Source organism: Empedobacter sp. GD03865, from assembly GCF_029840775.1.
GTDB classification, from domain to species: Bacteria; Bacteroidota; Bacteroidia; order Flavobacteriales; family Weeksellaceae; genus Empedobacter; species Empedobacter falsenii_B.
In genome coordinates this window covers 1-57671 of sequence record NZ_JAOCDF010000018.1, presented here as the reverse complement: position 1 = coordinate 57671, position 57671 = coordinate 1, and the positions used below count along the sequence as shown (strand labels likewise).

Here is a 57671-nt window from a genome sequence, read left to right as displayed (position 1 = left end):
ACCGAAGGAATGATTATCGGAGCTTCGACTGAAGTACACAATGGAGCTGGAATGATTGTGACAGCTGGTGGTATCGATACACACATTCATTACATTTCTCCACAACAAATTAATACTTCTTTATTCAGTGGTATTACAACAATGATTGGTGGAGGTACAGGACCTAATGATGGTTCTAATGCAACAACGGTTACGCCAGGAAAATTCAATATTCAAAAAATGATGGAAGCGACTGAGTCTTTTCCAATGAACTTTGGATTCTTCGGAAAAGGAAACTGTGCAACTGTTGAGCCAATCGAAGAACAAATAGAAGCTGGAGCTTTAGGAGTAAAAATTCACGAAGACTGGGGTGCAACACCATCTACAATTGATGCAGCATTGAAAGTTGCAGATAAATATGATGTACAAGTTGCGATCCACACCGATACGTTAAACGAAGGAGGTTTTTTAGAAGATACAATGGAAGCGATCAATGGTCGTGTTATTCATACATTCCATACAGAAGGAGCTGGTGGAGGCCACGCGCCAGATATCATCAAATCTGCGATGTATCCAAATGTATTACCAGCATCTACAAATCCAACTCGTCCTTATTCAGTTAACACAATTGATGAGCACTTGGATATGTTAATGGTTTGTCACCATTTGAGTAAAAATATTCCTGAAGATGTAGCATTTGCTGATTCTCGTATTCGTCCAGAAACAATTGCTGCCGAAGATATTTTACATGATATGGGTGTTTTCAGTATCATGAGTTCAGATTCTCAAGCAATGGGACGTCCAGGAGAGGTGATTTCAAGAACTTGGCAAACGGCAAGTAAAATGAAAGATCAACGTGGAGAAATTGCAGAAGATAAAGGTCATGACAATGATAACTTCCGTGCAAAACGTTACATCGCAAAATATACAATCAATCCTGCAATAGCACACGGAATCTCAGATTATATCGGATCTGTCGAGGTTGGTAAAATTGCCGATTTAGTAATCTGGAAACCTGCCATGTTTGGTGTTAAACCAGAAATGATCTTGAAAGGAGGATTTATCGCAGGTAGTAAAATGGGAGATCCAAACGGATCTATTCCAACTCCACAACCAGTTATTTATAGAAATATGTTTGGTTCTTTCGGTAAAGCAGTTCAGAAAACGAATATCACATTCGTTTCTCAGGCTTCTATTGATAACGGAACAATTGACAGTTATAATTTGAACAGAGTTTTCTTACCTGTTAAAAACTGTAGAAATATTGGTAAAAAAGATTTGATTCACAACGATAAAACACCAAATATTGAAGTGAATGCAGAAAATTATAAAGTATATGTTGACGGAGAATATATTACATGCGAACCATCGGAAGTTGTTCCTTTAGCTCAATTGTATTATTTATTCTAATCATTAAAAATAGGCTCAGACAACGTGCTGAGCCTTTTCAAATTTTTTAATGAAATAATAAAATCAGGTTTTTAAGTATAAATGATAAATTTTAATCAAATAGTTTTTTCAATTGCAGTAATTGGAATGTCATTGATTTCAGGGAAAATGAACGGGCAAATCTTAGGAGGAATGAGATTGAAAGACAATGATGAAGGTCCAAAAGGACAATTTTCACTATATGGTTCATTGGATTATTCTAAAGTTACGTCGCCATCTGGTCGTAGTAGTAACGTCTCAAGTGCTCCGATTGGTATAGGATATTTCTTTAATAATAATGATGCGATTGGGGTTAACTACGCATATACAGAAGATAATATCAATCATCAAGTTGTAAGCAAACAAAATGAAACAGGGATTTGGTATAGTCCGTCCTTGGCGCTTGGAAAATATTTTACGCTAATTGCGCATTTTGATGTGCATTATGTTTGGGGACAACAATTGTCTGAAACAACAGCATCTATGGAAAATTTTAATGGTTTTCGATTGAGAGGTTATCCTATGATTGGGATTGTTTTAGGCGGCGGCTGGGGATTGAAATTTAGATTTGCAGATTTTTCGCTGTTAGAAACAAAATCAAAAGAAGGTTGGACAAAAACATCTGTTGCTGGAGTTAATGGCTCTGCATTTGGAATGGGCGTATCTAAAAATATCGATTTTAGAAGAAAAAATTAAGCAAGATGATTATTAATGAGAGAATAGGAAGTGTTGCAGAACAATCAATTTTACAATCAATTGATTATTTGGATTTAGATTGGTACGAAACAACCAAGAGAATTCAACGCAAAAGAACAAGAGGTGGAAAGGATGTCGCGATCAAATTTTTGAAAGATAAACAACGTTTGCACGATGGAGATATTCTTTTTATAGATGACGAAACGGCAATTGTTGTGAATGTTTTAGAAACCAAAACGATTGTGCTTTCTCCTCAATCTATTCTCGAAATGAGCGCACTTTGCCACGAAATAGGAAACAAACATTTACCACTTTACAATGAAAATGATTTGTTGCTTATGCCTTTCGAATTGACCATTTTTCGCTGGTTAGAATCATCTGGCTACAATCCAAAAGTTCAAGATTTAAAACTCCTACATCTATTGAATGCCAATGTAGATCATCATCGCGAGACCAAAGTAGGAGGTTCAATGTCTACAAAAAATCTGAAAATAAAATTATCGTAAAAAGATAAAGAATGAAACAAGAATTTTTAGCAAGTTTATTACATATTTCTGATCCTACTTTACCGATTGGTGCTTATACGCATTCGAATGGATTAGAAACTTATATTCAGAATGGAATCGTTAATAACAAGCAAACGGCGCAAGAGTTTGTAGAAAATATGATGAAATATAATCTGAAATATAATGATGGTGCTTTTGTAAAATTAGCCTACGAAGCAACTCAAAATTCGGATTTGAATGAAATTTTGAAATTAGATGAAGAATGTTCTGCTCTAAAAGCGCCAAAAGAAATCAGACAAGCAAGTCAAAAATTAGGCTTGCGTTTAATCAAAATTTTCAAGCGTCGTGTAGAATCAGAATTTGTTGAGGAATACGAGCGAAACATCAAACAAAACATCGCTTATTCTAATTACGCGATTGTTTTCGGAATTTATACCAGTTTATTACAAATTCCACTTTACGAAGCATTGTTTGCTTTTTACTACACTTCGGCTTCTGGAATTGTAACAAACGCAGTGAAATTAGTGCCTTTGGGACAATTGGATGGACAAGATTTGATGTTCGATTTGTACGAAACAATTTCTCAAACAGCCAAAGAAACAATAGAATTAGATAGAGAATATGTAGGTTTATGCAACACATCGTTTGATATCAGATGTATGCAACACGAGCGCTTATATTCTCGCTTATACATGTCATAAATTTTATAAACAATATTCAAAATGGAAAATAGAAAATATATCAAAGTTGGAGTTTGTGGACCTGTAGGTTCTGGAAAAACAGCTTTATTAGAAAAATTAAGTCGAAAAATGTTTAGTGATTATAATTTAGGAGTGATCACAAACGATATTTTTTGTTCAGAAGATGCCAAATTTATGGCAAAAAATAGCCTTTTACCAGAAGATAGAATTATTGGCGTAGAGACTGGAGGTTGCCCTCATACAGCGATTCGTGAAGATGCAAGTATGAATTTGGAAGCAGTTGATGAATTAGCAGATCGTTTTCCTGATATTGAATTGATTTTAATTGAAAGTGGAGGAGATAATTTAGCTGCAACATATAGCCCAGATTTGGCTGATGTGACGATTTTTATTATAGATGTAGCCGAAGGTGAAAAAATTCCAAGAAAAGGTGGACCTGGTATCCAACGTTCAGATTTATTAATCATCAACAAAATAGATTTAGCGCCACACGTAGGAGCAAGTTTAGAAGTGATGGAAAGCGATACAAAACGCATGAGAAATGGAGCACCTTTCGTTTTCACAAATCTAAAAACAGAAGAAGGTTTGGACAGCGTGATTGGTTGGATTAAAAAATATGCACTTTTAGAAGAAATCGAAGAACCAAATCTTTTGAGATAAGATGGAATGTAGATTAGATATTGTTGCAGGGTACAAGGAAGGTAAATCGTTCGTCAAAAATTTATACGTCGGTAAACCTTTCCGTGTTGTATCTGTTGGGCAACGAAAATTAGATAATAAATTATATCAAATGACGATGACTTCTTCGCCTGGAATTTTGAATGGCGACGAATATATTCTGAATATTGATGTAGAAGATAATGCTGCGTTACAGTTACAATCGCAATCATACCAACGATTGTTTAACATGGATGATGAAGCAACGCAAAAGTTAACGATTAATATCCACAACAATGCGTCGTTTGCCTATGTGCCACATCCAGTTGTTCCGCATGAAAACTCTAATTTCAAAAGTAGCGCTGCTATTACAATTGGAGAGAATAGTCAAATTATTATTAGTGAGATTATTACCTGTGGACGTAAACATTCGGGAGAAGTTTTTAAGTTAAAACGTTTTCAGAATTTGACTGAAATCTATCATCAAAACAAATTAGTAGTCAAAGATAATGTCTTAATTCAACCCGATTTAATTCCGATTAGTAGTATTGGTATTTTAGAGAATTATACACATCAAGGAAGTTTTATTTTCTTTAGTACAAAATCAGAAACGGATAAAGTTGCGTTGGTAGAAACATTATTAGAAATTGCAAAAAAACATACGAATGTAGAAATTGGGATTTCTGTTTTGGACGGAAATGGTTTCGTCATAAGAGCTCTAAGTCAAGGAGGAGAAGCAATGTATAATTATTTCTTGGTTGCCCAAGATTTACTTTGGGAATTATAGAAACAAATAAAAAATCATGGACAAAATTTTAACGAAAGTTCCATTTATAGATCAAGTTCTAAAAGGTTTAGGACAAATCATGTTGCAAGAAAACAGTAGTACAGGTTTATTGTTTTTGATTGGTATTTTCTTAGGAAGTATAGAAGGAGGAATTGGCGCAATTGTTTCGACAGCAGTTGGGACAATTACAGCAATCTTACTAAAATATAACAAAGAAGAAATCAACGCAGGTTTATATGGATTTAGTGCTGCTTTAGTTGGTGTGGCATTAACAATTATGTTCGACTCTACTTTTCTTATCTGGATTTTGTTGGTGGTTGCTTCTGCTTTAGCAGCGATTATTCAACATTTTTTTATCAAAAGAAATATTCCAGTTTTTACTTTACCATTTATTCTATTAACATGGTGTTTAATCTTCGGAATTCACCATTTTACAACAATAGGACCTGCAACTGCAGGAAATACTATAACTTTATTAGAAACAAACGATTTGTTTACATCAACAAATGGTTTCGGAGAAGTAATCTTTCAAGGTGGTCCAATGTCTGGTATCATCTTTTTTATTGCCGTTTTTATAGGTTCGCCCGCAGCAGCTTTGTACGGTTTGGCAGCTTCTATTTTTAGTGCAGAAATTTCAAATTTATTTGGAGAACCAGTAGAGCAAATTCATATGGGATTATTTGGTTTTAATGCTGTTTTAACAGCAATTGTATTTGCTGGAACTAAACGAATAGATGGTTTTTGGGTTTTATTAGGTGTTTTTATCACCGTTTTGATAGATGTTCTATTTGTTAAAATCAATATTTTCGCATCATTTGGAGGAGTTCTTACATTTCCTTTTGTTGTAGGAACTTGGTGCACATTATTTATAAAAAAATATACTGATCGATTTTTTGGAGTATAATGTAATTTGGCATAAAATTCGAAGAATAAAAACAGTTTCATTTTAAAAAGCATTGCGATGGAAATGATATCAAACTCACAATACAAAGAACTATTTCTAGCTCATCTAAGTACCCAAGTTTTAGGAAATAATGAGGATATACAGTTATATCGATTAGAATATTATCTAAAAGATATTTTAATGCCCGTTATTCCATATAGAACAACATTTAATTTTATCATGTTTGTCACGAAAGGAAGCATGAAACAATATTTAGAGAACAAAGAATATGAAGTAAACGAAAATGAAATAATTTTTATAAAACAAGGAACCATTACTGCAACAGTAGAAATGTCCGATGATATAGAAGGTTTCTTTTTGGCGTATGAAAATCATATTTTATCTGAACTAGAATTGCCAAAATATAAATCGAGTATTTTCTTGATGTCGCCTTATTTATCACTCGATGCGGTTACTTTTCAAACCATTCATCAATTATTGTTTTTAATGGAACAAGAAATTTTCTTGAATAGCCTTGAAATTAATGAGATTATTATCGCGATGTTACATGTTGTTTTATTAAAGTTACTTAATATCGATTACAAAAAGATTCCGAGTACAACTACGCGTCCAATGGAGCTTTCTCTGCAGTTTAAAGATTTACTTTTTAAACATCATATAGAAGAAAAGAAAGTCACTTTTTATGCAGATAAATTATTTGTAACAGAAAATTATCTCAACAAATGTGTGAAAGATATTACGCAAAAGAAGCCGAAACAATGGATTAACGAAACGGATATTAATTATAGCAAAGCATTATTGCATTCAAGTAAAAGAATTTCTGAAATTGCCTTTGAGCTTAATTTTCAGACCGCTTCACATTTCACTCAATTGTTCAAAAAAGTCGCAGGTATCACACCAAAAGAATACCGTGAACAAATCTGGAATTCTCAATGTACTAAAAATCCAGTTTTTTAAACAAATTGAATAGATAATTTTAAATACATATCTTTTGTATTTAGAAAAATTTTCTAAAAATAATCTTATTTGTAACAAATGTTACAATCTATTTTGATACGGTCAATTACTTTTGTTTTTGTATTTCATAAAACAAATGATTGCCCGTATAGTTTATTTTGGATTGTTGCTATTTACTTTTTTTCCTTTTGTAGAGTCGTCTGTGGCGTTACTTTTAGGGATTGGTTATGGCTTAATTTTTCAGAATGAATTTGGGGAAATCTCAAAGCGATATTCAAAGAAATTATTGAATATTGCAATCATTGGTTTAGGGTTAGGTTTGAATCTTCACGAGGCAGTTTCGGTAAGTAAAGATGGATTTTTTCTCACTTTTATTTCTGTGTTAAGTGTTTTTACATTAGGATTTGTATTCTACCGATTATTAAAAATCAATAAGAATACATCGCTGCTGATTACTTCAGGAACTGCTATTTGTGGAGGAAGTGCCATTGCCACAATTTCTTCGGTTTTACAACTAAAAGCGAATCAAATTACCATTGCTATGGCAGTTGTGTTTGTGTTGAATGCGATTGCATTAATGATTTTTCCGTTTATTGGACATTATTTTCAGTTATCGCAATATCAATTTGGTTTGTGGTCGGCAATTGCAATTCACGATACAAGTTCTGTTGTCGGTGCAGCCAAACAATACGGTGAACAAGCTTTAGAAGTTGCAACTACTGTGAAATTGAGCCGAACATTATGGATTTTTCCGTTGGCTTTATTAATTGGTTATTTCAACAAAAAAGAGAACTCTTCTTACAAATTTCCTTATTTTATTATTGGTTTTATTGCAACAATGCTTATCGCTACTAATTTTCCTCAAGGCGAAAAAGTTTATCACATTTTACAAGGAATTTCGAAACAATAAATGGTTGTTGCTTTATTTATGATTGGCTCGTTGATTAACATACAATCCATCAAACAAGCAGGTTTTAAAACCTTATCATACGGAATTTTACTTTGGATTTTTATCTCCATTTTATCTTTGGTTTTGGTTTTAAATTATTTTTAAAATCTTTATTCTTTCTATTTTAAGTCTGTAACATTGGTTACTGTCGATTTTTTTTTAGCAACTTAACTTTGCTTAACAAATTAGAAAAGGTTAAACCATAAAAATATCATATGTTTTTTCAACACATTTTTGAAAAGTCATTGGCACATTCAAGTTACCTTGTAGGTTGTCAAGCAAAAGGAGAAGCAATTGTAATCGATCCAAAAAGAGATATTGATATATACTTAAAAATAGCAGAAGAAAATAAGCTGAAAATTACGCATATTGCAGAAACACATATTCATGCTGATTATCTTTCTGGTAGCCAAGAGTTAGCTTATGTAACAGGAGCAAAGATGTATTTGTCTGATGAAGGAGGTGAAGATTGGCAATACGATTTTGAACATATCGGATTAAAAAATGGCGATAAAATAGAAGTTGGAAATCTAATTTTTGAGGTGATGCATACACCAGGTCACACGCCAGAAAGTATTAGTTTCTTATTAACAGATACGCCTGCGACGAAAGAACCGGTTATGATTTTTACTGGAGATTTTGTTTTTGTAGGAGATATTGGTCGTCCAGATTTATTAGAAGAAGCTGCTGGATTAATTGGTACTAAAGAAGTAGGAGCGAAGCAGATGTTTGAATCGTTGAAAAAATTTCAAGCATTGCCAGATTATCTACAAGTTTGGCCAGCACATGGAGCAGGTTCTGCTTGCGGAAAAGCTTTGGGTGCTGTAGCAAGTACGACGGTTGGTTATGAGAAAATCAGAAATTGGGCGTTGCAATTTGATTCGAATGAAAAAGGATTTGTTGATTATTTATTGGCAGATCAACCCGAAGCACCAGCTTATTTTGCAATGATGAAAAAGCTGAATAAAACAAAACGTCCTTTGTTGATCGAAGTTCCGAAATGGGCTAAATTAACATACATCGAATTTGAAAAAGCGAAAGATTTTGGAATGAAAGTGATTGATGCGCGTATCAAAACAGATTTTTCTCAAATCCATTTACCAGGAACATTAAATATTCAAAACAATAAAACATTCAATACTTGGATGGGTTGGATGGTAAATTATCAAGAACCAATTGTGTTGATTGTAGAAGAGGATGAAGTAGAAGAAATGACACGAAAATTGATGCGAATTGGTTTGGATAATGTTTATGGTTATATTACTTCAACAGATATGTTGAGTAATTTTAGTTCTTTAGAATCTTCTATTTTTATCGACGCAGATACAATGGAAAATTACATTGGAAATGAAGAGATTCAGATTTTAGATGTTAGAGGGGAAACAGAATTTAAAGAAGGTCATATCGAAGGAGCGAAGCATATTTTTTTCGGTTATTTACCAAAAAGATACAATGAATTAGATCCAACTAAAAAAATTGTCTTGCATTGTCAAGCTGGAGATCGAGCAACGATTGCACAAAGTTTTTTGGAATCGAAAGGTTTTGAAGTTGAAAATTATAGTGGAGGAATTGCTGATTGGAAATTGAATCAAAAATCATTAGTGAAATAATATGTTTTTTTAAAATATTTTAAAAATGTTGACATCAAATTCGAATGTAGAAGTAGAGCTCGTACTACTCAAGCAGTAACAATTTTAAATAAAAATGACAGTAGTTGCTTAATAATTCTTCTTAGAATCAAGTACAACTACTGTCAAATTATTTTCTTACTATTACTTTTTCTTTACGTATTTTTTTGGATTTTTTTTGAATTCAACTTTACAGCTTTTACTACAAAAACCATAAATTTTCTTTTGATAAATTGCGGTATCTGTTAAGAATTGTGCGGTATTCATTCCACAAATAGGATCTTTCTCGTTTACAACTTTTACTTTTAGTTTTTGTTGAGCAAAAATTGAAAAAGAGATGATGAAGAATGTTAATGTTAATATTTTTTTCATTGTTATTGATTTTTAGATTGAAATAAATTGTAATTAAAAAAGAAACCTATTCTGTTTTTTACTTCGATTTCTCCCGAATTTAAATCAGAAAGTATAGGTTGAAAATATTCTATACCAAAATTAAATTTTCGAGCAGCTGCTTCTAATCCTAATTTCGCAAATTGAGCTTTTCCCTTAGATTTTGGAATCGTCTCCCCAAATTGTTCATTTTTATAATAAAATTCGTTTTGAAAACCGACTTTTCCAAGTAATTTTAATTCATTGTTAATGAAAAGATGTTGTAATTGAATTAATTGATTCCATTGATCTCCAAATTTGTATTTCTTCTTATTCTCTCCTTTCAAGTTGTAGTCTGTTACTAATTGTAAAGTCGAATTCTTATAAGCTAATTGGTAATTTATTGCAAACTGAGTATCCCAACTTCCTGTACCTAATTGAAAACTTGGATTGGTTGTTTCAGCATTTGCTTGATTAAATTTTGCGATTGGAATTTTTAAACCTATTGCAGCACTTAATCCATGTTTTAGCTCGTTAGAATTTGTATTTGATTTAATAACTTTAACTATTCCCATCATATTTAAATCTCCAATACCAGAAATAGAAGAAGAGTTTTTACCTTCTTTATTATGAAAATGGTAAGGAATGCTAGCATTGATGTCAATTCTATTATTTATTGGAATTCTTGCCCATAATTGAATGGTATTGAATTGTTGCTTTTGTGTTCTTTTATTAGAAAAAGCATCTTCTTTAGCTTTATAAGATTGATGTAGATAACGAATACCAACGAAATTTGAATTTATAAGATTTTCAATTCCATTTGAGGTTGAAGTTGCAGAACAACCGCAAGCATCACAATCTAATTCTAAATCATATAAATGAGAGATTACAATAGAATCATTATCTGTATGAGCAAATAATGAAATGGGTGTAAATAATATAACGAAAAATAAATTGATATATAATTTCATTTGGATAGATTTAAAATTCTGCATAAGCAGGGTTATTAATAAATGAGTAATCAGTTAATGTATTTAGAAAAGAGATAATTGCCTTTTTTTCTTCTTCTGTCATAGGAATTCCAATTCGATTATTTTGTTTGAGTTGAGAATCCAAATTTTTATCATTTTGTACACCTTCTGAATAAAAATTCAAAACAGCTTCTAAACTATAGAATCGTCCATCGTGCATATAAGGTTTGGTCATTTCAATATTTCTTAAACTTGGAACTCTAAACTTCATAAAATCAGTCGAATCTAATGTCACACGATATAAACCTCCATCTTTGTATTGTTTATTATAATACATTCCTGTATTTCGAAAAGACTCATCTGTAAAAAGTGTTCCTTTATGACAGCTTGAACATTTCTGTTGAAAAAGTTGTAAACCTTTTTTTTCGGTTTCGGTTAAATTTGTCTCTTTCCTTAAATATTGATCATATTTAGAATCTTTTGATACAACTGAAGCCATAAACTGTCCTAATGCGCTGAGAATACGATTTGCATCGATTTTATCATCTCCAAAAGCATTTTTAAACATTTTTCGATAAGAAGAATCTGATGATAATTTCTTAATGATTTCGGGAAAAGTAGTATCCATCTCTTCTTCAGCTGTAATAGGAGAAATTGGTTGTTGAGCTAAATCATGAATAACGCCATCCCACATAAATCGATTTAGAAATGCCAAATTTTGAATAGGAGGAGCATTTCGAATTCCTAATCGATCATCAATTCCATGACTAACAGGATGTCCGTGGTGAGTAAAGGCATTTTCTTGAATATGGCAAAAAGCACATGAAATAGTATTATTTCTAGATAATCGACCTTCATAAAATAGTTTTTTTCCTAACTCAACTCCATTTTTAGTTAACGGATATTTATCTGTATCAAATGTTATTTTAGGAAAATAAGAAGGAACTTCTAATTGATAAGGTTCATCAACGATTTGTCCATAATCAATATCATCATCGTTACAACTTAACAAGATGAATAAACTGAATATAATTGTTATTATTTTATTCATTGTTTGTAGAATTATGCGGTGTTTTATAAACACCGCTATAAACTTTATTGATTTTTTTCATCGTTATGTACATGATCAACTCGAAACATATTTTGTATGTTCTCTGTTACCAATTGTGCAAAGTTGGAAGATCCCATAATATTATTGTTCGACTCATCTAATGTCAATTTATGGTTACCACTTAAATAGGTATTCAAATTTGCCATAATATGAATAGATGGCTTAATCTTAGAAGTTACTCGTGCAGATGTAGGTAAATCTAATGTTACTTCTTTATATAAATCTTGAACATTATTTTTGTTAATATCTCCCATATTTCCTGTGTGAGTTAAAAAGAATGTATCAGTAGTAGTTTTGCCATAAAAACCTTCTATTTTAAAGAAAACATAACCAGCAGCCCAAGCCCAAGTCATTCCATTTTTCTTTGCTTTTTCCCAAAAAGTAGCTTGTCCAGTCTGGCCTAATAAATAAGCTTTCTGAGATACACCAAGTCCAAAACGTACTTTTGTATATTTATTTTGAGGAATATTATCCAAATTTAAATAAACGACATTAGCTATTGCAGAATCTTGATTAATAACAAAAGCGCCTTTGTCTGGATCGTTTTTATGATAATCAAATTCATTTCCTTTTTCGTCAATTAATGTGATGTTAGAAATGATATATTTTAATTTTGTTAATTTATGTTTTTGTCCGTTTGATGAGGTTTGTGTTGTTTGATCTAGAACAATTCCTCCCAAATTATCAAATCCATTTTCAAACTTTAATTGAATTTTACCTGTTTCAGTTGATTTAATTTCAGAGAAATCATCATCGTTGTTGCAGGAAGTAAATAAAGTAAGTAATGCGATAAATGATAAGTTTAAAAAATATTTGATTGTTTTCATTGTAATAATTGTTTAATTTTTTTGAATAAAAATGCTGTTGGAAAACAATAATTGTTCTCCAATACTGAATATTTGTTCTATTAATTAAACAATTGGAGGTTTTAGATATTTAAAAACCCAATCGATAGAATAGGATGATTGCCAAAAGAATCGATGTTTTATTTTTACAATAAAATCTTGAATAAATGGAATATCTAAACATTCGAAATGTATATAAATTTCTGCAAATCGAATATTCTTTACTAAAACCGAATCAGATTCTTGTTCCGTTTCTTTTAGTTGCTTCGATAAATAACATTTTCCATTGCATTGCATTTCTGGTCGCTCTTTATTGATACAATATTCATCAATAATCTTCTCCTGAGTACTAATGAATACAGTAAAAGGAATTAGTGATCGAAAACCAATTAAAAGCACGAACAATGCAATCAATAAACAATTGAAACTTTTGACAAATCTTATATGAAATGTCAACTTGATTAAATGTTAATGAGATAATAATTTGATAAACAAGAATTATTTATCAAATAGGAGGCTGAAGTTGTTGATCTAATTGATATTGAGTTTCGAAAGCTAACTCGATAGTCGAAATTTTTTCAATAGATTTTGTAAAGGTAGATGTGTTAATTTCGAAGGTAGGTTGATAAATAAAATAATCAATTGCACGCAAAGAAACTTGAATTTTATTATCATCATTTTGTTCATCATTAACAGTCTTGGAAATTTGTTCTTTCAGATAACAAACTCCATTACACAATAATTCTGGACGCTCTATATTAACACAATATTCTTTAGAAATCTTATCATAATTTACCAAATAGTCAATAACTGGTAGCAATGGTCTACAAGTTATTAGAACAACAGTTAGTATGAAAAGGTAAGATTTCAATTCCTTAAAATTTTTATAAAATTAGACAGTTTTTATTTATTTTGAAAATGAAGATTATCAGTTTTTTCAGAAATTGAATTCAAGTTCCTTTTTATTGAAATAATCTTAAAAGGTTTATATTTTTTAGATTGAGAAAGATATCGTAACTTTGAATTAATCATTTTAGGATCAATTTATGGCAAATTTTATCGACATCTATAGAAGAAACAACCAATCGTGGTTGTTTTTGTCGTTGGCATATTTGCATGATGATACTTTCTTAAGAAGCTCGAAAGAGTTTATCAACTAATCCCTGTTACGACTCGAGACAGGGAACCTTCTATTTTTTTTCAATTATCAATTATTTTCAATTTTCTGTAAGGAGATTTGTATCAAATTTTAGCGAATTTTATTTTCGGTCATTTGATATTTGAGTCTTAGGAAATCTTCTTCGAATGATTGAAAGTTTAACTAAGAATTTATCAAAATGACAACAAATATTATTTTAACAACAGGATTATACGATTTAATTAAAGACCATTTAAGAAGAAAAAAAGTAACAGCAGAACAAGAAAATATCTTGACAAAAGAATTGCGTCATGCAGAGCAAATTTTGAGAAGAGATTTGGCGGATAATATTGTGACTGTAGGGAAAAAAGTAACAATAAAAGAATTAAATTCAAATCAAGAATATCAATTAAATTTTGTTAGCCCAGAAAAGGCAAAACCGAAAAAAAATCGCCATTCTATTTTGATGGATGAAGGTTTGGCAACTATTGGATACAAAAAAGGTGATGTAGTAGAGTGGCCAACAGAAAAAGGAACAAAAAAGTATGAAATTTTGAATGTAGAAACTGTAGCTTAGTTTCTTAATTGAATAGAAAAACCGAGCAAGTTTGCTCGGTTTTTATTTATATTTTTTTAAAATTACACATCTATATGAGAAGCTATAATAGGTTTTCCGTAAAATATAGTGGCATTTTCTTCAAAATTTTTAGCATTATCAGTTGTATGAAAAGTTAATGAACCATTTTTAGAACATTGTGTCTCAACTTCAGGATGACGATGTAGATAGTCAGTTAATTTATTCGCTACCAATTCTCCTTGTGAAAGAATTGTTACATTTTCTGGTACATATTGTGAAATGACGGGAAGAAGAAGCGGATAATGTGTACAAGCTAATACAATTGTATCGATTTCGGATGATTGATCAAATAAGCGTTGAATATCTTTTTCTACGATATTATTAGCTGCTTTACTGTTAATTTCATTGTTTTCAACTAGTGGAACCCAAAGCGGACAAGCATGTTGGAAAACTTTTATATTAGGATGAAACTTATTAATTTCAATTTTATAAGATTCTGATAAAACAGTTCCTTGTGTTGCTAAAACCCCAACTTTATTATTTTTTGTGTATTCATTTATTGATTCAGTTGTAGGACGAATTACACCTAAAACTTTTTTACCTTCTGGTAAATCATTTTGTTGAATTGTTCTTAAAGCTTTTGCAGAAGCTGTATTGCAAGCTAAAATAACTAAATTACAACCTAAGTCAAACAATTTGAAAACACATTCTTTTGTATATTCATAAACTGTTTCAAACGAACGAATTCCGTATGGAATACGTGCATTATCACCTAAATAAATATAATCATATTGCGGTAATTTTTTCTGAATTTCCTTGAAAACGGTTAAACCTCCATAACCAGAATCAAAAACACCAATTGGTCCTTGCATTTTAGCTGTCTTAATTTGATGATAAAATTACAAAATGTATTGCAAATAAAAATGAAATTATAAATTCAAAAAATGATCCTTTTTAGGAGTCAGAATTAATTTAAAAATAAATAATATGATTCCTGTAATTTGAATAATAGAAGCTAAAAATAGCATCAAATTGGTAGAAATAATAAAATGAAAATGGGTGATTTTACACAAAATGCCAATTATAAATAGAATTGAACCAAAAAGAAAAATAATAAGTGGAAATATAAATCTCATAATTTTCTAAATTTTTAAAATCCCTCTAAAACCACGTGCAGCATAATATGATTGGGCGCCGTTGTGATAAACAAAAATAGTTCCGTAACGATAATCACCAAATATAGCACCTCCTAATTCTCTAATTAGTTCTGGAGTTTTTAACCAACTTGACGTTTTTTGATCGACAATTTCTACAGATTGTAATAAACGATATTCGTCTTCAGTAAGTAACTCAATTTTCATATTTTTTGAGACATCAATCGCATTATTTTTTGGTTGATGTTCTTTGCGAGACGTTTGTCCTTCGTAATCATACGCCAAACTTCTACGCTCTTTTGGACTTTCCGTCGAACAATCTACAATATAATACTCGTCTGTTTTATCATCATAAAAAATAACATCAGGTTCTCCTCCGGTAATTTCCATTTGATGTAAAGACCAATTTTTTTCAGGTTGATTAATGATTTTCTCTTCAATTTTTTGCCAATCTAAACCTTGATGTCTGTGCATATTTTTCTCAAAACGTTCTTTCAAAATCTGAATGCAGTTATTTTGTTCTGATGGAGTTAGTTCGTTTTGAGACATAATTGATTGATTTTTTAATAAGTTTCTAAATAAGTAAAAATTTTTATATTAGTATTTTATTTATAGAGATTTAACTACTATTTTTTATTAAAAAGGTAGCTAAATTATAATAATATTAAAGTATAAAAATATGAAAAGTAAAATTATATTCTTGATTTTTTTAATTTCAATAACATTAAATGCTCAAAATCAAGATTATTCTTATGTTTCTCAAAGAGAATTTTTAAAAATTAACTCTTATCCTATTGAAAGTTTATCAGAATATTATTCTGATATTCTTAATTTTTTACTGATAAGTCCAAGTCAAGAGAAAAAAGAAAAATTTGGATTTATTTTTTCTGATGGAAGAATGTTTAAGTCAGGAGAATTCGATTATGCTTCAGATTTTAAAGGAAAATATGCAAATATTATTAAAGATAATGTTCCTGGGCTTTTATTTAAAAATGGAGATACAAAGTACTTTCCTGAATATGATATAACTTATTGGAATGAGGATAATCTTGGTTTAGCAATCAAAAATAATAAGTATGGATTCATTGATAAAAAAGGAAAAGTTATTGTTTCTTTAAGTTATGATGATGCATTTCCTTTTTATAAAGGGTATGCTTCTGTAAAAAAGGGTGAAAAATGGTTATACATTGATAAAAAAGGAAATGAATTAGAATATTTAAAAGAATTAGAAACATCATACAAGCCTATTATTGAAAATAAGGTTTTAGTAAGTGATACAAAACAAACTAAATCTATAAAAAAAATAAGTACAATTACTACAGTATTTGTGGAATCAATGACTCAAGTAAAAAGTAGTGTATATCCTGAAAATTTATATGATTTAAAAAGAAAAAAACTACTAAATTTTTCCAATTATGATGATATTTCTGGTTATTATGAAAATGGGTTAATGAAGGTTATGAAAAATGGAAAAATAGGTTTTGTAGATGAAAATAACCAAATAGTAATTCCAATAATTTATGATCATGTTAATCAAGTTTTAAAAGAAATGATAGTTGTTAAAAAAGGTGAACTTTGGGGAGTCATTGATATTCATAATAATATTTTAATCCCTTTTGAATATAATTACTTGAGTTCTTTTTATGAAGGATTAGCATTTTTCACAAAGGACAAAGGTTTAAAAAAGATTGGTTATATTAATTTATCTAATCAAATTGTTATTCAACCAGAACTAGAATTTCACTGGTATGGAAATTTTAAAAATGGAATGGCAGTAGCTAAAAAAAATGAAAAATTTGGGTTTATTGATAAGAAAGGGAAATTTATAATTCCAAATAAATATATAGAAGCATATCCTTTTGTTAATGGAGTAGCTCTTGTAAGATTAGATAATAAAAAATTTACATTTATTAATATAAAAGGAGAAAATATTTTAAAAAATGATTATAAACAACTTTATCCTTTAAAACACGGATTTGCAAGATATATTAATTAGATATAATAACCCACAGTATTTAGTATAAAATTAATAGCCTCGTTTAAAATTTTTAAGCGAGGTTTTTTCTATAATAATTTTTTTATAAGATTAATCTGAAAATTATATACATCATCTTCCAAATTGTATAATCTTTTGAAATGAAGTTGTACGAAATTTGTAACAGAAGATTTTGTAAATTTAAATGAAGTAAATCGCTCAAATTCGAAAATATAACATGGAAAATACAAAGAAATTATTTATAAAAAATATGGTTTGTCATCGCTGTAAAGTAGTAGTAGGACGAATTTTGAAGATGAATAACATTGAAACAAATCATATCGAATTGGGAGAAGTTGAATTGAAAAATCCTATTGATAATGAACAATTAGAATTGGTTCGGAATGAATTAGAAGAAGTTGGTTTTGAGTTGATTGATGATAAAAGAAGTAAGTTGATTGAACAAATAAAAACATTGATTATTCAGCTGGTTCATCAGGAAAATAACGAACTTAAAGTCAATTTATCTGATTATTTGAGTGAGAAAACTAATTTGGATTACAAATATATTTCGAATCTATTTTCAGAAATGGAAGCACAAACTATTGAAAAATATTTTATTCAGCAAAAAATAGAAAAGGTCAAAGAATTAATGATTTATGACGAATTATCGTTGAGTGAAATTGCGTTTCAATTGAATTATTCGAGTGTGGCACATCTTAGTGCACAATTCAAAAAAGTAACAGGGTTAACACCTTCTGTTTTCAAACAATTGAGCAAACATACGCGTCGAGCAATTGATAAAATATAAATCAAAAATTATGAAAAAATATAGTTTTTTAGTTATCGGAAGTTTTCTTGCTTTTGCTGCAAATGCACAATTTAAAAATCAAGAAACCAAACAATTTCAAGTGAAAGGAAGTTGTGCAAATGCAAAAGAATTAATTGAAAAAGCAGGAAATCAACCTCGAATTTCGAAAGTAGATTTTGACACAATGACTCAAACAGCTTCGATTTCATATAATAAAGCAAAAACAAATTCGAACGAAATCTTGAAAAATATTGCTTTAGTAGGTTTTGATAATGCCGAATATATGGCGCCTGATGAAGCTTATGCAAAATTGGAAAAAGATTGTCAATATTCTCGGGATAAAAAAATGTTGATGAACCATCAAGAAATGGATCATTCTACTCATAATCAAACTGAAGCTTCTCAACAAAAAAATCAATTGTCACAAGTTTTTGATATTTACTTTTCGTTGAAAGATGCTTTTGTAAAAGCAAATGAAAGTGAAATTTCGAAACAAATTACTGCATTTACTAAATCAATTTCTGTTGTAGAAATGGGTAAACTTTCACATGAATCGCATATGGTTTGGATGGAAGTTTTGAATGATTTAGAAACAACTTCGAAACTATTATCGCAAGAAAAAAATATTGAGAAACAGCGCATAATTTTTGCAAAATTATCACAACCAATGTACAAATTAGCTCAAAAAGCAAATTTAGGTTACACAGTTTATTATCAAAATTGTCCAATGTTTGACGGCGGTTCGAATTGGTTGAGTAAAGAATCAGCTATTAAAAATCCTTTCTACGGAAATATGATGTTGACATGTGGAAGCACAGTTGAAACATTGAAATAATAATTAAAAAATAGAATGAAAATGAAGAATTTAAAGATAGTTTTAGGCGTTTCAATATTAAGTGTTTTTGTATTAACATCTTGTCAAAATAAAAAAGAAGAACCAACAGTTACTGCTCACGAAGAACAGATGTCAGATATGATGCAACCTTCGCAAACAATGGCTTACAATGTTGGAGATAAGGTTCCGAATAAACAAGTTTGTATGGTAAATAATGCGTATATGGGCAAAGATCAGTTCGAAGTTCCTTATGATGGAAAAACGTATTATGGATGTTGTAATATGTGTGTGGAACGTATTCCGAATGATGAAACTGCACGGAAAGCAACGGATCCTTTTACAGGAAAGGAAATTGATAAAGCGAATGCATATATCGTTTTGAAAGATCAGCAAGGAAATGTTGATTATTTCGAAAACGAGGAGAATTATAAGAAGTTTAGTCAATTATAATATAATCATTCACATGAGGAAATTACTTTGTTTATTTATTGTTCCATCAGCGATTGCTTTGCATGCGCAAAAACGTGTGGAATACGATTTATATGTACGTGATACCATTGTTAATTTTTCTGGAAAAGAGAAAAGAGCAATCTCAGTAAATGGTCAAATTCCGATGCCTACTTTAGAGTTTACGGAAGGCGATACAGCGGTAATTCGAGTACATAATAAATTGAATGAAGATACTTCGTTGCATTGGCACGGCGTGTGGTTGCCGAATAAGGAAGATGGAGTTCCGATGTTGACGCAGATGGGAATCAAACCTGGTGAAACGTACACGTATTCATTTCCGATTATTCAGAACGGAACGCATTGGTACCACAGTCATTCGGGGTATCAAGAACAAATCGGGATGTACGGTTCGATGATTTTGAAGAAACGCGAAAATGATCCTACGTTCCGAAAAGGAATTGATGATTTACCTACAATTCCTGTGATGTTGAGCGAATGGACAGATCTTAATCCAAAAAATATTCAACGAATGTTGCACAATGCAAACGATTGGGCGGGAATCAAAAAAGGTTCTACGCAAAGTTATGCTGAAGCAATTCGTGAAGGTCATTTCAAAACAAAAATTACCAACGAATGGAAACGTATGCTGGCAATGGATGTAAGCGATGTTTATTACGAAAAATTCTTGATAAATGCGCAGAATGAAAGTCAACTGAAACAATTCAAAGCTGGTGATAAAGTACGTTTACGAATTTCGAACGGTGGTGCATCCACTTATTTTTGGTTGCGTTATGCAGGTGGCAAAATTACGGTTGTAGCAAATGATGGAAATGACGTAGAACCTTTAGAAGTTGATCGTTTGATTATTGGTGTTTCCGAAACCTATGATGTTGTAGTTACAGTTCCTGAAGGTGGTTTATCGTATGAATTTCAGGCTACTTCTGAAGACAGAACGGGTTCGGCTTCGTTGTTCATTGGTGATGGAAAGAAACAATTGATGGAACCACTTCCAAAATTGAAGTATTTTGAAGGAATGAAGATGATGAACGACATGATGAATATGAACGGAACAATGAACGATATGGGAATGAAAATGAGCTTACAGCAAATGGACATGAACACCGTGATGTATCCTGAAATTTCTGGCGAAGCGAAAAAGAAATCCAAAAAATCAAAGAAAGATTCTGTTGAAAATCATTCAGAAATGGTTGAAATGGATCATTCTTCGCACGGAAATACATCCTCAAACATTACCACTTTAAATTACGGAATGCTAAAATCACCTGAAAACACAACACTTCCGAAAGATGCTCCAATAAAAGAAATGCGTTTCGAATTAACAGGAAATATGAATCGTTATGTGTGGAGTATGGATAACAAAGTGTTTTCGGAATCGGATAAAATTCCAGTCAAAAAAGGTGAGATTCTGCGTATTACCTTATATAACAATTCGATGATGCGTCACCCAATGCATTTACATGGTTTCGATTTTCGTGTCATTAATAAAAATGGTGAATATTCTCCGCTGAAAAACGTGTTGGATATTATGCCGATGGAAACAAATGTCATCGAATTTGAGGCAAATACAGAAGGTGATTGGTTTTTCCATTGTCATATTTTGTATCACATGATGGGCGGAATGAATCGCGTTTTTGAGGTTGGAGATTATCAAAATCCTAATTTACCAAATAAAAAACATGCTTATAAAATGTTGCAAATGGAAAGTAATATGAAGCATGTTATGGTAGAAAATGATTTCGCTACAAATGGTTTAGATGGTATGTTGATGGTGCAAGATGCACGTTGGGCTTTTACTTCGGAGTGGGGAATTGGTTACAAACCAGAACACGGTTATGAAGTAGAAACACATTTGGGACGTTTTATTGATCGAAATCAATGGTTTCAAGTTTTTGTAGGTTTTGATTGGAATCAACACAAAATGTTAACAGACCACGGAATTGTAGAAAAGAATATTTTTGGTCAAAAAACAGATAGAAACAAAGGATTATTCAGTGCTGGTTTTGTGTATAAATTACCAATGTTAATTGATTTTCAGACCGAAATTTATCAAACAGGAAAAGTTCGTTTGCAACTGATGAGAGAGGATATTCCAATTTCAAAACGAGTTCGCGCTGGTTTTATGTGGAATACAGATAAAGAATATATGGGCGAGTTGAGCTATATCTTGAACAGAAATATGCACATCAGAACTCATTACGATAGCGATATGGGATTCGGTGTAGGATTGAGGTTAGTTTATTAGAAATATAAATAGTATAAAACATAAAAAGCTTCGAGAATTTTCTTGAAGCTTTTTTATGTTTTATAATTCTTGAATGATTAATTCATCGCTTTCAGCTCATTTAAAAAATCGACGATATCCTGTCCAGAATAATCTGCCATACCCATTGTTGTATGTGCAATATTTCCTTTCTTGTCCAAAATAACTGTTGTTGGTAACGAACCATTAAAAAACTCAGTAGGAATAGATGAATTTGGATAAACTACAGGCAACGATAAATTTTTACGTTCCATAAATTTTGCTACTTTATCACGTTTTCCTTCTACTTCAACCGTCAAAATAACGATTTCGTTATCATCTTTTACTTTATCATAAAGTTTTTGAATTGATGGCATTTCCGCGATACAAGGCGGACACCAAGTTGCCCAAAAATTCATGAATACAACTTTACCTTTCAAATCTTCCATATTGATTGCTTTTCCGTCAGCATACACCATTTCGAATGTATAATTTGCTTTAGATTTTGGTTGAGTTGTTGGTTCAACTTTTTCTAATTTCGGTTCAAATAAGCCTAATTTCATTAAACCTTGTTGCATCATTGCTTTTGCTTCTGGCACAAAAAGTAAGACCAAAGCCAGCGCACCTATGATAATTGTTGAATAATTTCTTTTTAACATTGCTATAAATTTGTTATTGTTTGTTCCCATTGTAATCCGCTTATATCGGTTAAAACTACTTTGTGAATTTTGTCTGAAATATCAAAATTCAGATTTGCTTTCGCTCCCAAAGGTAACACCAAACTGTGTTTGTTCGGTGTAACTTTTGCTACATAATAATTCGAAATTTGTTGTTTGTCCAAATTAGATAACTCTTTCATATCCAAACTTTCAATTATTTCATTTTGATGATTATGAAAATCAATTTGGATTAAAAAAGAGCCATAAACATCCGCGCCTTCTATTCGCATTACATCAAATGAAACCTTGTTTTGATATTGTTTCAAATTAGATATTTCTACTTTTGGTTTGACAGATTTATTGTGCAAAGTCCCGTAAACTCCACCATGAAAAACCTGATTTGTAAACAAAGTAACGAATAAAATAAAAAAACTAAGACCTACAAAATAAGGTCTATACTTTTTGATTGAAATTGAATTCCAATTATTTTCTTGTTGAATAAATTGATTTTTATTGAAAAAATAATCCAACGAAATTTTTCCAGAACCAGCCTGAAATAGCGTAAAACCTCCAGCTAATCCTAAAACACCAATTTGCCATTCATCCAGACAAGTTGTACCAATCCAGCCCGAACCAAGTAAAATTCCCATTGCCAAAAAGAAAACGGCAATACTCATGATTCGTGTTTTGTAACCAAGCATTAAGAGTAAGCCTACAACGCCTTCTACAATGGTGAAAATCCACATGTTCCAAAGTAAGGCTTCAGGATTTTCGACTAAATATTGAATAAGTGGTTTGATGAAAAGGGCATTTGGTAAAAAATGATTGAATTTTTCGCCAATATAACCCGCAGCTTCTGGATCGAGTTTATTTTCTAAAATTAAACGCCTCCAAAAGGCAGAAAAGTACGTCCAACCAATGACTAAACGTAACGCCAATACAGCATTACCCATTGATAAAACAGATTTATTTTGCATGAATTTTTATATAAGTGATTGAATATTGTTGTCTAAATTAATTGTGAAAAATTAAGATATCAACGAATATTTCAATTGCTTATACAACAGATAAAAAGGTATTTTTGGTGATTGAATTTCATTCGAATCAATATCTTCTTCAATTAATGAAGAACGTGCTAACCCAATGAAATGAATCGGTGAATTTGGTAAATCGAAATTCGGAACATCAAGATTCTTTGTTGATTTTTTAATAGTTTCAAACTTAACAACAGAACATGAATTCGAATGATTTTGATTGATTTTGACTTGAGAAGTTTTTGTTTGATGAACATTTTCTACTTCCAAAATCGTATGAATAGAAGCTTTGATGCTACATGGCGTAAGTAGCACAAAAATCGAAGAGATAATTAAAATGAAACTTCTAAAATTCATGAAACGAAACTAATCATTAATTTTCAATAAAAACCAATTCACAATTAAACTTTAAGAAATTATTAGAATTTCTATCTTTGTCTTGATGAAAGAAAAACTACTATTTTTTGTTTTAATAATTCTAACACTTTTACTTTTCGTTTTGAGTTTAAGTGTTGGAAAAGTCTCGATTTCTTTCACCGAAATTTTTAATGTATTTTCTGGTCATTCAGACGAAATGTTGCATAATCTTGTCCTTAATTTTCGTTTACCAAAATCATTAACTGCTTTATTGGTTGGTATTTCGTTGCCAATTTCAGGTTTTTTAATGCAAGAATTATTTAAAAATCCGTTGGCAGAACCTTCTGTTTTGGGAATAACTTCGATGGCAAGTTTAGGTGTTGCGATTGTGATTTTTCTTTTTTCGATGATAGGTTTAGAAGAATTTCTTAACAATCCTTGGATTACAATTATTGCTTCATTTTTAGGCGCAATTGTCGCGTTGTTTTTGGTTATTTCATTATCATTTCGTGTTAAATCATCTGTATCTTTGGTGATTATCGGATTTATGGTTGCAGGTTTAGCAGGTGCATTAATTGGCATGATGCAATATTTTGCTCCTTCCGATAAAATAAAAACGTATTTAGTTTGGGGATTTGGCTCATTGAGCGGTTTGTCGTGGGAACAATTAGGCGTTTTTGGTTTATTTGTTTTGTGTGGAATTATCGTTTCCTTATTTACTTTGCGAGGAATTACAGCTCTTTTATTGGGAGAAAAATATGCACAATCTTTAGGAATTAATATCAAAAAATTACGTTTTACGATTTTAGTTTCAACAGCTTTATTAACTGCTTCAGCTACGGCTTTTGCAGGACCAATTAGCTTTATAGGATTGGCAGTTCCACATATTTGCAGAACATTGTTACGAACAGGTGATATGAAAATTTTATACCGATGGATTTTCGTTTCAGGAATATTTTTTATGTTATTATTTTCGATTTTGACAGAAGTTTTTCCGTTTGGAACATTACCAATTAATATTATTACAGCATTATTTGGAGCGCCGATTGTCATTAGTATTTTGTTGAATAATAAAAATGAAGTGCGATGAAAAATACCGTTTTGAAATTAGAAAATGTTTCAGTTGGATATGGTTCAAAAGAAATTGTTTCGGCTATAAATGCGACTATAAATTCGAATGAATTAGTTGCTGTTTTAGGAAAAAATGGAGCAGGAAAATCAACATTGATTAATTCTATTTTAGGTTTTCAGAAAACATTGAATGGAGAAATTTATTTAGAAAATAAGCCAATCAAAAAATTATCTTCTCAAGAAATTGCACAGCAAATAGCAGTTGTTTTACCACGTTTGTCGATTGTTCCAAAAATCAAAGTTTCGGAATTGGTTGCCATGGGACGTTTGCCTTATCACAAGGTTTTGAAAAAGATTTCTAACGAAGAACAAAACTTAATTGATGAGGTTTTAGAATTGGTTGGAATTACAAATTTAGCAAATCAATTTGCGAATGAAATCAGTGAAGGTCAATTACAATTGGTGATGATTGCACGTGCATTATGTCAAGATGCTAAATTGGTAATTTTGGATGAGCCTACTTCTAATTTAGATTTAGCGAATCAATATCGAATTTTCAATTTATTGACTGAATTAAAATTAAAAACAGATAAATCATTTCTAATGATCACACACGAAGTTGATTTTGCTTTAGAGAAAGCAGATAAAATTTGGTGGATTGAAAATGGAAACCTTTTCGAAAATATTTCAGAACAAATGGCTTTTGAGCATCAAATTATTCAGAAGTTATCCAATCAAAATCTGATATATGATGAAAAAAATAATCGCTTTTCGACACAAAAATCATTTTCTAAAACGATTGGTGTAAAAGGAAATTCGGAATTGGCTTTTTGGGTAAAAAATGCCTTAATTCGTAATGGAATTTCTGTAGAAAATAATGCGGAAAATCATATTGAAATCACAGAAAATAACATCATCTTTGAAGGAATAAAGTTTGAAACGATAGAAGAAATTGTAAATTTTGTACAACACTATGAAAAATATAATTGTAACGGGAGCGAGTAGAGGAATTGGTTTTGAATTGGCAAAACAACATTTGGAATTAGGAAATCGAGTGTTGACAGTCTCTCGAAATGTAGATAAATTGAAGGAATTAACAGCTTTTGCAAAAGAAAATCAATATCAGTTTATCGGTGTTGATTTGGCTAATTTTGATGAGATTTCAGATGTTTTGAAAGCTGTGGAATCTTGGAATAAAGTAGATGTTTTGTACAATAATGCGGGAGTTTGTATCAACAAACCATTTATAGAAATGCAACAAGAGGATTTGTTAACTTCTTGGCAGATTAATTTTATGGCACCTTATCGCTTGATACAAGTTTTGATGCCAAAATTTGATACATCTTCTCATGTAGTTAATATTTCGACAATGGGAGCTGTACAAGGTTCGGTGAAATTTCCTGGTTTGTCTGTTTATTCGTCTTCAAAATCTGCAACGGTTAATTTGACTGAATTGTTAGCAGAAGAATTAAATGAACTTGGTCCAAGAATAAACGCAGTAGCGTTAGGAGCGGTGCAAACAGAAATGTTAGAAGAAGCGTTTCCGGGATATATTGCGCCTTTGCAACCAGATGAAATGGCCGAATATTTGGTCGATTTTGGATTGAATGGTTGGAAATATTTCAACGGAAAAATTCAACAAGCTTCTATTTCTACTCCTTAGGAAAAATAGAATTTAGATAAATAATAAAATCCAACTTTGTGAAGAGTTGGATTTTTTTAATGCTATTTATTTAAAATTAATTGTAACTAAAAAATAATGTGGAATTTTGAAATGTTCGCCCAATTTTTCTGGTGCAATATCTGATTGAGCAACTTCACAATATGAACCTGAACCATCTGGATGAATTGTTGGAGTGAGAATAGTAAATATTGCATTTTTCTTATTTGGATTGATTGTTATTTCTTTTTTCTCTCCAAAAAAATCTTTTAAAGCATATTTATCTGAATCATTCATAAGAATGAAATAAGATTTTTTTGTTCCAAAAAGATCGCTTCTAATATATGTTTTAAGTTTTCCATCACTCATTTTGAAAAAGAATTTTAATGATAATGAATTTGAATTAATCTTGAAATAATCAGATTCTGAAGAGTCAAAAAGTAACTTTTTAGTAGTAAATTTTCCATTTTTATATTCTTCAAGATTAATTTGATAATTTTTTCCGTTTAGTAAATCTCCCTCAAAATTTAAAGTTTCGATATAAATATTTTCAAAATCAGTGATATCTTGAATTTCACCATTATCGCTTCCGTATTTATAAGTCATTTTTATTGTATTTTGACTGAATGCAAAATTTGAAATTAAGAATAAAGAGAAAGTAAATTTTAATAGTTGCTTCATTTTTATAGTTTTAATAATATACTATAAATGACGCAAAAAATAAATGAATGTTGCATTTATCTAAAAAAATAGATTGAAGTGCTTGAATAATAGATCTAATTCGATTCAAAAACTCGTTTTCTAAAAATATACATCAATGGAAAACTGCGTAAAAACATCCAAATTCCAAATGCAATCCAAATTCCATAAATATTTAAACCAAAGTAATCTGCAAGATAAATGGTTGGTAGAAATCCAAGAAATGTTGCGATAATTAAGTTGTTTCGCAAGAGTTTTGCATCGCCCATTCCCTTGAAAAATCCATCAAAAATATAAGCCAATGTGTTGATTGGTTGCATCAGTAAAACCATCCAAAATACAGAATTGAAAATGATCAAAACATTTGGATCTTGATTGAAAATTTGCCCAATTTGATTATAAAAAATGAAACAAATCGCAATTAAAATACACGCAATTAAAACTGAATATTTGGAAATATCTTTGCTTAAAATCCAAAGTTTAGGATAGTTTCGTTCGCCTTGTAAACGACCTGCCATCGCGTTTCCAGCACCTGCATATCCGTCAATAAAGAATGAAAAGAACAACCAAATATTCATCAAAATACTTTGCGCGGCGATATAATTTTTTCCGTAATCGGTGGCGTAAGAATTCGCAAGAAAAAATGTAACATTCAACGAAGCTGTTCGTAAAATAAAATTAAAACTTAAGTTGACATATTTCTTAAAAAGTGGATGAATGGTTTTTCCTGGATTTAATCCAAATGAAGTTTTCGTGAAATAGTAGTAAAACGCCATAATTACCATAATCAATTGTGCAATCAAACTCGCATAAGCAGCGCCTTTGATATGATAAGCAGGAATTATCCCATTTACTCCAAAGATTAGAATATAGTCTAAAAAGACATGAACAAATGCAGCTGTTAAACTACATTTCATTGCCCAAACGGTGTTTTGCATTCCTCTAAATGCTCCAAAAAGAGTCAATGAAATAAGTGTTAATGGAAAACCAAATGCTCTGATTTTGTAATAATCAACCGAAAATTGAAGAACCAAATCTTTTGCATTGTACAATTCGAATAGATTTTGTGCAAAAAAATACGTTGGGACAAAAATAAGTAAACTCAAAAATAGATTGAAATATAAAGCTTGTGGAACTAAAGTTTTGAGACTATCCAATTTATTTGCACCAAAACTTTGCGAAACCAAAGACGAAATAGAGGTTTTGGTTTGGGCAACAATCCAGATAATTCCTGAAAGAAAAGAACCAACTAAACCAGTCGCAGCAAGTGCTTCAACCGAATATTCTTTTACATTACCCACCATCGCAATATCGGTTAAGGTAATAAGAGATTCGGCAATTCCCGAAAAAATAGCAGGAATAGCTAATTGATTAATTTGTTTGAACGTAATTCTATCCGAAACCAAACTCATTTCGAAGAATTATTTTTTTACGCGTTTGTAAGGCGGTTTGTTTTTGATGATTTGACTCAACATAAATAAGGTAGTTCCGACCAATGTGAAATAACCTAAAAGTGGTAAGCCAGGAATGTGATAATCGTTGTATTTGAACATGAAAATACATGCTAAATATCCAGCGAAAATCAAATAATAAATTACTTTTTTGAATGATCCGTATGTAAATTTTCCTCGAATATATTCAATCAAATTCAACAGAATTAAAAAGAAATAAAAACCGAAAAAGATGTAGCGCAATGGATTAATCGGACGATCGGTTGTTCTTATATTCACCATTAAATTGTAATTGTAAACACCGTTATAAATTAATAACAATAAGATAAGAACGATAATGATACGAAGTATTTTCATAAAGTATTTTTGCACTAAAAAAGCTGTCGAAACAGCTTTTTGATTTTATTTTACAGGTTTGAAATCTAATGAAAGTGAATTCACACAATAACGTAAACCAGTTTCTGTAGGTCCGTCATCAAAAACGTGTCCTAAGTGGCTTCCACAATTTCCGCAAAGAATTTCTGTTCTCTTCATTCCGTGCGAAGTGTCTACGCGTTCTACGATTTTACCTTCTTTAATTTCTTTGTCGAAACTTGGCCAACCACAATGTCCATCAAATTTAGAAGAAGAAGAAAACAATTCTTCTCCACACGCATTACACGTGTAAATTCCGTTCTCGAAATGCATGTTAAATTTTCCTGTAAAAGGACGTTCTGTTCCAGCTTCTCTTAAAACATAATACTCTTCAGAAGAAAGTTCTTTTTTCCATTCTTCGTCTGATTTATTGATATTGAATTCAGGTTTTTCGTTCATCGTAACGGTGTTTGAAGGTTGTTCTACTTTAGCATCTTCTTTCTTGTGTTGAGATGTACAATAAACCATAAGGCTTAATATTAATCCAACAACAAAAAAAGAAGTATATTTTTTTAGGCAATCCATTGATTATATTTTTCAAAAGCTTGTCTGATTTCTTCTTCAGTACAAACTACATCATAACGACAATTTCCAATCTTGTTGATCAAACTAAAGTTGATTGAATTGTTTTGATTTTTTTTGTCGTGTTTCATCCATTCCATTAAGTTCGGAAAAATTTTCATATCAATTGTATTTAATGCATACATTGACGAAAAACTTTCGCAAACTTCTTCTACATCAGATTTAGAAATTAATTCTTGATCATAACTAAGGAACGTTTCAATAATCATTCCGATTACAATTGCTTCACCATGTAAAAGTGGAAAATCAGTTTCTAAGGATTCACTTTCGATAGCATGACCAATTGTATGACCGAAATTTAAAATTTTGCGTTCACCTTTTTCATACGGATCATTGTCAACTACATTTTCTTTGATATGAATAGAATCCATGATAAAAGGGGCCAAAGCTTCGGCATCGTGCGAAGGTAATTGCACCAAATTATCCCAATGGTCACGGTTTTTTATTAAGCCATGCTTCAACATTTCTGCCAAACCAGATTTTACTTGACGTTGTTCTAATGTCAACAAAAATTTGGGATCAACTAACACCATTTCTGGTTGTGTAAATGTCCCAATCATGTTTTTCATTCCTTCCAAATCAATTCCATTTTTTCCGCCAGCAGAAGCATCGACTTGCGATAATAACGTAGTTGGAATGTTAATAAATTTGATTCCACGCTTGAAAGTAGAAGCCATAAAACCTCCCATATCCGTTAAAACTCCACCACCAACATTAATAACTAATGAATGACGGTCTGCACCCAATTCGCTTAATGCTAACCAAAGATTGGTTACAGTATCGATGTTTTTATTTTCTTCTCCAGAGTCAATTTCAAGGATTTCATAAGCAGAAATATTGTCCAAATCGGCTAATAATAGCGGTAAACAATGCACATGAGTGTTCTCATCTACCAAAAAGAAGATAGAAGAAAAAGTGTTATTTGCAAGGTAATCGTCTAATATATATGCGATTGAACCAAAATGAATCGGAGCTGATTTCAAAATGAAAAATGTTTTTAAAATGTGCCTAAAATTACGACGACCTTTTTACATCAACCAAATATTTTGAATGATTTATTTTAGGATGGCTGTCGGTAGAATCTATATTGATATTATCGACTTATAAAATAATTATTTTTAAATTTGCACAAATTCATAGATCAATGAACATAGTTCTTTTTGATGGCGAAGAATGGGAAGATTTTTTGCCCCTAACATTTACAAGACCTGTAGCTGCCCTAAGAATGGGTATATTGAGTTTTGCAGAACGTTGGGAAAAAATACTAAATACAGAGGTTTCTTATCAAACTAAACCTTATTTGCAAGAAAAATTTCCTGCTAAATTAGAAACCGAAAATACATTTATCAACCCAACTTTTTTTCCGAATGAAAAATTAATTGAAGCGATAAAGAATTTAAAACCAAACCAAACCCTAATTTTTGACAATCAACTTGTAGCAGTTAAATCAACTGAAGAAACTCCAAAAATCACATCAGATATTATTCAATTTGAAGATGAAGTAATTCATCTACAACATTCTTGGGATCTGTTTACTTACAATTTCCAGGCAATTGAATTTGATTTTGATTTGGTGACAAAAGGAAGAACTTCTCAATCAATATCTACAACCAACCAAGTTTTAGCTCCTGAAAAAATATTTATTGAAGAAGGTGCGAAAGTTGAATTTTCTATTTTGAATGCATCAGAAGGTCCAATTTATATTGGAAAAGATGCCGAAATTATGGAAGGTTCTATGATTCGTGGCGGATTAGCTTTATGCGAGCATGCAAAAATAAATATGGGTGCAAAAATATATGCTGGTTGTACGATTGGTCCTTTTTGTAAAGTTGGTGGTGAATTAAATAATTCAATCCTAATAGCATATTCAAATAAAGGACATGATGGGTTTTTAGGGAATTCTGTAATTGGAGAATGGTGCAATTTAGGCGCGGATACAAATAACTCAAACTTGAAAAATAATTATGCAGAAGTAAAGTTATGGAGTTATAACCAAAAAAGATTTGTAAAAACAGGTTTGCAATTTTGTGGTTTAATAATGGGCGATTATGCTAAATCTGCAATCAATACACAATTTAATACTGGTACAGTTGTTGGAGTTTGTGCGAACGTTTTTCAATCAGGTTTTCCACCAAATATGATTAAACATTATAGTTGGGGTGGACAATCAGACGCTCCTGTTTTTAATTTTGATAAAGCTTGTGAAGCTGCAGAAAAAATGATGGAAAGAAGAAAAATTGCTTTTACACTTGCTGATAAAAGAATTTTAGAACATATTTTTAATTTAAATAATAACTAATTTAATAACGAGTAAATCATAAGAATTTAAGTTTAAAATTGTAATATGATTAATTTTACGTGTTAATCTTTTAACAATTAATTAAAAAATCCTTAATTTTGCTTTTTGTTAGAAAAGAATATTTGTGAAATGACTGGTAAATATAAAAACGTTTTAGAGTTAATTGGAGATACTCCATTAGTTCAGTTAAACAGAATTAACCAAGACATTCCAGGCGAAGTTTATGCAAAGTTAGAATGTTACAATCCTGGACATTCAACAAAAGACAGAATAGCTTTACATATTATAGAAGAGGCTGAAAAAAATGGTCTATTAAAACCTGGTGCTACGATTGTAGAAACAACTTCAGGTAACACTGGATTTGCTGTAGCTATGGTGGCTATCGTAAAAGGGTACAAATGTATCTTAGCGGTATCGGATAAAACAAAGGCAGAAAAGATTTCATTCTTGAAAGCGATGGGAGCAAAAGTATTTTTGTGCCCTGCGAATGTACCTGCTGATGATCCAAGATCATATTACGAAGTAGCAAAACGTATTGCTGCGGAAACGCCAAATTCTCTTTATATTAATCAATATTTTAATCAAGGGAATACAGAAGCTCACTATTTAACAACAGGTCCTGAAATCTGGAATCAAACAGAGGGTAAAATTACTCACCTAATCGGTTGTACAGGTACAGGAGGAACTTTGACAGGTAGTGCACGTTATATAAAAGAGCAAAACCCAGATGTGAAAATCATCGGAGTTGATGCTTATGGATCAATATTGAAAGGTTATCACGAAACTGGAAAAATTGATCAGAATGATATCTATCCTTACAGAATCGAAGGAATGGGAAAAAATTTAGTTCCTGGAGCTTTAGATTTTGAAATGGTTGATTCTTTTATCAAAGTGACAGACGAAGAAGCTGCTTATCGTACAAGAGAAATTGCTTTGAAAGAAGGAATTATGGCAGGATATACTTCTGGTGCTGCAACACAAGCATATAAACAATTGGCTGAAGCTGGAGAATTTGACGAAAATTCTTTAGTTGTAATTTTGTATCCAGACCATGGTTCGCGCTATATGACAAAAGTTTTTAGTGATGATTGGATGGCAGAGCAAGGCTTTACAAATAGCAGACTCAATGGTTTAGAAGCTCGAGCAACAGTCGAAAGAATTAAATAATACGTATATTTGTAAAAATTAAATATTTAAAGTAGGTAGTGTTCGTTCACTTTCTACTTTTTTTCAATTAATAAAAAATTAAACTATAATAAAATGGACATTTTTGAACGTTTAAAACAGAACCCTGGACCATTAGGTCAATTCGCTGATTATGGTGAAGGTTATTATGTTTTTCCACAGTTAAAAGGAGAAATTGGACCCGTAATGGAATTCCAAGGTAAAAAAGTAATTACTTGGTCAATCAATAACTATTTAGGTTTAGCTAACCATCCAGAAGTTCGTAAAGCTGATGCTGATGCGGCAGCTGAATATGGTATGGCTTATCCAATGGGAGCTCGCGCAATGTCTGGACAAACAGATTTTCACGCACAATTAGAGCAAGAATTGGCTGATTTTGTTCAAAAAGAGTCTGCTTATTTAATGAATTTTGGATACCAAGGAATGGTATCTACAATTGATGCTTTAGTATCTAAAAATGATGTAATCGTTTATGATGCTGAATGTCATGCTTGTATTGTTGATGGAGTTCGTTTACACTTTGGTAAACGTTTTATTTATCAACACAATAATATCGAGAGTTTCGAAAAAACAATTATTCGTGCACGTAAATTAGCTGACAAACAAGGCGGTGGAATTTTAGTGATTACAGAAGGTGTTTTCGGAATGACAGGTAAACAAGGAATCTTGAAAGAGATTGCAGCTTACAAAGACGAATACAAATTTCGTTTATTGGTAGACGATGCACATGGTTTTGGTACTTTAGGTAAAACTGGAGCTGGAGCTGGAGAGGAGCAAGGTTGTCAAGATAAGATTGATATCTATTTCTCAACTTTCGCAAAATCTATGGCAGGTTTCGGAGCATTTATCGCTGGTAACAAAGATATTATCCGTATTTTAAAATATAATTTACGTTCTCAAATTTTCGCTAAATCATTGACAATGCCAATGGTAATCGGAGGTTTAAAACGTCTTGAATTGTTACGTTCTCAACCAGAACTTAAAGATAAGTTATGGCACAATGTAGAAAAAATTCAGAAAGGATTAGAAGAAAGAGGATTTGATATTGGAGGTTCTAACACGTGTGTTACACCAATCGTATTGAATGGTTCTCCTATCGAAGCGACTGTATTAGCGAAAGAAATGCGTGAAGAATATGGTATTTTCGTTTCTGTAGTAGTTTATCCAGTTATTCCAAAAGGAATGATTATTTTCCGTATTATCCCAACTGCTGCTCACGAAGACGAGCACATTGAGTATACGTTAAACTCATTTGCTGAGATTAAAGATAAATTAGCTGACGGATATTACAAACGCAAAGCAGAAGAATTGAATGTTGATTTTGTTCAATACTAAAATAAATATTCAATCAAATAATAGAAAAACCCTAAACTGAATAAGTTTAGGGTTTTTTGTTTGTATTCTGTTCAAAAGTTAAGTAATTATTCCCTTCTTTCCACATTTGATTTACTATATTTGTTTACAAATTAAACACACAAACACACAACAATTTTAATTATGAAAATTCACAATTTTAGTGCAGGACCATGCATTTTACCACAAGTTGTTTTTGACAAAATGGCTCAAGCTTGTTTAGATTTCAACAATTCAGGAACATCAATCTTAGAAATTTCTCACCGTCGCAAAGATGCGGTAGAAGTAATTGATACAGCAAGAGCGTTGGTAAAAGAATTGATGAATGTTCCAGAAACACATGACGTAGTTTTTATGCAAGGTGGAGCTTCATTGCAATTTCCTACTGTAGCTTACAATTTATTGAAAGAAGGCGGAAAAGCAGCTTATACACAAACAGGAAAATGGGCAGAAAATGCTATCAAAGAAGCGAAGCGTTTCGGAGAAATCGAAGTTATTGCTTCTTCAAAAGATCAAAATTATAGTTATATTCCAAAAGGATATACTGTTCCTTCAGATGTTGATTATTTCCACTGCACATCAAATAATACCATTTTTGGAACACAAATGAAAGAGTTTCCAAATTCTCCAGTTCCAATAGTTTGTGATATGTCTTCGGATATTTTATCTCGCACAATTGATGTTTCTAAATTTGGTGTAATCTATGCTGGAGCCCAAAAAAATATGGGACCTGCAGGTTCTGCTGTTGCAATCGTTCAAAAAGATTTATTAGGTAAAACGGGACGTAATATTCCCGATTATTTAAACTACGAAACACATATCAAAAAAGAATCATCGTTTAATACGTGGCCAGTAATTGCAATTTACGGTGTCATGTTAAATTTACAATGGTTAAAAGAGCAAGGTGGAGTAGAAGCGATTGCAAAAATTAATACTGCAAAAGCAGATGCAATGTATGCTGAAATTGATCGTAACGGATTATTTACAGGAACTGCTGCAACAGAAGATCGTTCTCAAATGAATGCCACTTTTGTCTTAAATAACGAAGATTTCAAAGCTGATTTTGATGCAATGTTAAAAGAAGCTGGAGTTGTTTCTTTGGCTGGTCACCGTGATGTTGGTGGATACCGTGCGTCTATGTACAATGCTTTACCATTAGAATCTGTTCAAGTTTTGGTAGAAGTAATGAAACAATTTGAACAAAAATTTGGTTAATCAGCAGAAATTAGATGCTAGATATTAGTATTGAGAAATATATTATCTAACATCTAAAATCTCACATCTTAATTCTATAATAATAACATGAAAATATTAGCAAACGATGGAATTTCTAAGGCAGGAATAGAAGCTTTAGAAGCAAAAGGTTTCGAAGTAATAACTGCTCACGTAGCACAAGAACAATTAGAAAATTATATCAACGAAAATGGAGTTGAAGTACTTTTAGTGCGTTCTGCGACTAAAGTTCGTCAACCTTTGATTGATGCGACAAATCTTAAAATTATCGGTCGTGGAGGAGTTGGTATGGACAATATCGATGTTGCTTATGCACGCGAAAAAGGAATTCAGGTGATTAATACGCCAGCATCTTCTTCTCAATCTGTAGCAGAATTTGTAATTGCGCATTTGTTTTCTATCGTTCGTAATTTACACCAAGCCAATCGTAATATGCCTTTAGAAGGAGATTCTAACTTCAATGGATTGAAAAAAGCTTACGCAAAAGCAATCGAATTGAGAGGAAAAACAATGGGTGTAATCGGTTTTGGCCGTATCGGTGTAGAAGTGATTCGTGAAGCGATTGGTTTAGGAATGAATATTTTAGTGTATGATAAATTCCCAGCAACACGTGACATTGAATTAGAATTTTTTGATGGTCAAAAATTAACGTTTACCATCACTTCTGTTGATTTTGATGAAGTCATTACAAAAGCAGATTTCATTTCGCTGCATGTTCCAGCACAAGATGGATATATTTTGGGTGAAAAAGAATTTGCAAAAATGAAAGATGGCGTGATTGTAATTAATACGGCTCGTGGTGGAGTAGTTGACGAGCGTGCTTTGGTTGATGCAATTGAAGACGGAAAAGTTGCTGGAGCAGCCTTAGATGTTTTTGAGAATGAGCCAACACCAGAAATGGGCTTGTTGATGAACGAATCTTTGTCATTATCTCCTCATATTGCAGGTTCTACGAATGAAGCGCAGGACAGAATTGGAACTGAATTAGCTTCGCAAATCGTTGAGATTTACGGAAAATAATTTTGAGTTTCATTCTATCTAAAACTATTCAAAATGCCTCAATTTAAACCATTCAAAGGAATTCGACCTACAGAAGAAACTTCTCAAGAATTTGTGACGCTTGCCGTTAATCAATATTCGAAAGAAGAATTGGATTATTATATCAATAACAGAGAACACTCTTTTTTGCATATTATTTTGCCAACTTGGGACGAAACGATTCAAGATCCGAAAGAGAAATTCAGAAAAGTTCGTGAGAATTTTGAGGATTTTATTTCGAAAAAAATATTAACGCAAGACAAGTCGTCTTTTTATATTTATCAAGTCATACAGCCTGATGGACGCGAAACAAAAGGACTTTTAGGCTTGGTGAATATTGATGATTATCGTCAAAATAAAATAAAAAAGCACGAAGAAACTTTGGAGCGTCGTGTGGAATTATTTGCTGATTATTTGAAAGAATCTCATTTCCATGCGGAACCTGTTTTGTTGACCTATAAACCTGCTCAACGTGTAGATTTGTTGATTGATACGGAAATGAAACGCAAGCCGATTCTGAAAATAGAAGAAGAAAACGGAACGCAACATTTGTTGTGGAGAGTTGATAATCGTTTAAATTTAAAACAATTAAAAGATTCAATCGAAAAATTAGACGAATTGTATATTGCAGATGGACATCATCGTATGGAAAGTTCGGAGCGATACACAAAATTTGCGATTGAAAATTCGAAAGATGAAGTCTATGGTGATGAAGCGTTTAATTATACGTTAGCACTTTTAGTTTCGAATGAAGATTTGATTATCAATGATTATAATCGATTAATTAAAGATTTAAACGGCTTAACTCCAGAAGTGTTTTTAACTGCTTTAGAAGCTGATTTTGAAATTATTCCGAAAGGTGATGAATTAGTTGTGCCAACCAAAAAACATCATATTGTGATGTATTTAGATGGTCAATATTATAGTTTATATGTCAAAAATAATGTATTAATGACAGAAGGTTTAAGCGAATTGGATACTTATATTTTCGAAGAAAATGTGATGAAACCAATTCTAAATATTCAAGATTCTAAAAAGGATAAACGCATTCATTACGAATGTGGTACGCGCAATAGAGAAGGAGTAGAAGCGCTTAAAAATAAAGTTGATCATCACGATTATATTGCAGCTTTTGCTTTTTATCCAGTGGATGTGAAGGATTTGCAATTGATTGCGGATTTAGGGCTTAAAATGCCACCAAAAAGTACATATATCGAACCAAAACCATTAAGCGGTTTTGCTGTATTTGATTTGAAAGAATAAAAAATGAGTATTCAAGAAAATTTAAAAACAATCGAAGCTACAATTCCTGCTCATGTGATATTGGTAGCGGTTTCTAAGACAAAACCTGTGGAGGATTTGCAAGAAGCTTATGCGGCTGGAATGCGAGATTTTGGTGAAAACAAGATTCAAGAAATGTGCGATAAATACGAAGTTCTTCCAAAGGATATACGTTGGCATATGATTGGTCATGTGCAAACCAACAAAGTGAAGTATATGGCGCCTTTTGTGCATTTGATACATGGTGTTGATAGTTTAAAATTGTTGAAAGAAATTCACAAACAAGCCGAAAAAAATAATCGCGTAATTGATGTGTTGTTGCAACAATTTATAGCAGATGAAGAAACAAAATTTGGCTTGGATGAAGAAGAAATTCAACAGATAATGCAAGAAGAAATTCAGCATTTACCAAATGTTCGCGTAGTTGGATTGATGGGAATGGCAACGTTTACGGAAGATGAAAGTCAGATTCATGAAGAATTCCGTTCTTTAAAATCTAACTTTGATTCATTGAAATCTATTTATCAAAACATTTCTATTTTATCAATGGGAATGTCAGGAGATTATCAAATCGCGATAGAAGAAGGCAGTACAATGGTTCGCATTGGGAGTTCGATCTTTGGACATCGTAATTATTCGATTTAACAGAATATTATTGCAATACAAAACCCCTGAAATTTATGTTTTAGGGGTTTATTATTTATACAACAATTTCTAAAAAGGTAAAGTGTTTAAATTGACATTTCCACCAGAAATACATGGTTTTTATCGCTATTAGCTTCATGTAATATCGTTTCGATATTTTTAAAAACTAAGTTAGTTTGCTCTAAAATTGTTAACAGAATTTTTTTGGTTTCGCAATCTATTGGTAATTGACTAGAAATAGAATTCCATTATTCTATACATTGTGAGTAGTGTCCATTTGCAATTGGTATATTTTCTGTTTGAATAATTTTCTTATTGGTTTTAAATATATCTTTATATCAAGATATATTACAAGTATATCCAAATTAAAAAAACTATTGATAGAATTGGATCAATAATCATTATAAAAAAATAAAACCTGAACAGATTTGTTCAGGTTCTATTCATTCAGGAATAAATTTTAACCATTTCCTCCACCGCCTCCGCCGCTTTGTTCTTGGTTAGATTTTGAGCGTTCTATATTAAATTGTTTTCCGAAATTGTAACTAATTCCAATACGATACATTCTGAAAGCTTGATTAACTCCCATATTTGTTACGTTGTTAGACGTACTTGTGTAAGTTCCATTTTTATTTTCGAAAAGGTTAGAGATATTTGCCGAAAGTTGTAATTTCTTTTTAAATACCATTGCTCTCATACCAATGTTATGACGCATAAAATCTCCAAATTTGTCTAATCCATCTGTACTTTTTGTATAATATGAATAAGTGTAATTAGCAAAAAGTGTTTTCTTTTTATTTAAATCTAAATTATTTGTAATTCTAAATTCCCCATTCATTCCGTCTAATGTATAATTCATTTCAGGAATTTTACTGGTTGTTTTACGATAGAAAACATCTGCCGAAGCATTTACTTTCCACCATTTATAAGGTTTTACGTTGATGTTTTCACTTAAACCAATACTATATGTTTTTCCAATATTATAAGGCTTAGAAAGTGTAATCTTGGTATCAGGATCCATGATGCTTACTTGTTCAAAAAGATCATTCGCATTGCGGTAATACAAACTTGTTACCAATAAATCTTTATACGCATGCTCTAACTCGAAATTATTCGAATTAGAAGGCGTCAAATTTGGATTTCCTTCTGAATAATTATACTCATTTTGTTTCGTTCTTCTTGGATTTAAATACCAAATAAATGGACGATCTACACGACGACTATAGTTTAATGTAAACGAATGATTTTCCGATGATTGATACATCAAATAAGCGGTAGGATATAAGCCGTCATAAGTTTTTTCGTAATTATTTTTCGGATCTTCCATAATGCTTTTCACTTGTGCATGCTCATAGCGTAACCCAACTTTTCCTGTCAGCTTTTCACTCAATTGTTTTTCTACCGAATAATACAATGCGTAGACATTCTCTTTGTAATTGTATTTGCTTGCAAAATCGGTATCTTCATGGAAATTATCATTCGGATTAAGTTTTAAAAATCGTTGATTTTCCGCTTCATCTGTTGCCCAACGTAAACGCGTTCCATAATTCATTTTCCACGAATTAACAGGATGCTCCATATCGATACTTGCATTGAATCGGTTTGAAGAGCCGTCATTTAAGCTGTAATTATTTTCGTATTTACCAGGGATTTCTGCCCAATTAGGATCAAATTCGTTACTGATATTTTTGTTATTGCTATCGTTTCCGTTATTCGAATAGTCAAAATCGAATGTTAACTTTTTACCTTCCGTTTTGAATTTTTTGATGATATGGTAATTTAATCCCAAATAATTCCAATTCCATTTTCCACCATCCCAATTCGTCGTCATATAACGATTTGTTTTGTTGTTCACTAAATCGAAAATATCAATGACTGAATTTCCTTTACTTTCTCCTTTACCATCTGAAATATCTAAATTGAAACCTGTAATTAAGTTGTCATTGATTTGATAATCAATACCAATTCGACCACCATAATAATTGTTCTCATTTTTATTAATTCCGTCCGAAGTCCATTTTTGATCTGGATATAAAGTTGTGTTTTTACTTTTACCATACCAATTTCCTTTACCACTATAAATATTAGAGGTTAATGTCCATTTTCCTTTGCGGTAATTGATATTCCCGTTCAAATTGAATCCACCGTATTTTTGCTGGTTGTATGAAGTCGAAATAGAACCATTCAAACTTTCTTGTTTTGCATTTTTCAATACAATATTGATGATTCCACTGTTTCCTGTCGCATCGTATTTGGCTGGAGGATTTGTAATGACTTCAATTTTTTCAATATCTTCTGTTCGAATGGTTTTTAGATAATTTGACAATTGTTCACTGCTCATTTGCATTAATCGGTCATTAATCATGACGCTTACTGAACCTTTTCCTATAATCGAAATAGCATCTGTCGCTTCTTCCACCTTGATACGTGGCGCAAGTTTCAATGCATCTAAGGCATTTCCACCTTTTGCACCTTCTGCTTGATCGACATTGAAAATTAATCGGTCTACTTTCTTTTCAACTAATTTTTTTTGTCCTGTTACAACGGCTTCCGTTAACGTTACATTTTCAGTTTTAGGAACTAAAATAATTCCTAAATCCGTATGATTCATAATCGTGAGAGAGGATGAATGAAGTAAAATTCCAGCTTCTTCAATTCTATACGTATAAGTTCCTTCTTCTAAAATAACCGTAAAGTGCCCATTTTTGTCAGTAGAAATTTCATCTATAATTTTTTCGCCTTGAAAAATGATTACATCTGCTAACGCTATTGGAGCTTGATTGGTATATTGAAAAGTTCCTTTTATTTCTTGTTGAGCAAAAGTATGAACAGATGCAATACAAATAATTGGAAGAAAATATTTTTTCATTTATAGGGTTGTTTACAAATAAGACGCATCAATCATCAAAAAGTTACAAAACTATAAGTGAAAATATCTTAAATAATAATGAATTAAAGAATCAAAAACTCCCAATAAGGGGATTATTGGGAGTGAATAAACTTATTTAAGTTCTTTTTCTAATTGAATAGATTTTGGAAATAGAATGTTGTTTTCGATGTGAATATGAGTATGCAAATCATTCTCGAATTCTTCTAACATTGCATAGGTCACGCGATAAGTGTTACACGCATCTGCTGGTGGAGTGTAATGATTGGTAAGTTCTGCAATCCTTGCAAAACGATCACCTTCTGCGGTATGTTCATGTTCCATCATGTGAACTGGATTTTCAACTGTACCAAAATGAGGAACTTCTAATTCTATTCCTCTTTTCTTTGCATGAGTCATTTTTTTGATAAATGGAAAAAGAATTAATTCTTCTTTTTTTAAATGAGCACTCAAATCTTGAGCTGTTTGATTAAATAAAGCGTTTATTTCATAAAGTACTGGATGTCTTTCACCATGAACTTTGCATAATTTGTCTAAGAAAGCGAGTAAAACAGGTATTTTTTCTTCCACATAAGCATGGTGAGTTTTTTCCACATATTCTACCAATAAATCCAATGGCCAAGATTTGAAATCGATGTTATTATTCGATTGATTTGGAATATTTTCTAATTCGTTGTAAATCGTTTCGGCATCGACAGTTTTGTCTTTACACGCATCTTCGATTGTTCTTCCTCCACGGCAACAAAAATCAATTCCATATTTTTTGAAAACTGCAGCAGTTCTAAAATCTTCTGCAACCATTTCTCCTATTAAGTCTGTTCTAGTGTTCATAATAAAATACTTTTATATCCTTTATTAATTTAAATTTTTTTGAAAAACTCCCCAACCTATGTCGGGGAGTTATAGGGATTATTTTTTCAATGATAAAACATAATCGATCATTTGACCAGCTTCATCTTTTGTTACTGTAGAGTGAGGTGTCATTGGAATATCGCCCCAATTTCCTTTTCCTCCTTCAATAATTTTTGATGCCAACATATCACGATCAGCTTCTGTATATTTTGCTGCAACATCTTGATAAGATGGTCCAATCAATTTTGTGTCAACTGTGTGACAAGATAAACAGTCTGCTTTTTCAACTAAGTTTTTTCCTTTTTCAGCACTTGTTAATTCTGCTGCTTGAGGTGCTTCAGCTGGTTTTCCAACATCAACAGTTGAATAATCAATTTCGCTATCTGTCGATTTTTTGTCTTCTGCTTTGTTGCAAGAATAGAACGACACCGCAACAAGAGCGGCCATCATAAAAGTTAATTTTTTCATTTCGTAATTTTTTATTGTTCTTAATTTAGTTGTTTTTTTATAGCATCCACCGTTTCATCAATGTCAATAGCTAAGCCTTCTTTTTGGTGAACTAAAATACCTTCTTTCGAAAAAACGCTGATAATGTTTGAATGAGAGAAATCGATTGGAGAAATTTGTTTGTATTTCATTGCCAAGCTATTTGCAAATTCACGTGTATTATCTTCAGAGCTTCTCAAAAATAACCATTGTTTATTATCTATTTTATTATTTTTTAGAAAATCGGTCATTTTTTCTGGTGTATCTGTTTTAGGATCAATAGAAACCAAAACATAAGTCAAGTCTTTTCCTTTGTAATTGACTTTTGTTGCGATGTCTTTCATGTCCAATGTCAATCGCGGACAAGCCGTTTTGCATGAAGTATAAATCATCACTACAGTCAAAACTTTTCCTTTTAATTCTTCCAATTTGATTTCATTTCCATTTTGTGTTTGCCATTCGGATTGCAAATTGAAAATCGATTCAGAATCAGTTACGGTTGTTTCCGTTTTTGATTGACAAGAAAACAACACAATTAGTGGAAGCATAAGGAATAGAATTTTTTTCATCTTATTCTATTTTATAGGTTAATTAATATCTTTTGCACAACGGAATCCTAAATTGTTGACCGTGTAATTAGCTTCAATACTACCTCTTAAAGCGAAACGAATAAAGGCAGCATAATTTTTCAAATCTGATGAGGTAACCGAAGCACCAGCACAAAAAAGCGTTTCATTTACGGTATTGTCTTTTCTAGATTCACCAGAAAGCATAACCGAATTAAAATCATCTGTCCATTCCCAAATTAAACCATAAAGGTCATAAACACCCCAAGCATTTGGTGAAAACTGTTTGACAGGTTTCGTATAACTCATTTTGTTTTGATACAATTGAAGAATACGTTGGGTAAAAGCCGGATCTTCTGTTGCGTCTTTCATTTGTTCGTCTGCACGTGCAGTATATTCCCATTCATCGATTGTTGGTAAACGTTTTCCTACACTTTTGGCATAAGCTTTTGCAGCAAACCACGAAACATTTGTGACAGGCGCATCTAAGCTTACTCCTTTTGGAATCTCATAATTGGATGTCCAATGTTTCAAATAAGTACTATCGGCATAAATTCGTTTTACTTGGTCTTTTGTCCATTGCGGATTTGCCTTTAGAAATTTGATATACTCGCGATTTGTGACAGCCGTTTCATCGATATAAAACGATTGCACTTCAACTAAACTATCTTGATTTCCAACAAACGGTTTATAGAAACCACCATCAACTTTCACCATTTTTTTATCATCTTGGATAAAAGCTAAAGTGGTGGTTTCATTTTTTTGTTCTGTTGTTGTCGTTTTAGAACAAGATAAAAGTGAAATAAATACGGTTAATATAACGATTAAACGGTACATATTAATTGAACTGAGATTAATTATTTATTTGACTTAAATACTTTTGGATTGTCATTTCCATTGACTTTTATTTTTCCTAAAGCACCTTTATTAAATGCTCTGAAAATAGCATGATCCACAATTACATATTCACCTGGAACAGTAGCTTTGAACTCTACAATAGCAGCTCCACCAGCAGGAATAAGTGTTGTTTGAACATTTTCGTTTACTAAACTTCCACCTTCAGGATATACGCGATCGAAAATTTCTCCAATTAAGTGGAAAGATGAAGTTAAGTTAGGACCTCCATTTCCAACAAAGAAACGAACGGTTTCGCCAACATTAGCTTGCAATTCATTGTCGCCTAATAATCCTCCAGTATTTCCGTTGAATACAACATAATCAGGTGTTTCAGCAATAGCTTTATTCATGTCAAATTCTTGCATTCCTTTGTCGCCAAAGTTTCCTTTTACATAGAAATCTCCTTGCATAATGTAGAATTCTTTGTCAACTTTTGGTAAACCACCTTCTGGTTCGATAAGGATTAAACCATACATCCCGTTTGCGATATGCATTCCAACTGGAGCAGTAGCACAGTGGTAAACATATAAACCAGGATTTAATGCTTTAAAATTGAATACAGCTTCTTTACCTGGTGCAACAAATGATGCTTCAGCTCCACCTCCAGGACCATTCACTGCGTGAAGGTCAATATTGTGTGGAAATACACTGTTTTCATTATTTTTTAGGTGAAATTCAATCTCATCCCCAATTCGTGCTCGAATAAAACTACCAGGAACTGTACCTCCGAAAGTCCAAAAATTATATTGCGTACCATCTGCTAATTCTCCTGTTTTTTCGATTGTTTCTAAACGGACAATTAATTTTTTAGCCGCTCTATCTCCGATTGGTTCAGGAACTAATGGTGGAGAAGTTAATTTTGCTTCTTCAGCTGCCTCATTCGAAATAGCGATTGTTTCAGTGTCAGTAGTTTGAGTAGATTTTGTTGTTTGTTTACAAGCTGTCATTCCGAAAGCTAAACAAACCATTGCAAAAGGGATTACAAATTTTTTCATGTGCTTGATCTGTTAAGTTGTTTTTTTAGCCATAATTACTGTAGCGCAAAGATGCTCTTCGTATTTTTTAAATATTTTTTTCATTTTAATTACACGCTCTCTAATTTCAGGTTGAGTTGCAATTTTTTTGACAATAGTCATGAAACCATTAAATCCTTCATCGTCGATTAATCGAGACGGTTCTAGTAAGTGCATTTCTGCAGTTTCTATTGTGATAATTTCAAATCCTTCATTTATTAACCTATTTTTCCATTCTTCTATGGTTAATGGTCGTGCATTTACTTTCATGGTTTCAGCCAATTCTCGTTGAATCTCTTTTTTGATTTCTTCTGAAATCAGATCTGGTTTTAATGCTAACTCATGAATGGCATAGATGCCTTGATTTTTTAAAATACGAAAGGCTTCTTGTATGATTTCACTTTTTCGGTGATCAGCATGCATTGTCAACATAGCTTCTCCATAAACTTTTGTCTGACTTTCATTGTCCAATTCCGTCTGAGCTGCGTTAGCTAATTTGAACGTTGTTTTCTCATTTCCGAATTTAAGATTTAAGTCTTTTACAATAGCTTCTTCTAAATCAATACCTATATAGGTTTTCGGATTTTTTTGAAGTGTAATATTTGCTGTATAACCTAATCCTGGCGCAAATTCTACCACATGATCCGTTGAATTAATATCCAATAATTTGATCATTTTATCGGTCATTTGTTTCCCTCCAGGGCGTAATACTTTTTTTCCGACTTTAGCCAAAACCCAATGTCCTGACATTTTTTCAATAGAATCTTTGCTCATTTTTTTTTGTAATTAATGTGACACAAAAGACAATTAACATTAGCAATTTTAAACTTTCTGCATAAATGAAATAGTCGTGTAAAGGAGTAGGAGGTAAGCCTTTTCCTGTCATTAAAATGTCTGCTCGAGCATCCAAAACAGGTAACATCCAAAATTTTTCAAGACATAAAATAATCGTTAGAATAATGACACAAATTTTCATTGGATAGTTGATTTCTTTTCGGTTGATAAAAAATAGGAGAAGGATAATTCCTAAAAGTACAAATTGAATAATTGTTGAAATTCCAAATGTGATTTTTCCTAATTCTAATGCAATCGGTAAAGTCATTCCAGTGACTTGAAATTTTAAAGGCGTTTCAATAAAACTTATGCTGATAAAAATTCCTATCCATAAGAAAAGAAGCGCAAATATAAAAGGATGTTTTATTTTCATTAGTTCGGTTTTAAATTTATAAAAGACTTATTTATCCGATTTAAAATTAAATTTTTTTATTCAAAATTCAGTCTTAAAAAAACATTTTTTGTTTCCAATTTTTCAACTAAATCTCGAATAGTTGTCGATTCTAATAATTGTTTTAAATTGTTTCTTATTCCTTTAAATTGATCGTGTAATGGACAAGGACTTGTTTCCGAGCATTGTTTTAAACCTAATGCACAACCGTTAAAAATTTTATCTCCGTCAAATTCTTTTACAATATTCGCCAATGAATTATTCAAATTGGTTTCATTTAAATGAAAACCGCCTGTTGGTCCTTTTGTCGATTGCAATAAATCTTTTCTGGTCATTTCTTGTAAAATTTTCGCAATAAAATATTCAGGCGAATCAATTCCTTTTGCAACATCCTTGATGCTGATCTTGTTGCCGTCTTTTGTTTGTTGAGCTATAAAAGTCAACGCCCTAATTGCGTATTCACAAGTTTTTGATAACATTCCTTAATCTTTTTTTACACTACAAATATACGCTATATATTTAATAAAAGAGTAAAAAGTGTTTTATTAAAACTATAATTTATATCATGTTTTAAAAGGAAGGTTTATTTCCAGAACTCGTCGTTGTAATCGTCTTCAACTTTTTGATGTGATTCCTCTAATTTTAATCCAATAGCAGCAAAATCGTCTTCATTGATATATTCGTCCAAAAATGGAAACCATGCACGTTCTTCAAATCGGATATGATCATGAAGTTTTGTTGCAAAATCACTTAATAAATTTGTGTCAGGTTGTTTGGCAATTAATTCAATTAAACGTTCGATTTCGATATGTTCTGCCTTAATTTGTGTATTGTGTTGTTCGTCCGAAAAAGGAAAGATAATTTGTTCTTCTTCTTTGAAATGTTCTTTTAGATGACTTTTCCAAAAGTAATCGACATAAGTTGCCATGCGTTCTGGTTCAATGTTTTTATTTAAACCTTGTTGTATTTTCCAACTGCACAGTAAACCAAAATGATGATCTTTTGACAAAAGAACAATATGTTGATTTCGTTTCATAGTAATTGATTATGGTTAAATAATTAATTAAAATTACAAAATATTTCGAATAAAACACTGAATGAGTTAAGTTTATATGAAAAAGTTTAATTTAAAAAGAACTTCTGTTTCATTTGAGAAATTCTTGAACATTGATTAATTTTGAGGAATGAAAGCAAGTTTTGAACCTTATATTTTGAAATTCAAAAATCCAAGCGGTACTTCGCGCGGCGTTTTGACAGAGAAATTGACGTATCTTTTTACATTAGAAGAAGATGGAAAAGAATATGTTGGTGAATGTGGATTGTTTAAAGGGTTGAGTTTTGATGACCGCCCTGATTATGAAGAAAAATTGCAATGGGTTTGTGACAATATTGACTTAGGAGTTGATGAATTGTGGCGTGAATTGCGCGAATGGCCTTCGATTCAGTTTGGAGTAGAGCAGGCTTTTCAGAGTATGTTTGCGAATCGTTACAACGAAAATTATACAGATAAATTGAATCCTGATTTGTATGAATCAGCTTTTTCGACAGGTGATAAAGGTATTCAAACTAATGGTTTAATTTGGATGGGTTCGATTGATTTTATGCGCGAACAAATCAAAGAAAAATTAGCGATTGGTTTCAACTGTATCAAATTGAAGATTGGTGTTGATTGGGAAAATGAGCATAAGATTATTCAACAATTAAGACAAGACTTTTCTGCGGATCAATTAGAATTAAGAGTAGATGCGAATGGAGGTTTTACGTTTGAAGAAGCAAAAGTGGTCTTACAACAATTGGCAGAATTAAAAATACATTCGATTGAACAACCTATCAAAACTGGACAAATCGATTTGATGACGGAATTGTGTGCTACAACACCGACACCAATTGCGTTGGACGAAGAATTAATTGGAATTGTTCATCAAGAGGATAAATTCGAATTGTTAGAAAAAATCAAACCGCAATATATTATTCTAAAACCAAGTTTGGTTGGTGGAATCAGAGGTTCGTTGGAATGGATTAATGCGGCAGATACATACGAAATTCCGTTTTGGATAACGTCTGCTTTGGAAAGCAATATCGGTTTAAATGCTATTGCACAATGGACGGCGATTTTATACCCAGAAATGCCACAAGGATTGGGAACAGGAGGTTTGTTTACAAACAATTTTCCAAGTCGATTAGAATTAAGAGGAGAATATTTATTTCGAAACAAATTAGCATGAATAAAATAATTATCGCATTTTTTGCAACAATCGTTTTAATGAGTTGTCAAACGACAAAAAAAACAATTGATTTAGCTGCGATCCAAAAATATCAAACCGAATTGGCTACTTTTTATACTGATCCTAAAACGACGCCATTGGTAGACGAAGAAAAAACGAATTTCAAAGGAATTACATTTTTTCCGATCAGCGAAAAATATATAGTGAAAGCGAAATTTACGCCAATCAAAGATGGAAAGGTGATTCCGTTTCCTACTTCTGCGAAAAAAATCAAAAATTACAAAGAATACGGAACGGTAACGTTCATGTTGGATAATGTTGAACAAACGCTGACGGTTTATCAATCTTCACCAATTATGGAGAAATATGCAGACAGTTTGTTTTTACCTTTTATGGACGAAACAAACGGCGTGACGTCTTATGGAGGTGGACGTTATTTGGATTTGAGTACAAAGGATTTAGGTACAACAGCCAATGAAATTACGTTGGATTTTAATCAAGTGTATAATCCATATTGTGCATATAGCAAACATTACAATTGTCCCATTCCGCCAGCGAATAATGTGTTGGATATCGAAATTAATGCAGGTGTAAGTTATCATAAATAGAATGTTGTATTTAGATTTTTCTCAACCTAATTTTGATGTCAACGCTATTGAAGTTACCAACGAATTTGAACAATCCGTAAAAGATTTTTTGGTTGAATGGTTTTCTGATTCTGAGGTGATGATTGCGCATACTTCGGGGTCTACTGGAACTCCGAAAGAGATTATTTTAACCAAAAAAAATATGCGAAAAAGTGCGAATATGACGGGAAAATATTTGCATTTAGAGAAAGGAAATTCGGCTTTATTGGTGATGCCTGTTACTTATATTGCTGGAAAATTGATGTTGGTTCGTGCAGTAGAAATCGGATTGAAATTGATTTGTATGCAACCAACTTCGCATATTTCTTTGGATGAAATTAATCGTGGAATTTCGCAAAATTTTACCTCGATTGATTTTGTTGCGTTAACGCCTATGCAAGTCGAAAATTCGTTAGATTTTGTTTCAAGATGTCAGAAGTTAATCATAGGAGGAGCGCCTCTTTCGGTGAAAGTGAAACAAGAATTGTTTGCTTTTGAGAACGAAGTCTATGAAACGTATGCGATGACGGAGACGATTACGCATATTGCGTTTAAACAAGTTGCAAATCAAAAATATCCTAATGCAGAACAATTTTTTGAAGCGTTTGATGAGGTAAATATTTCGCAAGATGAACGCGGTTGTTTGGTGATTGATACGCCTTATGACGGTTTGCAAGTTGTAACGAATGATGTGGTTGAAATCATCGATCAACGTAAATTTAACTGGATTGGAAGAGCGGATAATGTGATTAATTCGGGTGGAATAAAATTATTTCCTGAACAAATAGAAAATAAGCTGAAATCGTTCATTAATTCTGATTTTTATATCACTTCAAAAACGGATGAATTATTAGGCCAGAAATTAATTTTAGTTGTGGAAGGAGAGGAGAGGAGCTTGGATTTTTCTTCCGCAGATTTAACTAAATACCAACAACCGAAAGAAATTGTTTTTATCGATCAATTTCCACGAACTGAAAGTGGAAAAGTAAAAAGACAACAGTTTTAGAACCGACCTATTTTTTATTTTGTTCGTGTATTTTACCTAAAAATAGCTTAATTTTAGCACTACTAAAAAACTTATACTGTGGATTACAATAAACTTTTTAATGATATTTTTTTCTTGATTCTTGACGACGAGATGGATGAGAATCAATATCCCATTTGGAAAAGTTTTTCGTTTATTCACAATCCGATTCAGCAATTAATTAAGGCACAAGATTTATTAAATCAGTTGCTACACGAATATCCAAAAGATAAAAAAGCACTTTTTCTGAAAGGAGTTGTTCAGCGCAATTTAAACTTCAACGAAGAGTCGATTTTGTATCTTTTAGAAGCAAAAAAGGAAGATTATTACTTGTATGCGGCGAATTTCTACATTGCCGAATATTATATTCATAAATTGAAATTTGAGGAAGCACAAAAGTATTTGAAAGAAATAGAAATTGTGTATCCTACCAATCAACGATTTCTTTTCTTATCAATTTTAGTGAGTTTGGAATTGTTTGAATTTGATGAAGCTAAACGATATTTGAATATTTTGTATCAATTGGTTGAGGATAAACAAGTTTTAGAATTATTGAGTAAAAATCTTCAGATCACAGAAGAAATTGTCTTGAAAACGACAAATCGATTGGTCTTAAAAAATTTCAAGTTGAGAAGTTTTAATTATAATCTTCAGCTCAAAACAAATTTGATTGCTTTTTATAAGAATTTCGCTGATATCGGGGTTAATTTTAATGGAATCAATTGCTTTATAATGGCACTTACCTTGAAGCAAATTACGTTGTATCCGACGTTTCATAATCTTGAAATTTATAATGTTCAAACGATTTTAGATTATATTGATGTTGATAAAAAAGGGATTCAAATGCGCTTAGAAGACATTGATTTTGACCATGATTTTGTCAAAAATTACCACGAATATTTAGAAGTCGAAATTCTATTGAAAGAAGATTAGTTTTTTTACTCAACTACATTTTTCTCAAGGAAATATTTTTGTTGTGATCTTGAATCGAGTTGAAGATGACTGAAGTAGTTTAGAATAATCTGAGATTCTTCGACAGGTTTAGAATGACAATAATGTCAAGTTGAGTTTATTTCAGTTTTGCATAAATAGATGAAGACTTTTCTATTGAAATGATAAATAGGTAACGTGAATAAAAGTGGACAATCAGAAAAAAAACTTTAATTTTGCTAAAATTTATAAGATGGAATTTGTTCAAGATAAGGAAGAAGTTTTTGATAACGTCGAGTTGTTTTTGGAAAGTCTAGAAGTTGGAACGGATGAAGAAAAAAAGAAATCGATTCAGTTAATCAAAAAATCAAAAACATTTTTGGTGATTGATGCGGACGAGGTGATGGTTTTTGCGCCAAGTACATTTATTGGAATTAAAGAAAATAACATTCAGCAGTTTACAGGGAAGTTATTGGAGCACGAAACCAATCCCATTCTAACGAAATTGTTCGGTTCTACACCAAAAATTGATAAAACTTTGGACGAATTATTTTTAGATTTTTGCGACGAAATAGAAGTTAATCGCAATGATGTTGGGATTTCCCGAGACTATTGGATTATAAAAGATATGTAAAAAAAGAGCTTTTCATCTACAACTGAAAAGCTCTTTTCTCTTAAAAGGCTAAAGAATAACATTGATTTTTGCTTTGCTAATAGGTTTTATTCCAGTCAAAGCACCATCAATTTCGCACTTCAACAAACCACTTCCTCCACCATAATGATGGATTTGCTTTATAGTAGGGAAATAAGTGCTTATCCATTCCTCCATTTTCTCTACCTCCGAAGCACCAATTCCACTACTGTATAATATTATTTGGACGTTGTTTGTTGATACGTATCCTTTCAATTCTTCTTGTGAGCAGGTACAAAATGCTTTCCAGTTTTCATTTTTGTTAATCACGCGTTCTAACGTGTCTACAATTTCTTTGTTTTTACCATAAACGGCGATTTGTACTTGCATATTAGATTAATTTTAAGGCAAAGTAACAACATAACGCATGGTCTAACATTGATTTACGATAAGAAATAAAAAGACATAAAAAAAAATCGTTCCAATTCGAAACGATTTCTATGTTTTATTGTTGATTTTCTAATTGTGCTAATCTTTCGGCAGCTAAATAAAATTCAGGATTCAACTGCAATGCTTTTTTGTATTCCTCTACAGCTTCGGCTTGTTTCTCAAATTTTTCTAGGATTGCGCCTTTGTTGTAGTATGATAAGAAATGATTTGGATTTAACTCGATTGATTGATTAAAATCGTTCAATGCATTTTCTAAATCATTCAAAACAAAATAAGTATTTCCTCTGTTGTAATACGACAAGAAATGTGGTTTCATTTCGATTACTTTCGAATAATCTTCGATTGCTTTATCCAATTGTTGTAATTGATCGTAGCAAAATGCACGATTGTGGTAACATGATTCGTAATCTGGATTAATTTCTAAAGCTTTATTGAAACATTCGATCGCCTCATCGTATTTGTTCAAATTCATCAATACATAACCTTTTTGATGATAAGCTACAAAACTTGCCGGATCAATCTCGATCACTTTATCAAAATTCTCAGCTGCTTTTGTTGGATTATATTGATTAAAATTTGCCATTCCTCTGTAGAAATAGAAGTTTGGATTTTTATCATCTAATTCAATTGCTTTATCAAAATCCTTGATTGCATCTGTATTTTGTTTCATGTAATATTGGCTCAATCCACGACCGAAATATGAATTTGCCACTTCTATTTGACGCTTAATCGATAATGTAAAATAATCAATCGCTTTTCTATACTGACCTTTGCGGAGATATTGACTCCCATCTTCATAAAAACTCATAGTTCAATATTACAACAAACTCTTTAAATTTTAAATAAAAAATTTTAGAAAAGTTTATCTTTACGCAAAACAACACACATGAAAATAGAACATTTAGGGATTGCCGTAAAAGATTTGGGATTATCGAACGAATTATTTGAAAAATTATTGGGAAAAGCACCGTACAAAGAAGAAGCAGTGGAGTCGGAAGGTGTGAGAACCTCTTTTTTTGAAGTAGGCGAATCGAAGATCGAATTGGTCGGTTCTGAAAAAAATGATAGTGCTATTGAAAAATATTTAGAAAAAAATCGCGAAGGAATTCACCATATTGCTTTTGGAGTAGATGATATCGAACTCGAAATAGAGCGTCTTAAAAATCAAGGGTTTACTTTTATTAACGAAACACCAAAATTGGGAGCAGATAATAAACGTATTGTTTTTTTGCATCCTAAAACAACAAATGGCGTATTGGTAGAGCTTTGCGAAGATGTAAAATAATTTTGAAGTTCAAAAAAATAGCTTTAATATTGCAAACGAATTAGGTGATAGCTTCCTTTTTATTGCTTAATTCTCTGGTCCTATAACTCAGTTGGTTAGAGTAGCTGACTCATAATCAGCAAGTCCTTGGTTCGAGCCCAAGTGGGACCACTTTATTGAAAATCAGACGTTTACAGTTGTGTAAGCGTCTTTTTTTTGACTTCATTTTAATCTATAAGTACAACATTTGTACAACAAATTATCTGATTCAAAGATAGTTATAATTTTCATTTGATTGCATTTTTAGTATATTTATAAAAATAATTCAAAACTAATCTAAAATGATCTTAGGAATAATTGATAAATATTTTACTGTAGCAGAAGATTTATATAGAATAAGAATATTGTCCAAAAATAATATTCAACGTTTCTTAATGTTGTTATATTTTCCTTTAATAATATCATCTTTAATACTTACTCAACCAAATCTTTCTCCATTAGTAATTTTAACTTTAGTAATATTCTCTTTTATTTTAATTATACCATCTATATATTATTTTACATTCTTTTTTTATAGAAATTTTAATTCTAATATTAAAAGTTTTCAATTTGAAAAAGGAGTTGATAATTTATCTACTGCTAATAGAATTGATTTTAAGCCTTGGAAAACTAATGATATTGATAATACATTTATTTTTAAACGTTCCGTTTTTTAGGGAAGATTACACACTACATTAGGTACTAATATTACAGTTTTAGAAAATGATTTTATTGATATCGAAGGGATTCGTTTTCATGGATGTACATTATGGACTGATTTTTCAATTTTTGGAGATCCAATGAAATATGGGATGATTTGTCAAAGTCAAATGAATGATTACAAATATATTAAACGTGATCCGTCTTATTCAAAAATGAGAACCATTGATGTTTATCAAATTCATAATAAGTCTATTGCATGGCTTGAGCAAAGTCTAAAAGATTCAATTGGTCTGAAAAACATTGTTATTACACATCATGCACCGAGTATAAAATCAGTTCCAAAAGAGTATATTTCTGATCCTGTTACGTCTGCTTATGCTTCAAATTTAGAAGATTTTATTATAGAATATCAACCAATGTATTGGATTCATGGACATATTCATACACCTTGCAGATACAAGATTGGTGATACTGAAATTATCTGTAATCCTCATGAATATATTGATGAAAAAGATAATGGTTTTATAAAAGAGTTGATGATAGAGTTATAAAATTAAGTTTACCATTTAGTAAATAATGTTTACTAAAATATATATTAAGTTTATATTTTAGTATATTTGATTATTATAATATACATTATATGTTAGATTTCACGACAATAAAAGATGTAAAAAACACAATTGGTGAGTGGTGTAAAAAAATGCGCAAAGCAGAAAATTTAACACAACAAGAATTAGCTGATGAACTAGCTCTTTCTCGCTTAACAATTGCTAAACTTGAAAATGGAGATAATCCTACACTAGAAACTCTTTTGAAAGTGTTACAGTATTTTGATGAAATGAAATCGATCAATCAATTTATTTCTGATAAAATTGAAAGTTTAGAAAATAATCAATCCATGTATTAACTATGGCAAAGAATCAAATCATTTCGATAAATTTTCAAGAAATTGAAATCGGTAAAATAGGTTACGACGAAAACCAAAGAAAATCATCATTCCAATACAATCCTGATTTTTTGGAAAGTAATAACTACAAAAAGATATTTCCTTACGTTATCCGCAGAACGCCTAACGTACAAGTATTTTCTGAATTTGAGGGAGAAACATTTCGTGGTTTACCTCCTATGATTGCTGATTCTTTACCTGATTTTTTCGGTAATATTGTCTTTAAAGAATGGTTAGAAGCAACTCAAAAAGAAATGAATGCTATTACTCCTTTAGAACAACTAACATATGTTGGGAAAAGAGGAATGGGAGCTTTAGAATTTTCACCTGCGAAAGAAATTAAATCAAATCAGAGTATTGATGTAGAAGAAATAACGGAAGTAGTAAAGAAAGTGCTCGATTTAAAAACTTCAACAGAAGAAAAAGGATTAAGTGATATCGCTTTACTGAACATCTTTAAAATTGGAACTTCAGCGGGTGGCGCACGCCCTAAAATTTTAGTTTCAGAACATAAAAAAACAGGACGTCTAATTCCTGGTGATTTAGAAACATCAGACAAATACAATCATTATTTAATTAAACTTTCTGTAGACGAAGATCAAGGCTATTCAAAAGAAAAAATAGAGTACATCTATTATCAAATTGCAACTTCTATAGGAATTGAAATGATGCCTTCTAAGTTGATTGATGATAAACATTTTGCAACATCAAGATTTGATCGTCAAAATGGAAAAAAACAGCATATTTTAACTGCATCTGGAATGACAGGATGGGATTTTAAAAAGCCTGAAAACTCAACTTATGAAAATCTTTTTAAACTTGCTTTTGATTTAAAACTTTCGCACAAAAACATTCAGCAATTGTTTAAACGACTGGTTTTTAATCTTGTCTTTTTCAATATCGATGACCATTTAAAGAATTTCTCATTCATTTATGATGCTGATAAAGATCGTTGGAATTTAGCTCCCGCCTATGATTTAACTTATCCATTAGACGCTTTAAAAAACTACCTAAGAATTTCAAGAGCGATGTCTATTAATGGAAAAAGGACTGAGATTAATCGAGATGATTTAATGAAAATAGCTGAATTATTTACAATTAAAGACGCTAACGGAATTATTGATGAAGTTATAAACTCTACAAATCAATTCAGAATTCTATCTAAAGAACAAGATATTCCTGAAAAAGTAATTGATAAAATTGAATCTGAGTTTTTAAAGTTTTAATCAAAAAACTTCTGCTAAAAATAATCATTATGTTATGTCAATTATTTTTAGGTTAAATTGGTTGATTTTTAATAATTACCGTTTTAAATAAATTAATTCTAAAAATCCTTCTGTAAGGTGCATTTTGTCGTTAAATATAAATATTCAAAGCGGTCAATTTTTATAATTGATTAAACTCAAAATTGTAAGTGAATAAATCGATATTTTCTTTAGATTTTAGATCAGAAATATATGTAAATCGTCAGCAAAAAGTTTATTAATATCAATAATACATTTTAAATTCACTATTTCACACCATTTTTTTTAGCCCAATTCTAAATAAGAAAATCATCATTCTTATAAAATAGATTTGACTTTTAAAACGTATAATTATGAGTCAAATACAGATTTTGTTGGTTTATAATTGAAAGAATAAACTCAATAAAAATGAAGAATCATTAATTCAGATTTGCTGTTATCAGAATGGAAAGAGAACATATTTTTCGATAGGTCAATTATGTTTAATAAAGTATAATGTTAATAAACCATAATTTATTTCATTTTAATCAAATTAAGGATTATAAATATTATAATAAAAATACAACACTATTATATTGTAATTGAATTTGTTGTGAAAAACATTAAAATTCTTTTATTTTTAACTTGTTTTTTATGTTTTAGATTTTATATATTTGCATTCAAAATAAAAGGTATTATTCTTTTTATTTTTGGTCCTATAACTCAGTTGGTTAGAGTAGCTGACTCATAATCAGCAAGTCGTTGGTTCGAGCCCAACTGGGACCACAAAAGCACCTTTTTAAAGGTGCTTTTTTTATGTCTATAATTTTTAATTTTATTTATAATTTATTGTAAATAAAGTTTTTATGTTTTTTTTTAGTAAGCTTGAAAGACTTTCTTCAATAAGGTAATCCCAATTTATTTTTTTATTTCATTTAACGATGAGCCGATTATTTTGATTAATTGGCTCAAAAAAGTATGAATTATGAGCCGATTAGTAGTTTTTGAGGTTTCAGATATATGTATTTTACGATGTGAATGAGACTAAGACTAAGTATGAGGTTCTGAAACGAGT

General features: G+C 31.3%; 64 protein-coding genes and 2 tRNA genes (1 of these 66 running past the window's edge). 38 read left to right on the top strand and 28 right to left on the bottom strand.

All coding sequences use genetic code 11. The features are described from left to right. From ureC to N5D46_RS08330, 10 genes are all read left to right on the top strand, one after another. Positions 1-1389: the 3' portion of an urease subunit alpha gene (gene ureC, locus N5D46_RS08375; RefSeq protein WP_180906406.1), read on the top strand. The gene continues 333 nt to the left of window position 1, outside the view; only the last 1389 of its 1722 coding nucleotides appear in the window; its start codon lies beyond the left edge, outside the window; it ends in the stop codon at positions 1387-1389. Positions 1390-1470: 81 nt separating this feature from the next. Further along, the gene (locus tag N5D46_RS08370; protein WP_038336650.1) at positions 1471-2103 is read left to right on the top strand and encodes a hypothetical protein; all 633 of its coding nucleotides are present in this window, start codon (positions 1471-1473) and stop codon (positions 2101-2103) included. Positions 2104-2108: 5 nt separating this feature from the next. Further along, positions 2109-2609 (top strand): urease accessory protein UreE, encoded by a 501-nt coding sequence (locus N5D46_RS08365; RefSeq protein ID WP_038336649.1) that lies wholly within the window; start codon positions 2109-2111, stop codon positions 2607-2609. A gap of 11 nt (positions 2610-2620) precedes the next feature. After that, positions 2621-3310, top strand: a complete 690-nt coding sequence (locus tag N5D46_RS08360) for an urease accessory protein UreF (protein ID WP_038336648.1) — start codon at positions 2621-2623, stop codon at positions 3308-3310. Positions 3311-3331: 21 nt separating this feature from the next. Further along, positions 3332-3970 carry an urease accessory protein UreG gene (gene ureG / locus N5D46_RS08355; protein ID WP_038336646.1) on the top strand — a complete coding sequence of 213 codons (639 nt, stop codon included), beginning with the start codon at positions 3332-3334 and terminating at the stop codon, positions 3968-3970. Between the two features lies 1 nt (position 3971). Beyond that, positions 3972-4754 (top strand): urease accessory protein UreD, encoded by a 783-nt coding sequence (locus tag N5D46_RS08350; protein WP_280049724.1) that lies wholly within the window; start codon positions 3972-3974, stop codon positions 4752-4754. Between the two features lie 16 nt (positions 4755-4770). Further along, positions 4771-5658, top strand: coding sequence for an urea transporter (locus N5D46_RS08345; protein WP_180906408.1), 888 nt, complete (start codon positions 4771-4773; stop codon positions 5656-5658). Positions 5659-5715: 57 nt separating this feature from the next. Beyond that, entirely contained in the window at positions 5716-6615 is a 900-nt protein-coding gene (locus tag N5D46_RS08340; RefSeq protein ID WP_180906409.1) for an AraC family transcriptional regulator, read from the top strand. Between the two features lie 136 nt (positions 6616-6751). Continuing rightward, positions 6752-7525 (top strand): YeiH family protein, encoded by a 774-nt coding sequence (locus N5D46_RS08335; protein ID WP_260392416.1) that lies wholly within the window; start codon positions 6752-6754, stop codon positions 7523-7525. 284 nt (positions 7526-7809) lie between these two features. Next, positions 7810-9174: an MBL fold metallo-hydrolase gene (locus tag N5D46_RS08330; protein ID WP_280049723.1), complete on the top strand. Its 1365-nt coding sequence runs from the start codon at positions 7810-7812 to the stop codon at positions 9172-9174. Between the two features lie 162 nt (positions 9175-9336). Here N5D46_RS08330 and N5D46_RS08325 read toward each other — a convergent pair whose 3' ends face one another. The 6 genes from N5D46_RS08325 to N5D46_RS08300 all read right to left on the bottom strand — a co-directional run bounded on the left by N5D46_RS08325 (position 9337) and on the right by N5D46_RS08300 (position 13308). Next, positions 9337-9564, bottom strand: coding sequence for a YHS domain-containing protein (locus N5D46_RS08325; RefSeq protein ID WP_038334051.1), 228 nt, complete (start codon positions 9562-9564; stop codon positions 9337-9339). A 2-nt stretch (positions 9565-9566) separates the two neighbouring features. Next, the gene (locus N5D46_RS08320) at positions 9567-10532 is read right to left on the bottom strand and encodes a hypothetical protein (protein WP_280049722.1); all 966 of its coding nucleotides are present in this window, start codon (positions 10530-10532) and stop codon (positions 9567-9569) included. 10 nt (positions 10533-10542) lie between these two features. Then, the gene (locus tag N5D46_RS08315) at positions 10543-11583 is read right to left on the bottom strand and encodes a cytochrome c peroxidase (protein ID WP_125350618.1); all 1041 of its coding nucleotides are present in this window, start codon (positions 11581-11583) and stop codon (positions 10543-10545) included. 44 nt (positions 11584-11627) lie between these two features. Then, a complete protein-coding gene (locus tag N5D46_RS08310; protein WP_280049721.1) occupies positions 11628-12470 on the bottom strand; it encodes an MbnP family protein in 843 nt (280 codons plus the stop codon). An 84-nt stretch (positions 12471-12554) separates the two neighbouring features. Next, positions 12555-12785 (bottom strand): hypothetical protein, encoded by a 231-nt coding sequence (locus N5D46_RS08305; protein WP_280049720.1) that lies wholly within the window; start codon positions 12783-12785, stop codon positions 12555-12557. Between the two features lie 208 nt (positions 12786-12993). Further along, positions 12994-13308 carry a hypothetical protein gene (locus N5D46_RS08300; protein WP_114999329.1) on the bottom strand — a complete coding sequence of 105 codons (315 nt, stop codon included), beginning with the start codon at positions 13306-13308 and terminating at the stop codon, positions 12994-12996. 517 nt (positions 13309-13825) lie between these two features. Between N5D46_RS08300 and N5D46_RS08295 the strand changes: the two genes are divergently transcribed. Beyond that, entirely contained in the window at positions 13826-14203 is a 378-nt protein-coding gene (locus tag N5D46_RS08295; RefSeq protein WP_280049719.1) for a GreA/GreB family elongation factor, read from the top strand. A gap of 62 nt (positions 14204-14265) precedes the next feature. Here the strand turns inward: N5D46_RS08295 and murI are convergent, their stop codons facing one another. Further along, positions 14266-15075: a glutamate racemase gene (murI, locus tag N5D46_RS08290; RefSeq protein ID WP_280049718.1), complete on the bottom strand. Its 810-nt coding sequence runs from the start codon at positions 15073-15075 to the stop codon at positions 14266-14268. A 270-nt stretch (positions 15076-15345) separates the two neighbouring features. Then, complete coding sequence (locus tag N5D46_RS08285) at positions 15346-15906, bottom strand: DUF4256 domain-containing protein (RefSeq protein ID WP_280049717.1); 561 nt, start codon at positions 15904-15906, stop codon at positions 15346-15348. A gap of 130 nt (positions 15907-16036) precedes the next feature. Here N5D46_RS08285 and N5D46_RS08280 point away from each other — a divergent pair, with 130 nt between their 5' ends. The 5 genes from N5D46_RS08280 (at position 16037) to N5D46_RS08260 (ending at position 21691) form a co-directional block, all read left to right on the top strand. Then, the gene (locus tag N5D46_RS08280; protein WP_280049716.1) at positions 16037-17353 is read left to right on the top strand and encodes a WG repeat-containing protein; all 1317 of its coding nucleotides are present in this window, start codon (positions 16037-16039) and stop codon (positions 17351-17353) included. Between the two features lie 217 nt (positions 17354-17570). Beyond that, positions 17571-18143, top strand: a complete 573-nt coding sequence (locus N5D46_RS08275; RefSeq protein WP_114999350.1) for an AraC family transcriptional regulator — start codon at positions 17571-17573, stop codon at positions 18141-18143. Positions 18144-18153: 10 nt separating this feature from the next. Next, positions 18154-18978, top strand: coding sequence for a DUF3347 domain-containing protein (locus N5D46_RS08270; RefSeq protein WP_280049715.1), 825 nt, complete (start codon positions 18154-18156; stop codon positions 18976-18978). A 15-nt stretch (positions 18979-18993) separates the two neighbouring features. Further along, positions 18994-19428: a hypothetical protein gene (locus N5D46_RS08265; protein WP_280035903.1), complete on the top strand. Its 435-nt coding sequence runs from the start codon at positions 18994-18996 to the stop codon at positions 19426-19428. Between the two features lie 13 nt (positions 19429-19441). After that, positions 19442-21691, top strand: a complete 2250-nt coding sequence (locus tag N5D46_RS08260) for a multicopper oxidase domain-containing protein (RefSeq protein WP_280035901.1) — start codon at positions 19442-19444, stop codon at positions 21689-21691. A 77-nt stretch (positions 21692-21768) separates the two neighbouring features. Here the strand turns inward: N5D46_RS08260 and N5D46_RS08255 are convergent, their stop codons facing one another. From N5D46_RS08255 to N5D46_RS08245, 3 genes are read right to left on the bottom strand one after another with little or no spacing between them, the layout of a single operon-like run. After that, a complete protein-coding gene (locus N5D46_RS08255) occupies positions 21769-22347 on the bottom strand; it encodes a TlpA disulfide reductase family protein (RefSeq protein ID WP_260509587.1) in 579 nt (192 codons plus the stop codon). 2 nt (positions 22348-22349) lie between these two features. Further along, a complete protein-coding gene (locus tag N5D46_RS08250; RefSeq protein WP_280049714.1) occupies positions 22350-23324 on the bottom strand; it encodes a TQO small subunit DoxD in 975 nt (324 codons plus the stop codon). Between the two features lie 51 nt (positions 23325-23375). Beyond that, positions 23376-23738: a hypothetical protein gene (locus N5D46_RS08245; protein WP_125350607.1), complete on the bottom strand. Its 363-nt coding sequence runs from the start codon at positions 23736-23738 to the stop codon at positions 23376-23378. A gap of 85 nt (positions 23739-23823) precedes the next feature. Here N5D46_RS08245 and N5D46_RS08240 point away from each other — a divergent pair, with 85 nt between their 5' ends. The 3 genes from N5D46_RS08240 to N5D46_RS08230 are packed head-to-tail and all read left to right on the top strand — an operon-like array spanning position 23824 to position 26472. Beyond that, on the top strand, positions 23824-24828 hold the full coding sequence (locus N5D46_RS08240; RefSeq protein WP_280049713.1) for an iron ABC transporter permease: 1005 nt from the start codon (positions 23824-23826) through the stop codon (positions 24826-24828). After that, positions 24825-25814 (top strand): ABC transporter ATP-binding protein, encoded by a 990-nt coding sequence (locus N5D46_RS08235; protein WP_280049712.1) that lies wholly within the window; start codon positions 24825-24827, stop codon positions 25812-25814. The genes N5D46_RS08240 and N5D46_RS08235 overlap by 4 nt, the downstream gene beginning before the upstream one ends. Beyond that, positions 25783-26472, top strand: a complete 690-nt coding sequence (locus N5D46_RS08230) for an SDR family NAD(P)-dependent oxidoreductase (RefSeq protein ID WP_114999363.1) — start codon at positions 25783-25785, stop codon at positions 26470-26472. Before N5D46_RS08235 ends, N5D46_RS08230 begins: the two co-directional genes overlap by 32 nt. Before the next feature lie 66 nt (positions 26473-26538). Here the strand turns inward: N5D46_RS08230 and N5D46_RS08225 are convergent, their stop codons facing one another. The 5 genes from N5D46_RS08225 to aroB form a co-directional block, all read right to left on the bottom strand. Then, entirely contained in the window at positions 26539-27150 is a 612-nt protein-coding gene (locus tag N5D46_RS08225; RefSeq protein ID WP_052217996.1) for a hypothetical protein, read from the bottom strand. A gap of 95 nt (positions 27151-27245) precedes the next feature. Beyond that, positions 27246-28580, bottom strand: coding sequence for an MATE family efflux transporter (locus N5D46_RS08220; protein WP_280049711.1), 1335 nt, complete (start codon positions 28578-28580; stop codon positions 27246-27248). A 9-nt stretch (positions 28581-28589) separates the two neighbouring features. Then, a complete protein-coding gene (locus N5D46_RS08215) occupies positions 28590-28976 on the bottom strand; it encodes a hypothetical protein (RefSeq protein WP_147279964.1) in 387 nt (128 codons plus the stop codon). A 45-nt stretch (positions 28977-29021) separates the two neighbouring features. Continuing rightward, positions 29022-29432: a peptide-methionine (R)-S-oxide reductase MsrB gene (msrB, locus tag N5D46_RS08210; RefSeq protein WP_280049725.1), complete on the bottom strand. Its 411-nt coding sequence runs from the start codon at positions 29430-29432 to the stop codon at positions 29022-29024. A gap of 113 nt (positions 29433-29545) precedes the next feature. Further along, complete coding sequence (gene aroB, locus N5D46_RS08205; protein ID WP_280049710.1) at positions 29546-30598, bottom strand: 3-dehydroquinate synthase; 1053 nt, start codon at positions 30596-30598, stop codon at positions 29546-29548. Between the two features lie 161 nt (positions 30599-30759). Between aroB and N5D46_RS08200 the strand changes: the two genes are divergently transcribed. From N5D46_RS08200 to N5D46_RS08170, 7 genes are all read left to right on the top strand, one after another. Then, positions 30760-31914, top strand: a complete 1155-nt coding sequence (locus tag N5D46_RS08200) for a GlmU family protein (RefSeq protein WP_280049709.1) — start codon at positions 30760-30762, stop codon at positions 31912-31914. A 129-nt stretch (positions 31915-32043) separates the two neighbouring features. After that, positions 32044-33081, top strand: a complete 1038-nt coding sequence (locus N5D46_RS08195) for a pyridoxal-phosphate dependent enzyme (protein ID WP_038336998.1) — start codon at positions 32044-32046, stop codon at positions 33079-33081. 93 nt (positions 33082-33174) lie between these two features. Beyond that, the gene (locus N5D46_RS08190; protein ID WP_280049708.1) at positions 33175-34434 is read left to right on the top strand and encodes an aminotransferase class I/II-fold pyridoxal phosphate-dependent enzyme; all 1260 of its coding nucleotides are present in this window, start codon (positions 33175-33177) and stop codon (positions 34432-34434) included. Positions 34435-34596: 162 nt separating this feature from the next. Further along, the gene (gene serC, locus N5D46_RS08185; RefSeq protein WP_038337000.1) at positions 34597-35667 is read left to right on the top strand and encodes a 3-phosphoserine/phosphohydroxythreonine transaminase; all 1071 of its coding nucleotides are present in this window, start codon (positions 34597-34599) and stop codon (positions 35665-35667) included. Positions 35668-35754: 87 nt separating this feature from the next. Further along, positions 35755-36705, top strand: coding sequence for a D-2-hydroxyacid dehydrogenase (locus tag N5D46_RS08180; protein WP_114999386.1), 951 nt, complete (start codon positions 35755-35757; stop codon positions 36703-36705). A gap of 33 nt (positions 36706-36738) precedes the next feature. Continuing rightward, positions 36739-37986 carry a DUF1015 domain-containing protein gene (locus N5D46_RS08175; RefSeq protein ID WP_280049707.1) on the top strand — a complete coding sequence of 416 codons (1248 nt, stop codon included), beginning with the start codon at positions 36739-36741 and terminating at the stop codon, positions 37984-37986. A gap of 3 nt (positions 37987-37989) precedes the next feature. Further along, positions 37990-38649 carry a YggS family pyridoxal phosphate-dependent enzyme gene (locus N5D46_RS08170; RefSeq protein WP_280035881.1) on the top strand — a complete coding sequence of 220 codons (660 nt, stop codon included), beginning with the start codon at positions 37990-37992 and terminating at the stop codon, positions 38647-38649. A 460-nt stretch (positions 38650-39109) separates the two neighbouring features. Here N5D46_RS08170 and N5D46_RS08165 read toward each other — a convergent pair whose 3' ends face one another. The 10 genes from N5D46_RS08165 to N5D46_RS08120 form a co-directional block, all read right to left on the bottom strand. Then, positions 39110-41518: an outer membrane beta-barrel family protein gene (locus tag N5D46_RS08165; RefSeq protein WP_038337004.1), complete on the bottom strand. Its 2409-nt coding sequence runs from the start codon at positions 41516-41518 to the stop codon at positions 39110-39112. Positions 41519-41650: 132 nt separating this feature from the next. Next, positions 41651-42367 carry an iron-sulfur cluster repair di-iron protein gene (gene ric, locus N5D46_RS08160; RefSeq protein ID WP_280049706.1) on the bottom strand — a complete coding sequence of 239 codons (717 nt, stop codon included), beginning with the start codon at positions 42365-42367 and terminating at the stop codon, positions 41651-41653. Between the two features lie 78 nt (positions 42368-42445). Next, positions 42446-42856 (bottom strand): c-type cytochrome, encoded by a 411-nt coding sequence (locus tag N5D46_RS08155; RefSeq protein ID WP_280049705.1) that lies wholly within the window; start codon positions 42854-42856, stop codon positions 42446-42448. A 20-nt stretch (positions 42857-42876) separates the two neighbouring features. Continuing rightward, a complete protein-coding gene (locus tag N5D46_RS08150; RefSeq protein ID WP_280049704.1) occupies positions 42877-43443 on the bottom strand; it encodes an SCO family protein in 567 nt (188 codons plus the stop codon). Positions 43444-43461: 18 nt separating this feature from the next. Then, positions 43462-44277, bottom strand: a complete 816-nt coding sequence (locus N5D46_RS08145; RefSeq protein ID WP_280049703.1) for a formylglycine-generating enzyme family protein — start codon at positions 44275-44277, stop codon at positions 43462-43464. Positions 44278-44297: 20 nt separating this feature from the next. Next, the gene (nirK, locus tag N5D46_RS08140; protein WP_280049702.1) at positions 44298-45332 is read right to left on the bottom strand and encodes a copper-containing nitrite reductase; all 1035 of its coding nucleotides are present in this window, start codon (positions 45330-45332) and stop codon (positions 44298-44300) included. Positions 45333-45344: 12 nt separating this feature from the next. Beyond that, positions 45345-46124 (bottom strand): methyltransferase domain-containing protein, encoded by a 780-nt coding sequence (locus N5D46_RS08135; protein WP_280049701.1) that lies wholly within the window; start codon positions 46122-46124, stop codon positions 45345-45347. Then, positions 46105-46557, bottom strand: a complete 453-nt coding sequence (locus N5D46_RS08130; protein WP_280049700.1) for a hypothetical protein — start codon at positions 46555-46557, stop codon at positions 46105-46107. The genes N5D46_RS08135 and N5D46_RS08130 overlap by 20 nt, the downstream gene beginning before the upstream one ends. A 56-nt stretch (positions 46558-46613) precedes the next feature. Next, on the bottom strand, positions 46614-47054 hold the full coding sequence (locus N5D46_RS08125) for an Rrf2 family transcriptional regulator (protein ID WP_280049699.1): 441 nt from the start codon (positions 47052-47054) through the stop codon (positions 46614-46616). A 104-nt stretch (positions 47055-47158) separates the two neighbouring features. Then, entirely contained in the window at positions 47159-47611 is a 453-nt protein-coding gene (locus N5D46_RS08120) for a hemerythrin domain-containing protein (RefSeq protein ID WP_280049698.1), read from the bottom strand. 148 nt (positions 47612-47759) lie between these two features. On the opposite strand from N5D46_RS08120, the gene N5D46_RS08115 reads away from it, so the two are divergent. The 5 genes from N5D46_RS08115 to N5D46_RS08095 all read left to right on the top strand — a co-directional run bounded on the left by N5D46_RS08115 (position 47760) and on the right by N5D46_RS08095 (position 52014). After that, positions 47760-48800, top strand: a complete 1041-nt coding sequence (locus N5D46_RS08115) for an o-succinylbenzoate synthase (RefSeq protein WP_280049697.1) — start codon at positions 47760-47762, stop codon at positions 48798-48800. Then, a complete protein-coding gene (locus tag N5D46_RS08110) occupies positions 48797-49408 on the top strand; it encodes a DUF1684 domain-containing protein (protein WP_280049696.1) in 612 nt (203 codons plus the stop codon). The genes N5D46_RS08115 and N5D46_RS08110 overlap by 4 nt, the downstream gene beginning before the upstream one ends. 1 nt (position 49409) lies before the next feature. Next, positions 49410-50432, top strand: a complete 1023-nt coding sequence (locus tag N5D46_RS08105) for an AMP-binding protein (protein WP_280049695.1) — start codon at positions 49410-49412, stop codon at positions 50430-50432. 78 nt (positions 50433-50510) lie between these two features. After that, positions 50511-51383, top strand: coding sequence for a hypothetical protein (locus N5D46_RS08100; RefSeq protein WP_114999398.1), 873 nt, complete (start codon positions 50511-50513; stop codon positions 51381-51383). A 250-nt stretch (positions 51384-51633) separates the two neighbouring features. Next, a complete protein-coding gene (locus N5D46_RS08095) occupies positions 51634-52014 on the top strand; it encodes a hypothetical protein (RefSeq protein ID WP_280038239.1) in 381 nt (126 codons plus the stop codon). 48 nt (positions 52015-52062) lie between these two features. Here N5D46_RS08095 and N5D46_RS08090 read toward each other — a convergent pair whose 3' ends face one another. Together N5D46_RS08090 and N5D46_RS08085 are read right to left on the bottom strand one after the other, a co-directional pair. After that, complete coding sequence (locus N5D46_RS08090; protein ID WP_114999401.1) at positions 52063-52401, bottom strand: hypothetical protein; 339 nt, start codon at positions 52399-52401, stop codon at positions 52063-52065. A 115-nt stretch (positions 52402-52516) separates the two neighbouring features. Next, the gene (locus N5D46_RS08085) at positions 52517-53269 is read right to left on the bottom strand and encodes a tetratricopeptide repeat protein (protein ID WP_038337013.1); all 753 of its coding nucleotides are present in this window, start codon (positions 53267-53269) and stop codon (positions 52517-52519) included. Between the two features lie 78 nt (positions 53270-53347). On the opposite strand from N5D46_RS08085, the gene mce reads away from it, so the two are divergent. The 7 genes from mce (at position 53348) to N5D46_RS08050 (ending at position 57382) form a co-directional block, all read left to right on the top strand. Continuing rightward, positions 53348-53746, top strand: coding sequence for a methylmalonyl-CoA epimerase (gene mce, locus N5D46_RS08080; RefSeq protein ID WP_219034454.1), 399 nt, complete (start codon positions 53348-53350; stop codon positions 53744-53746). A 76-nt stretch (positions 53747-53822) separates the two neighbouring features. Further along, positions 53823-53896: transfer RNA gene (locus N5D46_RS08075), tRNA-Ile, on the top strand. A gap of 170 nt (positions 53897-54066) precedes the next feature. Next, on the top strand, positions 54067-54441 hold the full coding sequence (locus N5D46_RS08070; RefSeq protein WP_125350090.1) for a hypothetical protein: 375 nt from the start codon (positions 54067-54069) through the stop codon (positions 54439-54441). Between the two features lie 135 nt (positions 54442-54576). Then, positions 54577-54978 carry a hypothetical protein gene (locus tag N5D46_RS08065; protein ID WP_185144183.1) on the top strand — a complete coding sequence of 134 codons (402 nt, stop codon included), beginning with the start codon at positions 54577-54579 and terminating at the stop codon, positions 54976-54978. An 89-nt stretch (positions 54979-55067) separates the two neighbouring features. Further along, positions 55068-55334 (top strand): helix-turn-helix transcriptional regulator, encoded by a 267-nt coding sequence (locus N5D46_RS08060; protein WP_125350089.1) that lies wholly within the window; start codon positions 55068-55070, stop codon positions 55332-55334. 2 nt (positions 55335-55336) lie between these two features. Then, entirely contained in the window at positions 55337-56599 is a 1263-nt protein-coding gene (locus N5D46_RS08055; RefSeq protein WP_125350088.1) for a type II toxin-antitoxin system HipA family toxin, read from the top strand. A 709-nt stretch (positions 56600-57308) separates the two neighbouring features. Beyond that, positions 57309-57382 (top strand) — tRNA-Ile (locus N5D46_RS08050). Positions 57383-57671: the final 289 nt, after the last annotated feature.

What these genes read in the sequence shown, in the direction of transcription:
- N5D46_RS08370 (WP_038336650.1), top strand. Translation starts at nt 1,471, where the DNA reads ATGATAAATTTTAATCAAATAGTTTTTTCAATTGCAGTAATTGGAATG.
- N5D46_RS08365 (WP_038336649.1), top strand. Translation starts at nt 2,109, where the DNA reads ATGATTATTAATGAGAGAATAGGAAGTGTTGCAGAACAATCAATTTTA.
- N5D46_RS08360 (WP_038336648.1), top strand. Translation starts at nt 2,621, where the DNA reads ATGAAACAAGAATTTTTAGCAAGTTTATTACATATTTCTGATCCTACT.
- ureG (WP_038336646.1), top strand. Translation starts at nt 3,332, where the DNA reads ATGGAAAATAGAAAATATATCAAAGTTGGAGTTTGTGGACCTGTAGGT.
- N5D46_RS08350 (WP_280049724.1), top strand. Translation starts at nt 3,972, where the DNA reads ATGGAATGTAGATTAGATATTGTTGCAGGGTACAAGGAAGGTAAATCG.
- N5D46_RS08345 (WP_180906408.1), top strand. Translation starts at nt 4,771, where the DNA reads ATGGACAAAATTTTAACGAAAGTTCCATTTATAGATCAAGTTCTAAAA.
- N5D46_RS08340 (WP_180906409.1), top strand. Translation starts at nt 5,716, where the DNA reads ATGGAAATGATATCAAACTCACAATACAAAGAACTATTTCTAGCTCAT.
- N5D46_RS08335 (WP_260392416.1), top strand. Translation starts at nt 6,752, where the DNA reads ATGATTGCCCGTATAGTTTATTTTGGATTGTTGCTATTTACTTTTTTT.
- N5D46_RS08325 (WP_038334051.1), bottom strand. Translation starts at nt 9,564, where the DNA reads ATGAAAAAAATATTAACATTAACATTCTTCATCATCTCTTTTTCAATT.
- N5D46_RS08320 (WP_280049722.1), bottom strand. Translation starts at nt 10,532, where the DNA reads ATGAAATTATATATCAATTTATTTTTCGTTATATTATTTACACCCATT.
- N5D46_RS08315 (WP_125350618.1), bottom strand. Translation starts at nt 11,583, where the DNA reads ATGAATAAAATAATAACAATTATATTCAGTTTATTCATCTTGTTAAGT.
- N5D46_RS08310 (WP_280049721.1), bottom strand. Translation starts at nt 12,470, where the DNA reads ATGAAAACAATCAAATATTTTTTAAACTTATCATTTATCGCATTACTT.
- N5D46_RS08305 (WP_280049720.1), bottom strand. Translation starts at nt 12,785, where the DNA reads ATGCAATGCAATGGAAAATGTTATTTATCGAAGCAACTAAAAGAAACG.
- N5D46_RS08295 (WP_280049719.1), top strand. Translation starts at nt 13,826, where the DNA reads ATGACAACAAATATTATTTTAACAACAGGATTATACGATTTAATTAAA.
- murI (WP_280049718.1), bottom strand. Translation starts at nt 15,075, where the DNA reads ATGCAAGGACCAATTGGTGTTTTTGATTCTGGTTATGGAGGTTTAACC.
- N5D46_RS08285 (WP_280049717.1), bottom strand. Translation starts at nt 15,906, where the DNA reads ATGTCTCAAAACGAACTAACTCCATCAGAACAAAATAACTGCATTCAG.
- N5D46_RS08280 (WP_280049716.1), top strand. Translation starts at nt 16,037, where the DNA reads ATGAAAAGTAAAATTATATTCTTGATTTTTTTAATTTCAATAACATTA.
- N5D46_RS08275 (WP_114999350.1), top strand. Translation starts at nt 17,571, where the DNA reads ATGGAAAATACAAAGAAATTATTTATAAAAAATATGGTTTGTCATCGC.
- N5D46_RS08270 (WP_280049715.1), top strand. Translation starts at nt 18,154, where the DNA reads ATGAAAAAATATAGTTTTTTAGTTATCGGAAGTTTTCTTGCTTTTGCT.
- N5D46_RS08265 (WP_280035903.1), top strand. Translation starts at nt 18,994, where the DNA reads ATGAAAATGAAGAATTTAAAGATAGTTTTAGGCGTTTCAATATTAAGT.
- N5D46_RS08260 (WP_280035901.1), top strand. Translation starts at nt 19,442, where the DNA reads ATGAGGAAATTACTTTGTTTATTTATTGTTCCATCAGCGATTGCTTTG.
- N5D46_RS08255 (WP_260509587.1), bottom strand. Translation starts at nt 22,347, where the DNA reads ATGTTAAAAAGAAATTATTCAACAATTATCATAGGTGCGCTGGCTTTG.
- N5D46_RS08250 (WP_280049714.1), bottom strand. Translation starts at nt 23,324, where the DNA reads ATGCAAAATAAATCTGTTTTATCAATGGGTAATGCTGTATTGGCGTTA.
- N5D46_RS08245 (WP_125350607.1), bottom strand. Translation starts at nt 23,738, where the DNA reads ATGAATTTTAGAAGTTTCATTTTAATTATCTCTTCGATTTTTGTGCTA.
- N5D46_RS08240 (WP_280049713.1), top strand. Translation starts at nt 23,824, where the DNA reads ATGAAAGAAAAACTACTATTTTTTGTTTTAATAATTCTAACACTTTTA.
- N5D46_RS08235 (WP_280049712.1), top strand. Translation starts at nt 24,825, where the DNA reads ATGAAAAATACCGTTTTGAAATTAGAAAATGTTTCAGTTGGATATGGT.
- N5D46_RS08230 (WP_114999363.1), top strand. Translation starts at nt 25,783, where the DNA reads ATGAAAAATATAATTGTAACGGGAGCGAGTAGAGGAATTGGTTTTGAA.
- N5D46_RS08225 (WP_052217996.1), bottom strand. Translation starts at nt 27,150, where the DNA reads ATGAAGCAACTATTAAAATTTACTTTCTCTTTATTCTTAATTTCAAAT.
- N5D46_RS08220 (WP_280049711.1), bottom strand. Translation starts at nt 28,580, where the DNA reads ATGAGTTTGGTTTCGGATAGAATTACGTTCAAACAAATTAATCAATTA.
- N5D46_RS08215 (WP_147279964.1), bottom strand. Translation starts at nt 28,976, where the DNA reads ATGAAAATACTTCGTATCATTATCGTTCTTATCTTATTGTTATTAATT.
- msrB (WP_280049725.1), bottom strand. Translation starts at nt 29,432, where the DNA reads ATGAACGAAAAACCTGAATTCAATATCAATAAATCAGACGAAGAATGG.
- N5D46_RS08200 (WP_280049709.1), top strand. Translation starts at nt 30,760, where the DNA reads ATGAACATAGTTCTTTTTGATGGCGAAGAATGGGAAGATTTTTTGCCC.
- N5D46_RS08195 (WP_038336998.1), top strand. Translation starts at nt 32,044, where the DNA reads ATGACTGGTAAATATAAAAACGTTTTAGAGTTAATTGGAGATACTCCA.
- N5D46_RS08190 (WP_280049708.1), top strand. Translation starts at nt 33,175, where the DNA reads ATGGACATTTTTGAACGTTTAAAACAGAACCCTGGACCATTAGGTCAA.
- serC (WP_038337000.1), top strand. Translation starts at nt 34,597, where the DNA reads ATGAAAATTCACAATTTTAGTGCAGGACCATGCATTTTACCACAAGTT.
- N5D46_RS08180 (WP_114999386.1), top strand. Translation starts at nt 35,755, where the DNA reads ATGAAAATATTAGCAAACGATGGAATTTCTAAGGCAGGAATAGAAGCT.
- N5D46_RS08175 (WP_280049707.1), top strand. Translation starts at nt 36,739, where the DNA reads ATGCCTCAATTTAAACCATTCAAAGGAATTCGACCTACAGAAGAAACT.
- N5D46_RS08170 (WP_280035881.1), top strand. Translation starts at nt 37,990, where the DNA reads ATGAGTATTCAAGAAAATTTAAAAACAATCGAAGCTACAATTCCTGCT.
- N5D46_RS08165 (WP_038337004.1), bottom strand. Translation starts at nt 41,518, where the DNA reads ATGAAAAAATATTTTCTTCCAATTATTTGTATTGCATCTGTTCATACT.
- ric (WP_280049706.1), bottom strand. Translation starts at nt 42,367, where the DNA reads ATGAACACTAGAACAGACTTAATAGGAGAAATGGTTGCAGAAGATTTT.
- N5D46_RS08155 (WP_280049705.1), bottom strand. Translation starts at nt 42,856, where the DNA reads ATGAAAAAATTAACTTTTATGATGGCCGCTCTTGTTGCGGTGTCGTTC.
- N5D46_RS08150 (WP_280049704.1), bottom strand. Translation starts at nt 43,443, where the DNA reads ATGAAAAAAATTCTATTCCTTATGCTTCCACTAATTGTGTTGTTTTCT.
- N5D46_RS08145 (WP_280049703.1), bottom strand. Translation starts at nt 44,277, where the DNA reads ATGTACCGTTTAATCGTTATATTAACCGTATTTATTTCACTTTTATCT.
- nirK (WP_280049702.1), bottom strand. Translation starts at nt 45,332, where the DNA reads ATGAAAAAATTTGTAATCCCTTTTGCAATGGTTTGTTTAGCTTTCGGA.
- N5D46_RS08135 (WP_280049701.1), bottom strand. Translation starts at nt 46,124, where the DNA reads ATGAGCAAAGATTCTATTGAAAAAATGTCAGGACATTGGGTTTTGGCT.
- N5D46_RS08130 (WP_280049700.1), bottom strand. Translation starts at nt 46,557, where the DNA reads ATGAAAATAAAACATCCTTTTATATTTGCGCTTCTTTTCTTATGGATA.
- N5D46_RS08125 (WP_280049699.1), bottom strand. Translation starts at nt 47,054, where the DNA reads ATGTTATCAAAAACTTGTGAATACGCAATTAGGGCGTTGACTTTTATA.
- N5D46_RS08120 (WP_280049698.1), bottom strand. Translation starts at nt 47,611, where the DNA reads ATGAAACGAAATCAACATATTGTTCTTTTGTCAAAAGATCATCATTTT.
- N5D46_RS08115 (WP_280049697.1), top strand. Translation starts at nt 47,760, where the DNA reads ATGAAAGCAAGTTTTGAACCTTATATTTTGAAATTCAAAAATCCAAGC.
- N5D46_RS08110 (WP_280049696.1), top strand. Translation starts at nt 48,797, where the DNA reads ATGAATAAAATAATTATCGCATTTTTTGCAACAATCGTTTTAATGAGT.
- N5D46_RS08105 (WP_280049695.1), top strand. Translation starts at nt 49,410, where the DNA reads ATGTTGTATTTAGATTTTTCTCAACCTAATTTTGATGTCAACGCTATT.
- N5D46_RS08095 (WP_280038239.1), top strand. Translation starts at nt 51,634, where the DNA reads ATGGAATTTGTTCAAGATAAGGAAGAAGTTTTTGATAACGTCGAGTTG.
- N5D46_RS08090 (WP_114999401.1), bottom strand. Translation starts at nt 52,401, where the DNA reads ATGCAAGTACAAATCGCCGTTTATGGTAAAAACAAAGAAATTGTAGAC.
- N5D46_RS08085 (WP_038337013.1), bottom strand. Translation starts at nt 53,269, where the DNA reads ATGAGTTTTTATGAAGATGGGAGTCAATATCTCCGCAAAGGTCAGTAT.
- mce (WP_219034454.1), top strand. Translation starts at nt 53,348, where the DNA reads ATGAAAATAGAACATTTAGGGATTGCCGTAAAAGATTTGGGATTATCG.
- N5D46_RS08070 (WP_125350090.1), top strand. Translation starts at nt 54,067, where the DNA reads ATGATCTTAGGAATAATTGATAAATATTTTACTGTAGCAGAAGATTTA.
- N5D46_RS08065 (WP_185144183.1), top strand. Translation starts at nt 54,577, where the DNA reads ATGATTTGTCAAAGTCAAATGAATGATTACAAATATATTAAACGTGAT.
- N5D46_RS08060 (WP_125350089.1), top strand. Translation starts at nt 55,068, where the DNA reads ATGTTAGATTTCACGACAATAAAAGATGTAAAAAACACAATTGGTGAG.
- N5D46_RS08055 (WP_125350088.1), top strand. Translation starts at nt 55,337, where the DNA reads ATGGCAAAGAATCAAATCATTTCGATAAATTTTCAAGAAATTGAAATC.